General features: G+C 60.3%; 32 protein-coding genes. 17 read left to right on the forward strand and 15 right to left on the reverse strand.

Annotated features, from left to right (window positions below; translation table 11 throughout):
- Positions 1 to 334: 334 nt before the first annotated feature.
- Positions 335 to 2,953, forward strand: a complete 2,619-nt coding sequence (acnB, locus tag CMG77_RS14460) for a bifunctional aconitate hydratase 2/2-methylisocitrate dehydratase (RefSeq protein WP_286804323.1) — start codon at positions 335 to 337, stop codon at positions 2,951 to 2,953.
- A gap of 125 nt (positions 2,954 to 3,078) precedes the next feature.
- Here acnB and CMG77_RS14465 read toward each other — a convergent pair whose 3' ends face one another.
- Positions 3,079 to 5,538, reverse strand: a complete 2,460-nt coding sequence (locus CMG77_RS14465) for a pectinesterase family protein (protein ID WP_286804322.1) — start codon at positions 5,536 to 5,538, stop codon at positions 3,079 to 3,081.
- A 150-nt stretch (positions 5,539 to 5,688) separates the two neighbouring features.
- On the opposite strand from CMG77_RS14465, the gene CMG77_RS14470 reads away from it, so the two are divergent.
- From CMG77_RS14470 to CMG77_RS14480, 3 genes are all read left to right on the forward strand, one after another.
- Positions 5,689 to 6,426, forward strand: a complete 738-nt coding sequence (locus tag CMG77_RS14470) for a dienelactone hydrolase family protein (RefSeq protein ID WP_286804321.1) — start codon at positions 5,689 to 5,691, stop codon at positions 6,424 to 6,426.
- A 98-nt stretch (positions 6,427 to 6,524) separates the two neighbouring features.
- Positions 6,525 to 7,547: a DUF3080 family protein gene (locus CMG77_RS14475; protein WP_286804320.1), complete on the forward strand. Its 1,023-nt coding sequence runs from the start codon at positions 6,525 to 6,527 to the stop codon at positions 7,545 to 7,547.
- 69 nt (positions 7,548 to 7,616) lie between these two features.
- A complete protein-coding gene (locus tag CMG77_RS14480) occupies positions 7,617 to 8,453 on the forward strand; it encodes an SDR family oxidoreductase (RefSeq protein ID WP_286804319.1) in 837 nt (278 codons plus the stop codon).
- Between the two features lie 42 nt (positions 8,454 to 8,495).
- Here the strand turns inward: CMG77_RS14480 and CMG77_RS14485 are convergent, their stop codons facing one another.
- The 5 genes from CMG77_RS14485 to CMG77_RS14505 form a co-directional block, all read right to left on the reverse strand.
- Positions 8,496 to 8,954, reverse strand: coding sequence for a methylglyoxal synthase (locus tag CMG77_RS14485; protein WP_024460280.1), 459 nt, complete (start codon positions 8,952 to 8,954; stop codon positions 8,496 to 8,498).
- A 28-nt stretch (positions 8,955 to 8,982) separates the two neighbouring features.
- Positions 8,983 to 10,005, reverse strand: a complete 1,023-nt coding sequence (locus tag CMG77_RS14490; protein WP_286904954.1) for a quinone-dependent dihydroorotate dehydrogenase — start codon at positions 10,003 to 10,005, stop codon at positions 8,983 to 8,985.
- A gap of 57 nt (positions 10,006 to 10,062) precedes the next feature.
- A complete protein-coding gene (locus tag CMG77_RS14495; RefSeq protein ID WP_123637450.1) occupies positions 10,063 to 10,284 on the reverse strand; it encodes a DUF2835 domain-containing protein in 222 nt (73 codons plus the stop codon).
- Entirely contained in the window at positions 10,281 to 11,168 is an 888-nt protein-coding gene (locus CMG77_RS14500) for a substrate-binding periplasmic protein (RefSeq protein ID WP_286804317.1), read from the reverse strand. The genes CMG77_RS14495 and CMG77_RS14500 overlap by 4 nt, the downstream gene beginning before the upstream one ends.
- Before the next feature lie 122 nt (positions 11,169 to 11,290).
- Positions 11,291 to 12,229 (reverse strand): DUF2254 family protein, encoded by a 939-nt coding sequence (locus CMG77_RS14505; RefSeq protein ID WP_286904956.1) that lies wholly within the window; start codon positions 12,227 to 12,229, stop codon positions 11,291 to 11,293.
- A gap of 170 nt (positions 12,230 to 12,399) precedes the next feature.
- Here CMG77_RS14505 and CMG77_RS14510 point away from each other — a divergent pair, with 170 nt between their 5' ends.
- Together CMG77_RS14510 and dbpA are read left to right on the forward strand one after the other, a co-directional pair.
- Entirely contained in the window at positions 12,400 to 13,944 is a 1,545-nt protein-coding gene (locus CMG77_RS14510; protein ID WP_286904958.1) for a glutamate synthase-related protein, read from the forward strand.
- Between the two features lie 1,101 nt (positions 13,945 to 15,045).
- The gene (dbpA, locus tag CMG77_RS14515; RefSeq protein ID WP_286904959.1) at positions 15,046 to 16,416 is read left to right on the forward strand and encodes an ATP-dependent RNA helicase DbpA; all 1,371 of its coding nucleotides are present in this window, start codon (positions 15,046 to 15,048) and stop codon (positions 16,414 to 16,416) included.
- A 12-nt stretch (positions 16,417 to 16,428) separates the two neighbouring features.
- Here the strand turns inward: dbpA and CMG77_RS14520 are convergent, their stop codons facing one another.
- The 7 genes from CMG77_RS14520 to CMG77_RS14550 form a co-directional block, all read right to left on the reverse strand.
- Complete coding sequence (locus CMG77_RS14520) at positions 16,429 to 17,634, reverse strand: pyridoxal phosphate-dependent aminotransferase (RefSeq protein ID WP_286904960.1); 1,206 nt, start codon at positions 17,632 to 17,634, stop codon at positions 16,429 to 16,431.
- A 13-nt stretch (positions 17,635 to 17,647) separates the two neighbouring features.
- A complete protein-coding gene (locus tag CMG77_RS14525; RefSeq protein WP_286904962.1) occupies positions 17,648 to 19,054 on the reverse strand; it encodes an amidase in 1,407 nt (468 codons plus the stop codon).
- Positions 19,055 to 19,070: 16 nt separating this feature from the next.
- Complete coding sequence (locus CMG77_RS14530) at positions 19,071 to 20,015, reverse strand: D-2-hydroxyacid dehydrogenase (RefSeq protein ID WP_286904964.1); 945 nt, start codon at positions 20,013 to 20,015, stop codon at positions 19,071 to 19,073.
- 28 nt (positions 20,016 to 20,043) lie between these two features.
- Positions 20,044 to 21,303, reverse strand: coding sequence for an aspartate aminotransferase family protein (locus CMG77_RS14535; RefSeq protein ID WP_286804312.1), 1,260 nt, complete (start codon positions 21,301 to 21,303; stop codon positions 20,044 to 20,046).
- Positions 21,304 to 21,368: 65 nt separating this feature from the next.
- Complete coding sequence (locus CMG77_RS14540; RefSeq protein WP_123637460.1) at positions 21,369 to 22,529, reverse strand: isocitrate/isopropylmalate dehydrogenase family protein; 1,161 nt, start codon at positions 22,527 to 22,529, stop codon at positions 21,369 to 21,371.
- A gap of 5 nt (positions 22,530 to 22,534) precedes the next feature.
- Entirely contained in the window at positions 22,535 to 24,019 is a 1,485-nt protein-coding gene (locus CMG77_RS14545; protein WP_286875752.1) for an NAD-dependent succinate-semialdehyde dehydrogenase, read from the reverse strand.
- A 174-nt stretch (positions 24,020 to 24,193) separates the two neighbouring features.
- A complete protein-coding gene (locus tag CMG77_RS14550; RefSeq protein WP_286804309.1) occupies positions 24,194 to 29,086 on the reverse strand; it encodes an NAD-glutamate dehydrogenase in 4,893 nt (1,630 codons plus the stop codon).
- A 225-nt stretch (positions 29,087 to 29,311) separates the two neighbouring features.
- Between CMG77_RS14550 and CMG77_RS14555 the strand changes: the two genes are divergently transcribed.
- From CMG77_RS14555 to CMG77_RS14605, 11 genes are all read left to right on the forward strand, one after another.
- Positions 29,312 to 30,271 carry an AAA family ATPase gene (locus CMG77_RS14555; protein ID WP_123637463.1) on the forward strand — a complete coding sequence of 320 codons (960 nt, stop codon included), beginning with the start codon at positions 29,312 to 29,314 and terminating at the stop codon, positions 30,269 to 30,271.
- Between the two features lie 161 nt (positions 30,272 to 30,432).
- On the forward strand, positions 30,433 to 31,239 hold the full coding sequence (locus tag CMG77_RS14560) for a DUF58 domain-containing protein (RefSeq protein WP_502691949.1): 807 nt from the start codon (positions 30,433 to 30,435) through the stop codon (positions 31,237 to 31,239).
- Positions 31,240 to 31,251: 12 nt separating this feature from the next.
- Positions 31,252 to 31,797 carry a DUF4381 domain-containing protein gene (locus tag CMG77_RS14565; protein WP_123637465.1) on the forward strand — a complete coding sequence of 182 codons (546 nt, stop codon included), beginning with the start codon at positions 31,252 to 31,254 and terminating at the stop codon, positions 31,795 to 31,797.
- The gene (locus tag CMG77_RS14570; protein WP_286804308.1) at positions 31,790 to 32,803 is read left to right on the forward strand and encodes a vWA domain-containing protein; all 1,014 of its coding nucleotides are present in this window, start codon (positions 31,790 to 31,792) and stop codon (positions 32,801 to 32,803) included. The genes CMG77_RS14565 and CMG77_RS14570 overlap by 8 nt, the downstream gene beginning before the upstream one ends.
- 269 nt (positions 32,804 to 33,072) lie before the next feature.
- Complete coding sequence (locus CMG77_RS14575) at positions 33,073 to 34,704, forward strand: VWA domain-containing protein (RefSeq protein ID WP_502691950.1); 1,632 nt, start codon at positions 33,073 to 33,075, stop codon at positions 34,702 to 34,704.
- Between the two features lie 107 nt (positions 34,705 to 34,811).
- Entirely contained in the window at positions 34,812 to 36,476 is a 1,665-nt protein-coding gene (locus CMG77_RS14580) for a BatD family protein (protein WP_502691951.1), read from the forward strand.
- Positions 36,476 to 36,766 carry a GIY-YIG nuclease family protein gene (locus CMG77_RS14585; protein WP_211331101.1) on the forward strand — a complete coding sequence of 97 codons (291 nt, stop codon included), beginning with the start codon at positions 36,476 to 36,478 and terminating at the stop codon, positions 36,764 to 36,766. The genes CMG77_RS14580 and CMG77_RS14585 overlap by 1 nt, the downstream gene beginning before the upstream one ends.
- Positions 36,763 to 37,365 carry a tRNA-uridine aminocarboxypropyltransferase gene (locus CMG77_RS14590; RefSeq protein ID WP_286804305.1) on the forward strand — a complete coding sequence of 201 codons (603 nt, stop codon included), beginning with the start codon at positions 36,763 to 36,765 and terminating at the stop codon, positions 37,363 to 37,365. Before CMG77_RS14585 ends, CMG77_RS14590 begins: the two co-directional genes overlap by 4 nt.
- A 26-nt stretch (positions 37,366 to 37,391) precedes the next feature.
- The gene (locus CMG77_RS14595; RefSeq protein ID WP_286804304.1) at positions 37,392 to 40,328 is read left to right on the forward strand and encodes an insulinase family protein; all 2,937 of its coding nucleotides are present in this window, start codon (positions 37,392 to 37,394) and stop codon (positions 40,326 to 40,328) included.
- A gap of 575 nt (positions 40,329 to 40,903) precedes the next feature.
- Positions 40,904 to 41,755: a PP2C family protein-serine/threonine phosphatase gene (locus CMG77_RS14600; RefSeq protein ID WP_286904974.1), complete on the forward strand. Its 852-nt coding sequence runs from the start codon at positions 40,904 to 40,906 to the stop codon at positions 41,753 to 41,755.
- On the forward strand, positions 41,755 to 44,106 hold the full coding sequence (locus CMG77_RS14605) for a bifunctional serine/threonine-protein kinase/formylglycine-generating enzyme family protein (protein ID WP_286904976.1): 2,352 nt from the start codon (positions 41,755 to 41,757) through the stop codon (positions 44,104 to 44,106). Before CMG77_RS14600 ends, CMG77_RS14605 begins: the two co-directional genes overlap by 1 nt.
- Positions 44,107 to 44,145: 39 nt before the next feature.
- On the opposite strand, the gene murB is transcribed toward CMG77_RS14605, so the two are convergent.
- Together murB and CMG77_RS14615 are read right to left on the reverse strand one after the other, a co-directional pair.
- The gene (gene murB / locus CMG77_RS14610; protein ID WP_286804302.1) at positions 44,146 to 45,165 is read right to left on the reverse strand and encodes a UDP-N-acetylmuramate dehydrogenase; all 1,020 of its coding nucleotides are present in this window, start codon (positions 45,163 to 45,165) and stop codon (positions 44,146 to 44,148) included.
- A gap of 17 nt (positions 45,166 to 45,182) precedes the next feature.
- Positions 45,183 to 45,656 (reverse strand): low molecular weight protein-tyrosine-phosphatase, encoded by a 474-nt coding sequence (locus CMG77_RS14615; protein ID WP_286804301.1) that lies wholly within the window; start codon positions 45,654 to 45,656, stop codon positions 45,183 to 45,185.
- Positions 45,657 to 46,008: the final 352 nt, after the last annotated feature.

The following is a 46,008-nucleotide window of genomic DNA, read 5'->3' on the forward strand; positions in this document are numbered from 1 at the left end:
GCCCCCATGGACGGGTTCACGGCGTGTCTCACAAGGGTATGCCCCGGCGGAGCGCTTTATCCAGAGCACCAAGTTCGATCACCAATCGTTCTCGGTTGGATTACTCACGTCAGACCAACCCAGCGGGCAGGAGCGGGCGGGAGCCGATCCGGGCGCCCTACACAGTTAAGGGGGGTTGCTGTATAATCCGCCGCCGTTGAGCCGTGCCATCAACCGCCTCCCGGGGCGCGGCGCCGGACCCTGGGTCCACTCGCATCCATGACGGTCATGGATAGTCTCTCAAGGCAGAGATCCTGTTGAGAGAGTAACCCCACAAAATCAGAGGAACTCAATCGTGCTTGAAGCCTATCGTACTCACGTCGCGGAACGCGCCGCGGAAGGCGTACCCCCCAAACCGCTGAACGCAGAACAAGTTGCCGAACTGGTCGAACTGCTCAAAAACCCACCCGCTGGCGAAGAAGAGACCCTGGTCGAGCTGATCAGCCATCGCGTCCCCGCCGGTGTGGATGAAGCCGCTTACGTCAAAGCCGCTTTCCTGAGCGCCATCGTGAAAGGCGAAGCCGAAACCCCTCTGATCTCCAAAGAACACGCCGTCAAACTGCTGGGCAACATGCACGGCGGTTACAACATCGAAACCCTGGTCGAGCTGCTGGACAACACGGCTCTGGCTCCCCTGGCCGCCGACGAACTCAAGCACACCCTGCTGATGTTCGACGCTTTCCACGACGTGGAAGAAAAAGCCAAAGCCGGCAACGAATTTGCCAAAGGCGTTCTGCAATCCTGGGCCGATGCCGAGTGGTTCACCAAGCGCCAGAAAGTCCCCGAGAGCATCAAGCTGACCGTATTCAAGGTCACCGGTGAAACCAACACTGACGACCTGTCCCCAGCCCAGGACGCCTGGTCCCGCCCGGATATCCCGCTGCACGCCCTGGCGATGTACAAAAACGAGCGCGAAGGCCTGACCCCGGACGAACCCGGCACCATCGGCCCGATCAAGCAGATCGACGAGCTAAAGAAGAAAGGCTACCCGCTGGCCATGGTGGGGGATGTGGTCGGCACCGGCTCCTCGCGTAAATCCGCCACCAACTCCGTGCTCTGGTACATCGGTGAAGACATCCCGGGTGTGCCCAACAAGCGCACCGGTGGCGTCTGTATCGGCAGTAAAGTGGCGCCGATTTTCTACAACACCATGGAAGACGCCGGCGCGCTGGTATTCGAAGCGCCGGTGGACGACCTGAACATGGGCGACGTCATCGAAGTGCGTCCCTATGAAGGCAAGATTCTCAATGGCGAGACCGGCGAGCTGATTTGCGAATTTGGTCTGAAGTCCGAAGTACTGCTGGACGAAGTCCAGGCCGGCGGCCGGATTCCGCTGATCATCGGTCGTGGTCTGACCGGTAAGGCCCGCGAATCCCTGGGCCTGGCCCCTTCCGACCTGTTCCGCAAGCCCGAGCAGCCCAAGGACACCGGCAAGGGTTACACCTTGGCCCAGAAGATGGTCGGCAAGGCCTGTGGCATGGAAGGTGTGCGCCCCGGTACCTACTGCGAGCCCTACATGACCACCGTCGGCTCCCAGGACACCACCGGCCCCATGACCCGCGATGAGCTGAAAGACCTGGCCTGCCTCGGCTTCTCCGCCGACCTGACCATGCAGTCCTTCTGCCACACCGCCGCCTACCCCAAGCCGGTGGACATCGACACCCAGCACACCCTGCCCGACTTCATCATGACCCGTGGCGGTGTGTCCCTGCGCCCGGCGGACGGCATCATTCACAGCTGGCTGAACCGTATGCTGCTGCCCGATACCGTGGGCACCGGCGGTGACTCCCACACCCGTTTCCCCCTGGGCATCTCCTTCCCGGCCGGTTCTGGCCTGGTGGCCTTTGCCGCGGCTACCGGCGTAATGCCGCTGGATATGCCGGAATCGGTTCTGGTGCGCTTCAAGGGCGACATGCAGCCGGGTATCACCCTGCGTGACCTGGTCAATGCCATCCCCTACTACGCCATCCAGAAGGGTCTGCTGACCGTCGAGAAGAAAGGTAAGAAAAACATCTTCTCCGGCCGCATTCTGGAAGTGGAAGGTCTGCCGGACCTGAAAGTCGAACAGGCCTTCGAAATCTCCGATGCCTCGGCCGAGCGTTCCGCCGCCGGCTGTACCATCAAGCTGGGCAAAGAGCCGATCATCGAGTACCTGAAGTCCAACATCACCATGCTGCGCTGGATGATCGAACAGGGCTACGGCGACGTGCGTACCCTGGAGCGTCGTGCGCGCAAGATGGAAGAGTGGCTGGACAACCCGGAGCTGATGGAAGCCGATGCGGACGCAGAATACACCGAAGTGATCGAAATCGATCTGGCGGAAATCACCGAGCCGCTGCTGGCCTGCCCGAACGATCCGGACGATGTGAAGAAACTGTCCGACGTGCAGGAAACCAAGATCGATGAAGTGTTCATCGGTTCGTGCATGACCAACATCGGTCACTTCCGTGCCGCCGGCAAACTGCTGGAAGCCACCAAAGAGGAGCTGGCCACCCGTCTCTGGATTGCACCGCCCACCAAAATGGACGAGCACCAGCTGATGGAAGAAGGCTACTTCAACATCTTTGGCAGCAAAGGCGCCCGCACCGAAATGCCCGGCTGCTCTCTGTGCATGGGTAACCAGGCGCGAGTGGCTCCGAACTCCACGGTGGTATCCACCTCCACCCGTAACTTCCCGAACCGTCTGGGTCAGGGTGCCAACGTCTACCTGGCCTCGGCCGAGTTGGCCGCGGTAGCCGCCATCACCGGCAAGCTGCCCACCCCGTCGGAGTACCTGGAGTACACCAAAGGCCTGAACAGCATGGCCAGCGATATCTACCGCTACCTCAACTTCAACGAAATTGAGGAATACCAGAAGTCGGCGGACGAAGGTAAGCGCATCGCGTCGGTGCAGATTGAGGAAGTGGCGGTGTAAACCGCCCTACCCTCATCGCCCACAAAAAAGCCCGCTGGCGTGAGTCAGCGGGCTTTTTCATTTTTGTGGCGTCGCACAAACTTGCCAATGAGTGGCATAACGCCGTCGTTGTCAGCCGACCCTGTTTACGGCTGAGGGTTCCAGCCTTCGCCACCGTTATAGGTAGAGAAAATTTGCTCCCTTGAAGAGAACTCGGTTTCGTACTCCTGCTGGCTCAGTGAATAGCTCACCCAACCGCTGGTATCCAGCGGGTCGCCATTGATATCCATGCTGTTGTATTCGCGCCAGCCGTTAGTGGCAGTGGCGGTTTCCGGGTTGGGAGTCGGGTCGGTGTGCCAGGCACTTGAACGGATGTGGTCATCCATCCGGGTATTGACGAATACCACATTGTCGAAATAGTCCTGACTGCCGCCGCTGCGCGCGAGGGCAAACGTATTGTCAGCCACATTGGCACCGGTCGGTCCTTCACCGCGGGTCAGCTCGCTGTTCAGGAACACAAAGCCTTTGACGCTGTCCGGTGTGCGGGCCTGAAGGATATAGCCACCGCTACCGCCATCGGAGCGACCCACCGTGCGAATCTCACTGTTTTCAAACAGCGCCGCCTCCACATAACCCCAAATGTAATCCACGTTGCCAGCAACCAGGGACTCATAGAACCAGCTGTAACCTTTAAGCAACAGGGTGTCCTGCTCGCTCAGAAAGGCAGCGTCTTTGGCCACCAGGCGATGGGGGCTATTGAAGTAAATGGTTTCGGCCTGACCACCCTCCCCGACAAGGGTGGTATTCTCGATCGTGAGGTGCTCAAGAACCAACAGGTCCGCAGACTCGACCAGGAACAATGGGCGACCACTGGTGCCACCATTGAGCTGCTCGTTGTTGCGGTACTCGATGCGGGTATTCTCCCGGCTCTCGCCGCGCAGGGTGAGGTTGTTCTTGTTGCGCAGGTACAGCGGTTCACGGTAAGTGCCGTTCATCACATTGATGGTCACCGCATCGTCTTTGCCCAACTCCAACATGGCATAAGACAGTGCGCCCTGCACCGTGCGGAAATCCGCCTCGCCGGTTTCGGCCACCGTCAGCTCATTACCGGAAGGGGCATCCGCCGTGGTGCTAAACGTCCAGGCGGCGTCTTTACCGAGACCTTCAAATTCAGCCCCATTGAGGGTGCCGTTAATCACCCCATCGGCAATGGCGACATAATAGGTTTCGCCGGGCTCCAGAACTCCGTAATGGGGCGCGATCACCACGCTGTTGCCCTCGACCCAGATCTGCTCCGTGTTGAGGGTGCGCGCACGATCGGCCGATGGCAGGCTGTCCTGCTCGCCCAATACACTGATATTGTCGATCACAGCGTCATCACTGGCGCGGTAAATACGGGCCGAGCCCGCCGCACCGAGCGTGGGAACATCGTCAAAGGTCAGTTTGATCCGGGTATCGCGCAGAATATCGGTTGCACCAACGGCGGGAACAACTCGTTCAGCCAGATCGTAAACCGCGGTTGGCTGGACGAACGCCGGAGTGATTGTGGCTTCAATGGTTCGGATCAGAGTCGCATCAGAGCCGCTGGTAAAGGTGATGGTCGCCTCGCCCTCGGCCAAGGGGCTCAAGTGCACCTGATTGCCCTGCACGTCGACACCGACCACCGCCGTATTCGAGGACTCGACGCTGAACGTATCCGGATCCCCATTGCTCTGCACCGCCGTTACGTCGATCACATAATCATCGGTCTGCGCCTCGGCAATCCATTCACTACTGGCCGGATCAATGGTCAACTGCACCGGCTTGTTGGCCGGATCACCGATGACCACATCATCAATCTCAAACGACTTGTTGGCGGTAAACAGCCCTATATCGCCAATACCGGTGTAGTCGGTATCGGTATGGGAGCCGACATTCTCACCATTGAAGTAGACCGTCAGGGTATCGCCGATCAACTCAAAACGGACCGTGTACCACTGCCCGCCCTCCAGCGTATCTCTGGGGCCCTGGACGATTTCCCGGCCCACCTGGACCGGACGATCGATCGTGCCGTCCACCGACTTGGCGATCTCCACCTTGGTACTGTCGGTGTTGTTCTGCACATTCAGACCCGCGGCATACCAGTTACCTTCACTGTGATAGCGTGCCATCAGGTACAGGAACTTGTTTCCGGTGGTGCTGTTTTCGCGGGGGCGTATCCGCGCTTCCACGTAGTAGTCTTCCGACGGGATTTCAAGAGCGCTCACGTCGATAAAGGCCAACTCGCCGCCCTGACTGGCGGCGGTGAAGCGCAACACGTGGTTGTCGCCATCCTCCACCACATCGAAGGTACCGTTGGGTTCACCCTCCGGGTTATCCGGGGACGACTGCAGAACCCACTGATCGGCCGTGCCATCGGAGAAGTCGTCACAGAAGTACAACCCGCTCTCCGGGCAGACAAATACCGTCGACGCCGGCTCTGACGAGGCGCTCGCGCTGCTGGAGGAGGCCGGATTGCTTGAGGATGAACTGCTGGAGGAGGAACCGTTTTCCGGGGATGAAGAGCCGCCACAGGCGGCCAGCGCACTGCTCAACAGCAGCACGTACAGCCATTTTGGTTGATTCATTGTTTTTACTCTCACGTAATTATTTATAATATGTCATATCAAATGACCCCCAAATAATCTCAGTCGCTCGCCGGCCGGTCAAGCCCCCGGCTTAGGCTCTTTGGTTATACTGTGGTATTTCCCGACCACCCGCTATTGACGGACCCGACCATGCTGATACAAAACGACCATGTCGATCTCGACACTCCCACCGGCACCATGCGCACCTACGTGTACCGCCCCGCGGCCGAAGGTCGCTATCCGGCCATCATTTTCTACTCGGAAATTTTTCAGCAGACCGCCCCCATCGCCCGTTCAGCGGCGATCGTGGCCGGGCACGGCTTCGTCGTCCTGGTACCCGAGGTGGCCCACGAGCTGAATCCGATTGGCACCGTGCTGGGCTACGACGACGCCGGCAAGGAAAAAGGCAACAACGACAAGTTCGCCAAGCCGCTGAAGGATCACGATAGCGACACCGGGGCTATGGTCGCGTTTCTGGAGAAGCAGCAATACTACTCAGGCGCAGTGGGCAGCATGGGAGTCTGCCTGGGTGGGCACCTGGCCTTTCGCGCCGCGTTGAATCCGGCGATCAAGGCGGCCTGCTGTCTGTACGCCACCGACCTGCATTCAAATACCCTACCGGCACCCGACGAAGACCAGACCCTCGCCCGGGCCGGCGAGATCCAGGGGGAGCTGCTGATGATCTGGGGCCGTCAGGACCCACACGTTCCGGATCAACCTAGGGCGGAGATCAATCGCGCTCTCAGGGACGCGGGCTGTACCTTCAGCTGGCTGGAAGTCAACGGCCAGCACGCGTTCATGCGCGATGAGGGCGATCGCTACGATCCGGAGTTGGCATTGCAGTGCTACCAGATGGCGGTCAGTCTGTTTCGGAAAGCGCTGCGCTGAGAGCGGTCAGGGACCCTGACGGTATTTCGCCGCCAATGTCCTGAGCCCACCGCACCCGTGGCTCGTCCGTATCGGTTTCGGGAGCGTACAATAGCGGTATGCGTGTTATTACCTGCCTGCTAACGACTGCCCTGCTATCCGCCTGCCAGCCAACGCCGCCGGCCGAGGCGATGCTGGACGACTACCTGACTCGATTATCCAGGGTGTTATCCGTAGATATTCCCGCCATAGCCGCTGAGCCCGCACCCCGTATGCCGCCACCGCGGGAACTGCAGGTCGAGCTGGAGCCCCTGTCCATCAATCTATTGGATTTCTGGGGGTTTCGTCAGTGCGGCCTGGCCGAGGTACTGGGCGAACGCAACAGTATTCTCGGGCGGGTGATGGTCCCCTCCCAGCACCTGCACATGGACGGTCGTATTCTCCAGCGACTGCGCCATTGCATCCGGACACTGGACGACGCAGAACTGGTGGCGCTGGCCGAAGACCTCGAGCGGCGCAAGCAACAGCAGTGGCCGGCTCGCTACTGGAATGCCAGTGCGGCGGCACCGGAGCTGCGGGCTTTCTGGAGCCCATCCACCACGCCACTGGAACCCGGCCGGGAGGCCACTTTCCAGGAAGCGCTGACCGCCCTCGCCTTTCTATCGCGATTGCCAGAGCGCCTGGAACAGCAACAGTGGCCGGAACGTCCGGAGCTCGAATCGCAATACAAGGCGCTGGAGCAATACGCTCTGGGCGGCAAACTGCTGCAGAGCCTGGTGCTTGGCGAGCGCTATACCCAAGCGGCCAACCGGATGCTGGAACGAGCCCATCAGCAGAAAATGCTCTGCCCGGCGGGCCTGCCGAAGCGAGAGCTCGAATACGCCCGCAACGTCATGGTGAAGGTATTTGTGGGTGAGGTTCAGCCCTGGCTGGCGGCAGTCAATCGTCGAGCCAACAACGTCATGACGCACTATGAAGCGCTGCTGGACCAACAGTCCGCCGAACTGAGGCCTGCCATTGAGCCATTTTTTGATCAAGTGACCACGCAACACCTCGCCTTCCAGAACAGCCTGCGTGACCACGTGGCTCACTGGCAAACCCTGTTCGATGGCTGCGACAGCAAGGCGATTCCGTCGAGGTGACCGGGGCCGGAAAAATCCAGTACACTGCATGCCGTTCTAATGGTTCAACAAACGGCGAGATCATTCCGCATGTCCGACACCAAAACCGTTCTGGTAACCGGCGCCTCCACCGGCATTGGTTACCACTGCGCCAAAGCACTGCAACAAGACGGCTACCGCGTCATTGCCAGCTGTCGAAAACTGCCCGATGTCTCCCGCCTGCAGGCCGAGGGCCTGACCTGCATTCAACTGGATGTTGCGGACTCCGGCAGCATCCACCGGGCCGTCGAGGAAACCCTGCAATTGTGTGACGGGAGGCTGTACGCCCTGTTCAACAATGGCGCCTATGGTCAGCCCGGTGCAGTCGAAGATCTCAACCGGGACACCCTGCGCCGGCAGTTTGAAACCAACTTTTTTGGTTGGGCGGAGCTGACCAATGCCCTGCTCCCCGCCATGATTGCCGCCGGTGAAGGGCGCATCATTCAGAACAGTTCCGTGCTGGGCTTCGCCGCCATGCCTTTTCGGGGGGCTTACAATGCCAGCAAGTTTGCCCTGGAGGGATTGACCGACACCTTGCGCCTGGAACTCGAAGGAACCGGTGTCCATGTCAGCCTGATAGAGCCCGGCCCGATATTGAGTGATTTCCGTAAAAACGCACTGGCGGCGCTGAAAAGCAATATCGACATGCAGAACAGCCGGCATCGGGAAAAGTACGAAAATGCCATTGAGCGTCTGAGCAAAAAGGGGCCCACTCAGCGATTCACTCTGGGGCCGGATGCGGTCTACAAACGCCTGAAACACGCACTGGAAAGTAACCGACCCAAGCCGCGCTACTACGTCACCTTTCCGACCTACCTGATGGGCTATCTGAAGCGGGTGCTGAGCACCCGGAGGCTGGATAAAATCCTGGGGAAAGTGGCCACCTGAGCGACTATCTGTCATTCATCAGACGGTAATCCACGGGCACTTTTATTGTGCCCGTTTTGCCATATACGCTTCGTAGTCCGGAATGGAGCGATCCACTTCGTTGTTGAACAGCGGCGAGGCCACCATGAAATCGGCCGATATCTGGTTGCAGGCCACGGGAATGTTCCACACCGCGGCGATACGCAATAGCGCTTTTACATCCGGGTCGTGGGGCATCGGCTCGAACGGATCCCAGAAAAAAATCAGAAAATCCACTTTGCCTTCAGTGATCAACGAACCCACTTGCTGGTCACCGCCCAGTGGACCGCTGATCAGTTTGTTGATCGGCAGTTGTGTCGCATTGGCGATCACCGTTCCGGTGGTTCCCGTGGCGTAGAGCGTATGGCTCTTCAGGGTCTCCCGGTGCTTGCTGCACCAGGCCACCAGATCCTGCTTTTTGTTGTCATGTGCCACCAACGCAATGCTTTTGTTGTTGGGCAGGGTTACGGTTTTAAATTCCATACTCCACTCGCTTTAGAATCGTTATCGGTTAATCGCGTTTCTCGGCCAGGGCCCGAGTGACATCGGCAATGAGTCGAGGCCCCTGATAGATGAATCCGGTGTACACCTGAACCAACCGGGCACCCGCGGCCATTTTTTCGACGGCACTGGCGCCATCGCTGATACCGCCCACGCCAATAATCGGCAACCGGTCCTTCAGGTGACTGTGCAAGGACGCAATGACATGCGTGCTTTTATCGCGAACCGGCAGACCACTGAGGCCACCGGTCTCTTCACTGTGCGCCAACCCCTCGACCCCTTCCCGGCCAATGGTGGTATTGGTGGCGATCACCCCGTCCATACCCTGCTCCAGCAAGACCTTGGCGACCTGCTCGATGGCCACATCATCCATGTCCGGCGCGATTTTCACGACCAGGGGGACATAGCGCCCAATGGCCTGATAGTGTTTCTGTTGCTCCACTTTCAGACGCTCAAGCATACGGGCCAGGCTGTCACCAAACTGAAGATCACGCAGCCCCGGGGTATTCGGAGAGGAAATATTGAACGTGATGTACTCGGCGTGTTCGTACACCCGATTGAGACAGAAGAGATAGTCATCAACGGCATTTTCCAGAGGCGTGGTGGCGTTCTTGCCGATATTGATTCCCAGGATACCGGAATAACGACGACCCTTGACCTGCTCCCCCAGGTGATCCACACCCAAATTGTTGAACCCCATCCGGTTGATGATCGCCTCTTGCTCCGGCAGGCGAAACAGTCGCGGCTTAGGGTTTCCCGGCTGGGGCTTGGGGGTGACCGTGCCGATTTCGACAAAGCCGAAACCGAGCGCGCCCAGCGCATTGAAATAATCACCGTTTTTGTCGAGTCCGGCGGCCAGGCCCAGAGGGTTGGCAAAGCGCAGCCCCATGACTTCGACCGGGTTGTACGCCGCTTTGGGTTTGAACAACGGCAGCAGCTTCAGACGCTCTGCCGCCCCCAGCCAGTCCAGGCTGATGTGGTGAGCGGTTTCAGGGTCCAGTTTGAACAGGGCGTTGCGAATCAGCGAATACATGCAGGGGCTCTTTGCAGCGAGGTGAAACAGCGTCAAAGGATACTGGATTTCGGGTTTCTAGTCGATTTTTTCGATTTTCTTGAAGCGATTGTCGGCATCGAAATGAATCCGGAATCGGCCCCGGATTCCCTCGCGGGTAACAAACTGCCGCAGTATCGGCGCCGGGAAGCGTACACTGCGGCCATCGACGGTCTGGGCAAGCACGCTCTGAGCGCTCCCCTGGTACCAGCGCTGATATTCATCCGGGGAAATATAGAGATTGACGATTACGGCGTTCAAGGGCGATACCACAGCTCCGGGCGGTCCAGTGGGGTGTCGGGCGTCATCAACGGGTTGTCCAGGCGAATGAGGGTACGCTCATTGAGACGGGCCCGCTTCAGACTCTCTCCGAAGTGTGCCATAAGCACCCGATCAAATGAACCATCGTCAATGGCGGCCAACAGACCGCGCTCGATCGCCTCGGCCAGGCGCTCGTTGTTCCGGCGTACAAAAAAGTAATACGCCGATGGATAGACCAGAACCACATGTTCATCCACTGCCAGCTCCAGCTCGGAGAACACCCGCTGCTCTTTCCAGACTTCCACCACCGAGCGGGGAAAGTAGTCGACCCGACCGGCGTACAGCATCTTGAACATCCCCTCCCAGTGGGGCGTGCGGATCACGGGCAGACCGTTATGTTCCAGAATGGCGCTATCTGGCCAGTCATGCCCCTGGACGGTTTTCAGGTCTCGCAGCGGTGCCAGGTCAGTCATGTTGGCAAACTGGTCCTCGTCGCCCGAACGAACCATCAGCAATCGCCAGCCGATCAACCCTTTGAACAGCGGCACCCGAATGGGGCGCAACACAGTCTCTCGGGTCTTGTTGGTATTCATCCAGTGGATGTCGTACATGCCTTTCGCCACAGACATAACACTGCGACTCTCACGAAAGTTTGATAGCGTGACGGGATCCAGAACATACTCCTCCCCCGCCTTATCCAGCGCCAGGGTCAGTAGCTCCAGAAAGTAGTTGGGCCAAGTCTGGCCGTATTCTTCGCCCAGCACCGGGTATCGAATCACCAGTGCCTCACCCTCAGCGGTATTGCTGTCGGCCCAGGAAGCACCGCTCAGTACCACTGCCAGGAGCACCCCTTTCCACACCGTTTTTATAACCTGAAGTCGCATTTTTTCTCGCCCTATCCGCATAATAGTTATTAATCATCAAGAACTGCGGAACCATAGGCACAATAACGAATTCACGCACCAATTCAAAGCACGACGCATCGCCATTTTCAACCGAAGGGTCGTCAGGTATCGACAGTTTTGGACAGCGCGACGGCGCGTACCGACGCCCGGTCCTCGGCCAGGTCCATGGCGCGATCTGAACGCGCCAGTGCCAGTCGGGAGTGCCGGGTTGCGGCGCAGACCATGGTCTGATCCTCCAGAGCCGCAAGAGCACACAGCGCCTTCTGAAGTCGAATCGCCACTTCGGCAATCCCGGCACCATCCCGGGCAATCGCGGTAAAAACATCATCAAACAGATCATCCACTGACAGCTCGGGGACCCATACCCGATCGTACCGTGTCGCGGCTAGCTCGCCCTGCTCCAGGGGCCGGCGCCAGAGGGTGAACAGACGCACCAGGGTGCCAATCACATCGATCGCGGTCCCCGGATCGTTGACGCCGGGAGACAGCGCCTCAGCCGNCGACTCTTCAACCCGNTCAATGGTGTTGACCACCCNCCCNAGCCGGGCAATGCGATCGACCCANCGGACAAAGGTAATGATGACAATGCCAAAGACCCATACGGTCAGGGCAAAGATGGTGAACAGGCCGGCCCCCTGAAAGTAGNCATTTNTGACCGCNATCAGCGCCACCAGACTGAAGATGAAAGCGCCNANAAAGGCCGACAGCGCNNTCTGGNTGACATCNTCGGCAATCACCAGGGGAATGGATCGAGGCGTGGCGGCNGNGCTCGCGGAGGCGTANGCCGCGACCATGGAGCCCACGGCGAAGGTCGCNATCACCAGCATGCTGGATGCCATCACCGAGAGCAGCGNNTCCACCGAGNCGAGNCTGACNNCAGGGAGANTGNCGGCNAANGGNGCGCCNTCTGCGAGCTTGGCCANGAATACACCGCCNACAGAAAGCACGCANAGCGCCAGNGGNTTCACCCAAAGGCGCTCTCGAATTCGCTGGANGAGAAANCGNANCCGGTCTAACNNCAGGAAAGAGGATGGTTTCATAAATNCANATAGGCCTNCCGCCNTTAAGCCATAGNGCCTNAAGCNTAGGCCCGGCACCCTGAAGCGTCAAGCGTTTGGGTTCTGCGGAAAACACATCTATTATTCAANGATAGGCGTACCCAGAGCGCAACCCATCGGTAATACCTGTACCCACATAACAAGGAGCCACCATGAGCCAGCCCGTGATCGCCGACAACAAACCCGCCAAAGTGACACTCAAAAAAGGCGAAGAGTACGCTTTCTGCCGCTGCGGGCGCTCCAAGGATCAACCCTTCTGCGATGGCTCCCACTCCGGAACCGGCTTTACCCCCAAGATGTTCAAGGCCGAAAAAGACGGCGATGCCTTTCTCTGTCANTGCAAGCACACCGACGATGCCCCCTTCTGCGACGGTACTCACAAGCAGTTCAGTGATGATCAGGTGGGGAAAGAGGGGCCTGCCNGGGAAAAGGACGAGCAGAGTGGTGCTCCAACCGCCAAAGCGACNCCGGAGGAGCCCACAGTCGAATTCATTCACCTGCTCGCACGGGAAGGACTGAAAAATCTCGGCAGCCACGGGCCGGTATCGGCCATGGGCGTCCCGCGCAACGAACTGCCCCACTGGGATGACCTCCAGATCATGGTCGCCCAGATGGCGACAAAGCCCCTGATGGAGGATGTCTCCNTTGATACGGAACTGGTGGTCGGGCCCGAGGCGAAAAAACCACTCAGTCTGAAGATTCCCCTATTGGTCTCCGATATGAGCTTTGGCGCCTTATCGGAGGAAGCTAAAGTGGCCTTGGCCAAAGGNGCCGAGCGGGCCGGCACCGGCATCTGCTCCGGCGAAGGCGGCATGCTCCCGGAAGAAAAAGCCGAAAACAGTCGTTATTTTTACGAGCTCGCCAGCGCCAAGTTTGGCTACAAGGAGNAGCTGTTGAGCGATATCCAGGCGTTCCACTTNAAAGGNGGNCAGGGNGCCAAGACCGGCACTGGTGGTCATTTACCGGGTAACAAAAACACCGAAAAGATNGCTCAAGTTCGCCAGATAACCGCTGGCGAACCCGCCACCTCTCCACCCACGTTCAAGGACCTGTCCAGCGTCAAGGATTTCAAGCGCTTCGCTGACCGGGTGCGGGAGATATCNGGTGGCGTCCCGGTCGGTTTCAAATTGAGCGCNAACCATATCGAGCGGGACATTCAATTCGCGCTGGATGCCAGTGCGGANTACATCATTCTGGACGGTCGGGGCGGCGGCACGGGTGCGGCCCCCGAGATGTTCCGCGATCACATCAGCGTGCCCACCATTCCCGCCCTGGCGCGGGCCCGGCGCTATCTGGATGAGCAGAAAGCCAGTGGCCGGGTGACCCTCATCATCACCGGTGGACTCCGNGTTCCCATGGACTTTGTGAAGGCGCTGGCACTGGGCGCCGACGGTATCGCACTGTCCAACAGCGCCATTCAGGCGGTCGGCTGTGTGGGAGCGCGAATCTGCAATACCAACAATTGCCCCGCCGGTATCGCCACACAGCGCGAGGATCTGCGCAAGCGACTCAATGTCGATCAATCCGCCGAGCGTCTGAGNACTTTCTTTGACGCATCGGTGCAGTTGATGAGCGTCATGGCCAGGGCCTGCGGTCACAACGCGCTGCGGGACCTCAACCAGGAAGACCTGGCCACCTGGCATCGGGAGATGGCTCTCCTGTCGGGGGTTCGATACGCGGGCATCGGCACCCCCTGAACCCGCTTGTCTGGAGGCGCCCAGGGTGTGGTTGGCGCCTCCGGAGNAGACGTCACCGCAACATTCGATTATCATGGGTGGACAGACTCAACGACAGGCTCTGATCCGCCCGATGCGACTGACAGCCCTACTGCTTCTATTGGCACTCTGCCAGGCCACCTTCGCCGCCCGGTCAACGGAGGCGGCGGAAGTGGTGGTCGACATCCCCTATATGGAGCGGGCGGGGCTGCACCTGGACTATGCCATTGATTTGCTGACCCTCGCCCTGGCGCTGTCCGANCAGCGCTATGGCCCCTATAAAATCGTGCAGCAGCCGTCCCAAACCGTTATCCGCCGTCAGTTACTTGANCTACAGAAAAATGAGCGTTTGTCGGTCGCCATCTCCATGCCCATGCCGGAATGGCTGAACAATGCCGAACAGATTCCGTTTCCTATCATGAAGGGCTTGGCCAGTTACCGCCTNTTTTTCAGCCACCGTCAGAATCTGGAGCGGGTCAATGCCATTGAAGNTCTGGCAGCGCTCAAAACCCTGAAAATCGGACAGGGCGCGGGCTGGTCTACCGCTAAAATCCTCGAGGATAACGGCTTTGAGGTCGTGTACGGCGGGCCTTACGAGACACTGTTTCCGATGCTGCTGGGAGATCGCTTCCAGTTACTCATGCGCGGGGTGTACGAAATCAAGCCCGAACTGGAGGTCTACCAGCCCGACATGCCCGACCTGGCGATGGTGGATGAGATTGCCATATACACTTACCTGCCGATGTACTTTTTTGTATCCCGAAAGCAACCGGAACTGGCCGAGCGNTTGAACTTCGGTCTGAAAAAAGCGCACGANACCGGTCAGTGGGACGCGCTGTTTTATCACTATTTCAGTGATACGCTCAGCCTGCTGAACCTCGAAACAAGACGGGTGTTTTATCTGAACAATACCAATATTGANCGTTCTTTCTATGCCAACGACAAGCCCTATCTGCTGCCNTCCATTGTGACGNTGGAGTCGCAGCGNCAACAAGCCATCACCGATTGACGCNGNCCCGCTCTGAATGCCGGAACAACACCGGACACTTATCCGATTCAATCCATTTTTTGAGAGAGTGACTTTTGACCCCTACCGACTTTGCNACCCTGCCCCTCGATCCTGCTCTNCTTCGCAACCTGGATTCCCTGGCGTACCACCAGATGACGCCGGTTCAGGCCCAGAGCCTACCCGAGGTGCTNGCCGNCCGGGATGTGATCGTTCAGGCNCGTACCGGTTCNGGNAAAACCGCCGCCTTCGGGCTGGGCCTGTTGCACAAGCTTCAGGCGCAACGCTTTCGCATTCAGTCNCTGGTGCTGTGCCCGACCCGGGAGCTGGCCGACCAGGTGGCCGAGGAAGTNCGCACCCTGGCGCGAACCCTGACCAATATCAAAGTNTTGACGCTTTGCGGCGGTGTGCCGATCGGACCGCAGATCGGCTCTCTGGAGCACGGTGCGCACATCGTNGTNGGCACNCCCGGGCGGATCGAGGACCATCTTCGCAAAGGCACGCTGAATCTGAGCACCGTGGATACCCTGGTGCTTGATGAAGCGGACCGGATGCTGGATATGGGGTTTCAACCCGTGCTGGACCGGATTGTCGAACACATCCCNTCGGACCGACAGACACTGCTGTTCAGCGCCACNTTTCCTCCGGNAATNGANTCNATCGCACAGCGGATCATGAATCAACCGGTTCGCATTACCGTTGAGGAGCNTCACGATGAGCGCAGCATTGAAGAGCTTTTTTCGCCGATTGACGGGCTGTCCCGCCCCGAAGCGGTGCGTCTGCTGCTGTTGGCGGAACGACCGAACGCCGCCCTGGTATTCTGCAATACCAAACAGGGCGTCAAAGCCCTGACCCAACACCTGAACCAGAATGGTCTCAACACCCAGGCGCTGCACGGTGATCTGGATCAGNGAGAGCGGGATCAGACCATGGTGCTGTTTGACAACAACAGCTGTTCGATCCTGGTGGCCACAGACGTCGCCGCCCGAGGGCTGGATATCGACGCCGTGGACCTGGTGATCAACCATGAAATCGCCCGGGACAGCGCGGTGCACACGCATCGGGTGGGGCGCACCGGCCGTGCCGGCCGCCAGGGGAAGGCCATTACCCTGTTTGATGAAAAAGAACGTTTCAAATTGGCCCGCCTGGGGGACTCACTCACCATCGAGCCGCTACCGGACAAGGGCATTCTCACACAGCCGCCCTATCGGGCGCCGATGGCCACCTTGCAGATCGACGGCGGGAAAAAACAGAAAGTACGCCGGGGCGATATTCTCGGTGCGCTCACCGCACCCGGCGGACTGGACGGTCAACAGGTGGGCAAAATACACCTGCAGGACCTGCGAGCCTACGTCGCGGTCAAACGCTCGGAAGCCACGATCGCCCTGGAGATGATCAACAAAGGCAAACTGAAAGGCCGACAGTTCCGCGCCCGCCTGGTGCGATAAGCGGATGCCTCGTCAGTCGAAGTCCTGCTGTTCCATCCAGGGAATGATGCGCTCGAACGCTTTCTCGATATTGTCCATGGAGGTGGAATAGCTCAGCCGCAGGGAATTGCTGCAGCTACTGCCAAAGGTTTCCCCGGGGATGGTGCACACCCCGGTTTCCTTGAGCAGACGCAACGCGATATTGGTACCGTTGGCGCCCTCCGGCAATGACGGAAACAGGTAAAACGCCCCTTCCGGGACATAGCCGGTCATGTGCGGCGTCTGCTCCACCAGCTCCACCAGACGATCCCGGCGCGCGGTGTATTCCTTGAGCATGTGATTGATGAAATCATTGCCGCCGTGCAGTGCCGCCACCCCGGCCCACTGGAACGGGGTATTGGCCACGGTGGTGGTGAACATGTGGTAGCGACGCAGTTTTTTGATCGCCCCCTGACTGCCAATCAGCCAACCGATGCGCATACCCGCCATGCTGTAGGTTTTGGAAAAACTNCTGACCACCATNACATGATCGAGATCGCTGCAGCAGGACAACACCGATGGGTAGGTTTTTCCGTCGTAAATGAGATGGTCGTACACCTCATCACTGATGATCTGGATACCGCGATAAGCGGCTTCTTCAACAATCGCNTCCAGGGTTTCCCGCGGATAGACCGTACCGGTGGGNTTACTCGGTGAATTGAGCACAATACCGTAGGTATGGGGCTCGATCGCGTCGATGACTTCCTGGGGATCCAGTTGGTGATTGTTTTCCGCGCGGGTGGGAATNTCGGTGACCTCCCCCCCGTTCATCCGGATCAATGGGGAGTACAACATGAACGCCGGATCTGGCACGATGAAATGCCGCCCCGGCGCGGACACGGCGGTCAGCGCCAGGTAAAGCGCCTCGGTGGCGCCGGTGGTGATCATGATGTTGTCCGGGCTCANGGTCCGCTGGTACCGCTCNCCGTAGTAGATCGCGAGCGACTCCAGCAACTCGGGCAGGCCGGCATCCATGGTGTAGCCNGTCTGGCCACGCTGCAGCGCTTCCACCCCCGCGTTGATCACATTCTGAGGCGTCGGCAGGTCCGGTTGGCCGATGGACAGATGAATCACATCGTCCATGGTGGACGCCAGGTTGACCATTTTCCGGATGCCCGGAATCGGAATGGTCATCAAGGCCGGNTTCCAGATGGGATCCTCGGATTCGTAGAACTCGAAATCCATATTGCTCAGTGGCATACCGCTTCCCCCTTCAAGACATCAGTGCCGGACGACGATCGGTCAGNTCGTTGGCCTGCTGATACGCATCGGCGGTTTGCAACACCAAAGCGTCATTNTAGCGNGCCCCCACCAGTTGCAGGCCNATGGGCATACCACCCGAATCAAAACCACAGGGCACGGTAATGGCGGGCTGCCCGGTCATGTTGAACGGATAGGTAAANGGCGTCCAGGTGGGCCANCGGGTATTGGGCCAGTCCTCCGGGACTTCCCGTCCGGTCTTGAACGCGGTAATGGGCAAGGTGGGCGTCAACAGCAGATCGTACTTCTGGTGGAAATTCGCCATGCGCTCACGCAGGCGCATGGATTCATCCACCGCGCCCATATAATCAATCATGGTCAGTCTGCCGGCCTTTTCCGCGACCTTGACCAACTGAGGGTCCATCCGCTCGCGTTTTTTGGTGCCCAGCTCGCGCATGGCATTGGCCNCGCCGCCGTAGAACAGATGGCCAAAGGCGGGTAAAGGATCGCTGAAGCCCGGGTCCACCCGGACCACCTCGGCGCCCAGCTCNCGGAACANTTCAACCGANTGCGCCACCGCCCGNTCAACCTCCGGGTCAACGTCNACATAGCCCAGNTTGGGACTGTAGGCGATGCGCAGCCCTTTGATACTGCGCCCCAGGTTCCCCAGATAATCAATATGTCGACGGGGAATGGCCCGGGTGTCGCGATGATCNTGCTCGGNGATCACATTCATCATCAGGGCACAATCCTGCACCGTCCANGTCATGGGGCCCGCCTGGGTCAGCNAGCCGAACGGACTGGCGGGCCAGTGGGGTACTTCGCCCGCGGAGGGTTTGAAACCCACCAGGCCGCAGAAGGACGCGGGAATACGGATGGAACCACCGGAGTCCGTGCCCAGCGCCAGTGGTGCCATCCCCAACGCCACCGCCACGGCGCTGCCGCCACTGGCACCACCGGCGGTTTTCTGTGGGTTCCAGGGNTTATTGGTTACCCCATCGACCGGATTGTCGGTCACCGCTTTCCAGCCGAATTCCGAGGTGGTGGTTTTGCCGATGGGCACATAACCGTGGCGGGCCAGTGCCGCGGTGGAGGGNGTCGTCCTGTCCAGCGTATGTTTGGGGTCCACCGCCAGAGAGCCCTTACGGGTGGGCCACATGGGGGTAAAAAACACATCCTTCACCGCCACCGGCACACCGTCGAGCGTACCCTGNGGCTGATGCTGTTGATAGCGCTGTTCGGACTCGCGCGCCAGCGCCAGGGTGGTGTCGCGATCCACCAGGCAAAACCCGTTGGTTTCGGAATCCACCCGCTCAATCTGATCGAGCATGGCNGTGGCCACCTCGACCGGTGACAGGGACCCGTCCCGATACTGNTCCAGAAGTTCTACCGCGGTCATCCGCAACATCGTTTGGCTCATCAACGGCCCTCCCCGGTCAGCCTTTGGATACCAGATTGTTCAGTGCNTCACCCGCCTGCCAGCGGGTGAAGTTGTCGGTGAATTGTTCGCCCAGCGCCCGGCGCCAGCCGATAAAGTCACCGGCCATGTGGGCGGAAATCATCACATTGGGTTTATCCCACAGGGGATGATTCTCGGGCAGGGGCTCTTCCTCGAAGACATCCAGCGCCGCCCCGGCAATGTCACCCTGTTCCAGCGCCGCAAGCAACGCCTCAGNGGCCACAATGGGCCCNCGCCCGACGTTGATCAGATGCGCCGACGGCTTCATGGCCCGAAAGGTTTCCCGGTCGAACAGGCCTTCGGTATCCGGTGTTAACGGCGCGGTGATCACCACATAATCGACATGGGGCAACACCGCCATCATGTCTTCCTGGGCGTGCACCTTGCGAAACCCTTCAATAGTCCGCTCGGTTCGGGCGGTGCCTTCAACCTCGAGCCCCGCCGCATTGAGCAACTGCCCCACCGTGGTGCCAATCGAACCGGCGCCGACTATCAGTACACGTTGGCGATCAATCAGCCGGGTTTCCCGGTGCTGCCAGCGATGCAGACGCTGGTAGTTGAGGTTCCCCATGGTGTCTTTGGCAAACAACAGAATGGCCCCCAGCACATATTCGGCAATACCTCGATTGAAAATGCCCCGGGCATTGGTCACGGGAATGTCGCTGTCGCGCAGCGCCGGGAACATCAGCGCATCCACCCCCGCGCTGGTGGCATGCACCCAACGCACGCTGGGCTTTTCAGGCCAACAGCGCTCGATCATTCCTGAACGGAAGTCGGTGACCACCAGAATGTCGGCTCGGGTCAGCGCCTCGGTCAGGGCCTGCTCGTCTCTCACGTGGGTCACCCGAACCGAATCGGGCAGCCCATCCAGGCCTGGCAGATCCGGTTCGTCGTCGGCCGTGAGTACCGCTACTTCGGTCATGATGGATCCCTTTGAGTCGATTCAGTCGTTACAGTTCAGAGGCAACGGCTTCGAGCACTTTGCCGAAACGGTCCGCCGCATCGTCCACTTCTTCCGCCGAAACCACCAGCGGCGGCAACCAGCGGATGATCTGCCCGGCGGTGCCGCAGCGCAGCAAAAGCAGTCCACGCTTCTCGGACTCCTTTGCCAGTTTTTCCGCAATGTCCGCTCGGGGTCGATCCGGGCTGTGGGCGATCTCCATGCCCAGCATCAACCCCCGACCACGCAGGTCATCGATCCAGGCGTACTCTTTCTTATACGCCTCCAACCGAGCATACAGCTGTTCGCCTCGCTCGGCGGCATTGGCGACCAGCTTCTCGCCCTCGACCACGTCGAGTGTCGCCAACGCAGCGGCACAGGCCACCGCATTGGCACCGTAGGTCCCACCCTGCGAACCGGGCAAGCCTTGGTTCATCAGCGACTGGGACGCGGCAATCGCCGACAGCGGAAAACCACTGGCCAAGCCTTTGGCGGTAATGACAATGTCTGGGTGGACATCGGCATGTTCATGGCTCCAGAAGCGCCCGGTGCGGCCGTAGCCGGCCTGGATTTCATCGGCAATCAACAGGATGTTGTGGTCTTTACAGCGCTGGGCGATGCCTTCCAGAAAGACCTTCGGAGCCGGGTAATAGCCATATTCACCCTGCACCGGCTCAATGATCATGGCCGCAGTATCTGAGGGCGCACTGTGGGTTTTCAGGATTTCATCCAGCTCGCGCAGGCAGAACTCCACCGCCGCCTGTTCGTCCCAACCATAGCGATAGGCGTGGGGAAAGGGGGCTGTCACCACCCCGGCCATCATGGGGTGAAACCCGGTGCGCACTTTGGTACCGGAGGTGGTCATAGAGGCAGCGGCCATGGTCCGACCATGAAAACCGCCGTGAAAGGTCAGGATGTTCGCCCGGCCGGTGGCGTGTCGAGCCAGCCGCAAGGCCATTTCGACCGCCTCGGAACCGGAGTTGGCAAACGCCACCGAATCGATGCCCTTGGGCATTTTTTCCACCAGGCGATCGGTCAATTTGAGCATGGGTTCATGGGTCACCGTGGTGTACTGGGCATGAATGACTTTACCCACCTGCTCCTGTGCCGCCTTGACCACCGTGGGATGGCAGTGGCCCGTGCCGGTGACTCCAATACCCGAGGTAAAGTCCAGATAAGCCTGACCGTCAGTATCGTAAAGCCAGGCGCCCTCGCCGTGTTCAACGCAGACGTTACTGGACTGTTTCAGGAGTGGCGACAGATGGCTCATGGATAGTGCTCCTGTTTTCTCGATGGTGCTTTCATTTACGATTGGTGATGATATTCAATCCATTCTCATGAAAGATGCCCGAGAATGGATTGGGTGATCTCATCGGTGGTGCGCGCACCGCTGTTCTGCTCTTGTGATTGACGATGTTGTGCCTGCAGATCTTCGGCAACCGCCGAGCGCAAGGATTGCGCCGCATCCGCCAGACCGAGCCAGTCGAGCATCATCGCCGTGGTCAACAGCATGGCGCTCGGGTTCGCGATACCCTGCCCCGCGATATCCGGCGCGCTGCCGTGGGTCGGCTCGAACAGGGCCGGCCGGGACTTGTCATCGGGGTTGATGTTGCACGAGGGCGCCACACCCAGTCCACCGGCCAACACGGCGGCCAGGTCGGTCAGAATGTCGCCGTGCAGGTTGCTGGCCACCACGACATCGAACTGCCAGGGGCACTGGACAAACTTCATGCAGGCGGCGTCCACCAGTTCGTGATGCACGCCAATGTCCGGATACTCCCGCGCGACCTGTTCAAAGACCTCGGTATACATTTCACCCCAATGCGGTTGTGCATTGCGCTTTGTAATCAGGCACACCTGGGCGCCCTTCAGGCCCGAGCGGTCGCACAGGTACTCGCGCAGCTCGCCGTCCTGCTCTCGCAACGTCAGTCGCTCCCTGGCCCGATTGAAGGCATGCCGGATCAGTCGTTCGGTGGCCTTGCGGGTAAACACTTCCAGTTGGGTGGCGGTCTCATCCGGCGTGCCGGCGCGCAGTCGCCCACCCTGATTGACGTATTCGCCCTCACTGTTTTCCCGAATGACCAGCATGTCGATATCTTTGGCCCGCTCATCGGCGAGGTACTGGGGCGCTCCCGGAAGCAGGCGCGCCGGGCGCTCACAGGCCCAGAGATCCAGGCCTTTGCGGAAAGTCAGCAACGGCGCCAGAGACACACCGTCGGATAACCGGTAACGCTTGGGATCGCTGGTCGGCCCCGGATCGCCAAGCGCACCCAACAACAGGGCCTGATAGTCGCCGAGCCGCTCCAGCGCATCCGCCGGCATCATTTCGCCGTGCTCACGATGCCAGGCGGTACTCGGCCAGGGCAGTGTGTCCCAGCTCAGAGGCAGGTCATACCGCTGGCGCAAGGTGTCCAGCACCCGTTCGGCCGCGGCGACCACTTCCACACCGATACCGTCTCCGGGCATCAACGCCAGCTTGATCGGTTGCTGGGCCATGGCCGTTACTCCCCACCCATGCAGAGGTATTTGATTTCCTCGTATTCGGCCATACCGTGACTGGACCCTTCCCGTCCCAGTCCCGATGCTTTCATGCCACCGAAAGGTGCGGCGGCATTGGACACGGCGCCCTCGTTGACGCCGATAATGCCACTCTCCAGCGCATCGGCGACACGCCAGACGCGATGAATGTTCTGGCTGTAAAAGTACGCCGCCAGACCATAGGGCGTATCGTTCGCCAGGCGAATGGCGTCGTCTTCAGAGTCAAACGCCATGACCGCGGCCAGGGGGCCAAAGGTTTCTTCGTGACAGACCTGCATTTCCGGTTTGATACCGGTGAGCAACAGTGGCTCCACATAGTTGCCCCTGTCGCCCTCCGGTGCCGGACCGAAGACCCGCTTGGCCCCTTTGCTCATGGCGTCCTGATAATGCTGCTGGACCTTTTCGACCGCCGCGCGGTTGATCAATGCGGATTGATTGACCCCTTCTTCAAAACCGTCGCCGACCTTGAGTGTCTTCATGGCCTCGGTGAGTTTTTCAACGAAGGCATCGTGCACGCTGCGCTGCACCAGAAACCGGTTCGCGCACACGCAGGTCTGGCCGGTGTTGCGAAACTTGGAGGCCATCGCCCCCTCGACCGCTTTATCCAGATCGGCATCATCAAACACGATAAACGGCGCATTGCCGCCCAGCTCGAGGGACACTTTCTGAATGTGTTCGGCGCACTGGGACATGAGAATACTGCCCACCCGGGTAGAACCGGTAAAACTGAGCTTGCGCACCACCGGGCTACGGGTCAGCGCCTCGCCGATTGGTTGGGGTTTGCCGGTGATGACGTTCAGCACACCGGCGGGCACTCCAGCCTCCTCGGCCAGTTGCGCCAGCGCCAGCGCCGTATAGGGTGTTGCCTCGGCGGGTTTGACGATCATTGAGCAACCCGCTGCCAGCGCTGCGCCCGCTTTGCGGGTGATCATGGCGGCCGGGAAATTCCAGGGGGTGATACAGCAGGTCACGCCCACAGGCTGACGGGTCACCACAATATGCTGACCGGGTTTGGCGCCGGGAATGGTTTCGCCATAAGCGCGGCGCGCCTCCTCGGCAAACCATTTGATAAACGATGCGGCGTAATTCACTTCGCCCTTGGCTTCGGCCAGGGGTTTGCCCTGCTCAAGCGTCATCAGGGCACCGAGGTCATCGGTATGATCCAGCATCAACTGATACCAGCGCATCAATACCTCATTGCGCTCATTGGCCGTCTTGTGACGCCACACCTGAAAACCCTTCTCGGCTTCCGCGATGGCACGTGCCGTGTCCTGCTCATTGCAGTTGGGAACCTGGCCGATGATCTCCCCCGTTGCCGGGTTGTCCACGTCCAGCGTTGCACCGCTTTGCGCCTGCGACCATTGGCCACCGATGTAACAGGCTTGCTGAAACAGTGCCGCGTGGCGGAGTTTGATCGGGGCTGTTTGCTGGGTCTTGGCCATCGTCATCGAGCTCCTGTCCATCTCATCGTGAAATCGTAAAACGATCAATTCGTTACCTGCTCCAACTCTAGCAGACATCGGCTGGCTGAAAGCAAGTGTTTTTCCGACTTTTTGTCAATAAATGTTGACAACTTCGTTGAACCCTAACAGTTCGTGGGCAAAAGTTTTGACGCCTAAAGATTACTCCCAATCTCCGTACTGGGTGATCTGCACCAGATCGAGCAGCTCGCGCAGCGCCACGGAAAAAATCGCGTAATCGGTACCGCTGCTGTTCTGCACCTCATTCATCATGGAGCGCCAGCGATCCAGCTGCGGAGCGAACTGTTCCGCCCAGTGTGCGACCGTGTGCTCCACTGAACACTCGTTGCTTACCCATCCGCACAATGCCAACGTCAGACTGCGCAATTGCGATTCCAGATCATCCAGATAGGTTTCCCGCGCCATCGCCTGCCAGTAGCTTTCTACGGCCGCCTCAGAAATCTGGCGGGCAAACTCATGCAACTGCAATTGCTCGTTGATACTCAAATAGAGACCCAATACAGACAACAGAGGCAACTCGGTGTGACGAGAAGCCTCGGCGACGCTCAAGCCGGAATACAGATGCCCGGGTGTCGCGACGCGAGGCACCAACGCCTCAGGCACGCCAGCCTGGGTCAGATAGCCGACCTGCGCCTGCCAATCCTCCAGGGCGGCACCGCTCAGTTGCCCCGGCAAGGTGCGAATGACCTCTTCCACCAGGGGCATGAACTGTTGGATTTCCGTGCCCGGATCAAGATGACTGCGCCGGTTGCGTAAAAACCAGCGTGACGCCCGCCGAACTCGTCGCATCAAGGTTTTCATCAGCTCCATCTGCACACTGGCATCAACCTGATAATCCAGCGACTCCAGCGTCTGCCAGACATCATCCAACTGATAAATATCCCGGGCAATCACGTACGCCTTTGCCATATCTCCGGCGCCCACACCGGTGGAGTCCAACAGTCGTTGAGCAAAACTGAGCCCCATGGTATTGACCAGATCGTTGGCCACCTGGGTCGCGACCAGCTCCTGACGCAGCCGATGGCGATTGATCCACTCGGGGTAGTCTTTCTGCAGCGGCTCGGGAAAAGCACGAAACGCGAATCGGGCAATATACTCATCACTGGCAAGATCCGCTTCGGCCAGGTCGTTTTTCAAAATCACCTTGGCATAGGAAATCAGCACGGCCAACTCCGGACGTGTCAGACCTTGCCCCTGAGCCTGACGTTCCGCGAGCGTTTCCTCGTCCGGCAAAAACTCCAACTGGCGATTCAGCCGCCCCTCGGATTGCCACACGCTCATGACCCGCCGATACTCAGCATTACGACGCACCGCATCGGAACTCGCAAGGCTGATGGCCTGGGTCTGGCGATAATTGTTATCCAGAACCAGTGCCGCCACCTCCTCGGTCATGGTCTCCAACCGCTGATTGCGTTGTTTTTGCGTCAGGTCACCGTTACTCAGCACCTCGTTCAGCAGTATTTTGATATTGACCTCGTGGTCCGAACAATCCACGCCCGCCGCATTGTCAATGAAATCGGTATTACAAGCACCGCCCTGCAGCGCAAACTCGATCCGGCCGCGCTGGGTCATACCAAGGTTACCGCCCTCGCCCACCACTTTGCAGCGCAGCTCACTGCCGTCAACGCGGACTGAGTCATTGGTCTTATCTCCCACCTCCATATGACTTTCGGTACTGGCTTTGACGTAGGTCCCTATACCACCGTTCCACAAAAGATCCACCGGTGCTTTTAGCAATTGATGAATCAGCTCGTTCGGGGTCAGCTCATCGTCTTCCAGCGCAAAGCGCTGCTTCATTGCGTCGGTAAGCGGAATCGCTTTGGCGTCCCGGGAAAAAACGCCCCCGCCCTCGCTGATCAGGGATGCGTCATAATCGGCCCAGCTTGAGCCGGGCGTACTGAACAACCTCTGACGCTCCTGAAAGCTCTTTGCCACATCGGGATTCGGATCGATAAAAATATGCAGATGGTTGAACGCCGCCACCAACTGAATGTGTTCGGACAGCAGCATACCGTTGCCGAACACATCGCCACCCATATCGCCAATACCGACAACGGTAAAGTCCTCGCGTTGAATGTCCAGGCCCTGTTCCTTGAAATGCCGCTGCACCGCCACCCAGGCTCCACGTGCCGTGATCCCCATCGCCTTGTGGTCATACCCCTGGCTTCCTCCGGACGCAAAAGCATCCCCCAGCCAGTGGCCATACTCCGCAGAAATTTCGTTGGCAATATCGGAAAAGGTCGCGGTCCCTTTATCGGCGGCCACCACCAGATAGGGATCGTCTTCATCCAGTCTGACCACCTCTTTGGGTGGCACCAACTCCCCCGCCACCCGATTGTCCGTCAGATCAAGCAGCCCGCGGATGAACGTCTGATAGCAGGTGATTGCCTCCTTTTGCAGCGCCTGTCGGTCACCCCCAGCGGGCGGACGCTTGCAGACAAAACCGCCTTTTGCGCCATTGGGCACAATGACCGCATTCTTGACCTGCTGGGCTTTGACCAACCCCAGCACTTCGGTTCGATAATCCTGCAGTCGATCCGACCAACGCAGCCCCCCGCGGGCAACCTTACCCGCGCGCAGGTGCACACCCTCCACACGCGGGGAATAGACAAAAATTTCATACAGCGGGCGGGGCTCCGGAATATCGGGAATCCGGCGGGGCATCAATTTGAAGGCCAGATATTCTTTGAAGCGGTCATCCCCATCTCGCTGAAAATAATTGGTTCGCACCGTACCATCGAGAATCGCCAGATAGCGTCGAATGATGCGATCCTCATTAAGGTTGGACACCTGATTCAGGGAATCCAGAATACGCGCGTGAATGGTGCCTCGCCGCTCGGTACGATCACCACTGGCTGATGGGTCAAACTGCGCTTTGAACAGGCTGATCAGATCCCGGGTTATGCGGGCATGGTTGACCAGTGCCGAGGCGATATAACCCTCGGTAAAATTGAACAATGTCTGGTGCATATAGGCCGCCAGAGCCCGCAACACCGTCACTTCCCGCCACGTCAGCCCGGCACTCAGCACCAGGCGATTGAAACCGTCGCTCTCGGCGCGCTGATTCCAGACTGCCGCAAAGGCATCCTGAAATTTGTGGCGCACGGCCGGAATATCCAGAGAGGCCTCGGCATCGTAAGTGAGATGAAAGTTGTGCAGATAAACCTCATCACCCGAACTCGATACGATGTCGTAGGGGTGCTCCGCTACGACCCTAAGCCCCAGATGTTCAAGAACTGGAATCACATCCGACAATTCCATCGGGGCGTGTCGGCGGAACACCTTGAACCTCAACCCCTGCGCCGAACGATCCGCCGGTTGATAAAAGCTCAGGGCGAGATCACCGTCGCCGTCGAGATTCAGGATATGATCGAGGTCCTGAACCGCGATCCGCGCATCAAAGTGCTCGCGATAGGCGGAAGGAAATGCGTCCTGGTACTGTTCCAGAAGCTTGACCGCCAGTTCCTCTCCTTTTGCTTCCGTCAGCGCCTCAAGCAACTGGTCCTCCCAGGACCGGGTGATTTCGATGATCTGCCGCTCGAGCTGATCGACATCGAACGGCACCGTGCTGACGCTGGATGCCGGACCATCGTCTTCCAGGCGGAAGACCAGATGCACCCGGGCCAGAATCGACTCGGAAAAGTAGGTGTTAAACTCCACTTCCTCCGCGCCCAACGCTTTGCCCAGTAGCGTCTGGATCTTGATCCGGATGCGGGTGGTGAAAAGATCCCGTGGCACGTAGACCAGACAATTGACAAAACGACCGAACGCATCGGGACGGACAAACAGGCGAACCCGGTAGCGCTCATTGATTCGGGCCACACCGGTGGCAATTTCATAAAGCTGGCTGGTACTGCTCTGGAACAACTCGTCCCGGGGAAAGGTTTCAAGAATCTGGCGCAGTGCTTTGCCATCGTGACCGCTGCGACTCAGTCCAGAGCGCTCGAATACTTCACTGACTTTTTCCCGAATCAGCGGAATTTCATAGGGGCTCAGGGTGTACACCGCCGAGGTATACAGACCCAGTAATCGGCTTTCACCACACAACTGACCGTCGGCATCAAACCGTTTGATCACGATATAATCAGAGTAGGCCTGCCGGTGCACGCGGGAACGCTGTGGTGCTTTGGAAAAGGCGATCAACTTGGGAGACAGGTGAAACTGCAGCGTGCCCGGGTTTTCGTCACTGACCGGTTTGCGATCCGCAGCGGTATCGGCATCCCGGAACAGGCCGAGACGCTTGTCCGTGCGCTCCACCAACCAGGTGTCACCGTTTTCGGTCACCAGGTCGTATTCGGTGTACGCCATGAAGGTAAAATGATCCCGAAGGAGCCAGTCCAGAAACGCCTGATTCTCCGGCACCTTATGATTCAATGGTGCCTGGGTAACCCGACTGAGCTGCTCTGCAGCGCTTGACGCGGCCTCTTTCAGCGCACTGAAATCATCCACCACCCGCCGCACCTGCTCCATCACCGTCATCAGCGACCGACTGATCTGGCGCAGTTGACGCGTATCGGTGTGCAGCCGGATCTCCATGTACACCAGCGCTTCCACGGCGCCTTTGTCAGAATCATCCGACGTCTCATCGCCCTCAGCCGGCCAGAGTCCAACCGGCCGCTGCTGCTCGTCTCTGATCACACCGAGCACCGTGCTCTTGATGCTGTGAATCGCAATATTGCGCCGATTCAGCTCGATCCGAATGGAATCGACGAGAAAGGGCATATCCCGCTGCTGAACCAACAACACACTGTGCGGACAGAGCCAACCATCCTCTTCCAGAGTTGGATTGAACAGGCGCACGGACGGCTTGCCGGGCCGGAACTGATTCATCAACCGCCAGGCGCTGTGCACCGCGCCGAAGACATCCTTGATCGGTCGACCGACCCATTCCTCCAGAGGTAAACGTGCAAAAAAAGCCCGACTGAAGGTGAGCCAGAGTGCCCATTGGCTTTCCTCAATGGAATCTCCCGCCAGGGCATCCAGGTCCGCAAACAGCTCATCCTTATCTCCGGCGTTCACCAAGCGTATATCCACACTGCCTCCTGTTCATCGTCCCGCAGACGTTATCGGTGTCGCTCAGTTTTCAGTTTGGTCCGAGGGTGTACACTTGTCGAGTGTCACTGCTTGAAAATCAGGGAACTGACGCCATTAACACAAGTCTACGAGCGCATCGCCGCGGAATTGCCGCGATTTGGTCAGCTTTTGATCAGGTCGCCCATTCATCCAGGCTCAACATCCGATCACAATAAGTGGGGACCCATGCAGGCACACGACGCATTACACACCCTCAATCACTGGCTCAATCAGCAGATTGTCGGCCAGGAACATCTGGTTCAACGCATGCTGATCGCCCTGTTGGCGGACGGCCACCTGCTGGTGGAGGGCGCCCCCGGGCTGGCGAAGACCAAGGCAATCAAAACCCTGTCCGATGCCATTGAAGGCAACTTTCAGCGCATACAGTTCACTCCCGACCTGCTGCCATCGGATGTGACCGGTACCGACATCTACCGCCCTGAGCAGGGTCGCTTTGAATTTCAACCCGGGCCCATCTTTCACAATCTGGTCTTGAGTGACGAAATCAACCGGGCGCCGGCCAAAGTACAGTCCGCCCTGCTCGAAGCCATGGCTGAACGACAGGTCAGTGTGGGCAGCACCACCTACCCGCTGCCGGACCTGTTCATGGTGATGGCAACCCAGAACCCCATTGAGCAGGAAGGGACCTACCCGCTACCGGAAGCCCAACTGGATCGTTTTCTGATGCAGGTCCTGGTGGACTACCCGAATATTGAGGCCGAGCGGAAAATCCTGAAGCTCGCCCGGGCCGAGGCCGCTCACCAGGAGACTCCGCCCCCCGCCGAAATCAGCCAGAGCCTGTTGTTTGAAGGTCGCCAAGCGGTTCTGGCGATCCACATGGCCGAGCCGGTGGAGGAGTATATCGTCCAACTGATCAATGCCAGCCGGCGCCCCGGCGACTATGACCCCGATCTGGTCAACTGGCTGGAATACGGCGCCAGCCCCCGGGCCACCATTGCCCTGGACCGGTGCGCCCGGGCCCATGCCTGGCTGGAAGGCCGGGACTATGTCAGCCCCGACGATGTGCGCGCGATTGCCCACGACGTGCTCCGCCACCGCCTGATTCTGAGCTTTGAGGCCGAGGCCACGGGGATTTCCCGTGAGCAGGTGATCGACCGNCTGCTCGACGTGGTGCCGGTGGCCTGATGGCAGGAACNAAGGCCAGACCCACTGCCGCCGCGTTGGCCCCTCAGGGCGCTTACTGCGACCTGGGAGATCTGTTGCGCCTGCGCTTTGCCGCCCGGGACCTGCAACTGTTCGCCCGGCAACCGGCTCGCAGTCTGCTGACCGGCGGGGTACGCACTCGAATGCGTGGACGGGGGATCGACTTTGAGGAAGTGCGGCTCTATCAGCCCGGAGATGATGTCCGCACCATCGACTGGCGGGTCACCGCCCGGACCCAGGTGCCTCACACCAAGATCTTTCGCGAGGAGCGCGAACGCCCGGTATTTGTCGTCGTGGATCAGCGTTCACCGATGTTTTTTGGCAGCCGNACCTGTTTCAAATCGGTGCTGGCCACCCATATTGCCGGCACCCTGGCCTGGGCCGCCCTGAACCAGAGTGACCGGATTGGTGGCCTGATATTTGGCGATCATAACCAGCGGGACGTCCGGGCCCGGCGCAGCAAACACGCCGCGCTGGAACTGCTCCANCAGATGCACGACTACAACCGNGANNTGGCAACTCCGGTGCCAGACGAGGCCATTNCCTCTCTGGANACACTGTTGGCCGATGTCCGTCGCGTCGCCAAGCCCGGCAGTGCCGTGTTCGTGATCAGTGATTTCCACGACTTCGACACCCGCTGCGAGCAGCAACTGTTCGAGCTGGCACGCCATACCGACGTAACCCTGATGCACGTATACGATCCGCTGGAGCGGGAGCTGAGCAGCAACCATTTCCTGACGGTGAGCGACGGGGAGGAGCGCCTCCAACTGCCCGCCCAGGACCNGGCGNNNCGCCNGGCCTACCGTNGGGAATTCGAGACGCAGTTGCAGGCGCTGACCGAAAGCAGCCGGCGTCTGGCGTTACCGTTGCTCTCCTACGCCACCGANGACGACATTCACACATTGCTGCGCGAGCGTTTTGGCGCCCGCCGTCACCGCGCCCGAGGCTGATTGACTGCACCCATGAATCCGCAAGACCCACTGGCACAACTGAACGACATTCATCTGCCGGAGCCCATCGGCTGGTGGCCCCTGGCCTGGGGCTGGTGGCTGTTGATTGCCCTGCTGCTGATCGTGCTCGGAGCACTGCTGTGGCAGGGNTACCGCCGTCAACGCCGGCAGCGCTACCGTCGCCAGGCAATGGCGCTACTCGAACATGCCTACCGGGACTACCAGCGGAGCGATCCGGGCCCGACCACCCGCCGACACTATGTGCAGCAGGTCAGCCAACTGCTTCGCCGAACCGCGCTGAGCGCCCTGCCCGAAGCGCGCGAAGCTGAATTGGCGGCACTGAAGGGGCCCCAGTGGCTGCGCTTTCTGGACGCCGGTGCCGGGCTGGAACCGGCGTTTACCGAAGGGCCCGGTCACATCCTGGCCGACGGCCCCTATCAACCCGATCCGAAAGTGGATGTCGAGGCCCTGCATCAATTGGCCGCACAATGGATTCGCCGCCACCGCCTGTCCGAGCGACGCGTTCAGCAATGGCTCGCGGAGGTGCACCATGCTTGAGCTGCAATGGCCCTGGCTGCTGCTGTTACTGCCGCTGCCACTGCTGATGCGCTGGGTTCCGGAAGAGCCCAGCCGCGAGGCGGCCCTGCGGGTGCCTTTCTTCAGTCGATTGAAGCGACTGCGAGGCGAAGAGTCCCGTGAAGGCGAACGGCGCTGGTTGATGGCCGCCAGCCTCTGGCTGATCTGGAGCGCCAGCCTGCTCGCCGCCAGCCACCCCCAGTGGGTCGGCGAGCCGGTCAGCCTGCCCAGCAGCGGCCGGGATCTGCTGATGGCCGTCGACATTTCCGGCAGTATGGAAATCGAGGACATGCAGTACCAGGGGCAAGCCATCAATCGTCTGCAGGCGGTCAAAGGGGTGGTGGGTGATTTTGTCCAGGAGCGCCAGACCGACCGCCTCGGTCTGATCCTGTTCGGTACCCGAGCCTACCTGCAAGCGCCACTGACCTACGATCGGCAGACCGTCTATACCCTGTTACAGGAAGCCCAGATCGGTTTTGCCGGTGAGAAAACCGCCATCGGCGATGCCATCGGGCTGGCCGTCAAACGCCTGCGGGACCGCCCCGAGGCCAGCCGTGTCCTGATTCTGCTCACCGACGGCGCCAACAACGCCGGGGAACTGACCCCACAGCGGGCCGCCTATCTGGCCGAGCAACACAACGTCAAGATCTACACCATCGGTTTTGGCGCGGAGGAAATGATCACCCAGACCATCTTTGGCCAGCGCCGGGTAAACCCCTCCCGGGACCTGGATGAAGACACCATGAGAGAAATAGCCGCCCAGACTGGCGGGCGCTATTTCCGGGCGCGCAGTCTGGAGGAGCTGTACCAGGTGCACCAGACATTGAATGAACTGGAGCCCATTGAATACGACGAGGAAACCTTCCGTCCCACCCGGAGCCTGTTTCACTGGCCCCTGGCCCTCGCCTTTGTGCTCAGCGCTCTGCTGGCCGCCGGCCGCTGGCTGAGCCCCCGACTGACCGCACGCACCTCGGGAGGATCTCGCTGATGGATACACTTCAGACAGCACTTGAGAACTTCCACTGGCTGCGGCCGCTCTGGCTGCTGGCCCTGATTCCGGCGATCGCTCTGGTTCTGTTGTTGTGGCAACAACGCCAGCAGGCTCGCCAGTGGCGCCAATTGATCGCTCCGGGTCTGCTGGAGCACCTTCTGGACCCGGCGATCCAACAAAAGCGCCGCGGCTACCTGTGGGGACTACTGGCGGCCTGGGTACTGGCCTGCCTGGCCCTGGCCGGGCCCAGTTGGGAAAAACGGCCCATGCCCGTCCACAAGACCGAGAACGCTCTGATCATCGTGCTCGATCTGTCGCCCTCCATGCTGGCCGAGGACCTGGCGCCCTCGCGTCTGGTCCGCGCCCGTCTGAAAATCGCCGATGTCCTGCGCGAACGCAAAGAAGGCTTTACCGGCCTGATCGCCTATGCGGGGGACGCCCATGTGGTCTCGCCCCTGACCGACGACACCGCCACCATCCGCAGCCTGCTCAACGCCCTGCACCCCAACGTCATGCCCCTCCCCGGCAGTCGCCCAGAGGAGGCCATCGAACAGGCCAAAACCCTGTTTGCCGATGCGGGTATCAGCGAGGGCCAGATCCTGCTGCTGACGGACGGCGTTGTCGAAAAGGCGACCGACACCATTCTCGAGCAGCTCGGGGATACCGCATTCCGGCTGTCCATTCTCGGCGTCGGNACCCCGGATGGNGCCCCCATTCCCAACGATCGGGGTGGCTTTGAGCGGGACCGCCAGGGCAACATCGTGGTCGCCANGCTCGANCAGGACCGNCTNGAACGTNTGGCCGGNCGCACNGGNGGGCGCTANGAGCGTATTGATGCNAGCGCCGACGACGTGCAGTGGCTGCTGGAACAACCCGNCTGGATNGAAGGCAAGGANCGTCAGNTGGACCGACAGTTCGACACCTGGTACGACCGGGGCCACTGGCTGGTGCTGCTGTTGTTACCCATCGTGCTGTACAGTTTCCGGCGCGGTCTGCTGGTGCTGGTAGTCGCCCTGCCCCTGTGCGGCCTGCTCCCCCAACCGGCTCAGGCGGCGGACTGGCAGGCCCCATTCCTGACTCCGGATCAACGGGGCGCCCAGGCTCTGGAAGACAGTGATCCGGCCGCGGCCGCCGAGCACTTCCAGAACCCGGAATGGCGCGGCAGCGCGCTGTATCGGGCGGAGGATTACGCGGCGGCGGCGNAAGCCTTCGCCCAGAGCGACAGTGCCCGCGCCCACTACAACCGGGGCAACGCCCTGGCCAAAGCCGGTGATCTGGACGGTGCCATCGACGCTTACGAACAGGCGCTGGAAAAAGATTCGACCCTGGAAGACGCCCGGGCCAACAAGGCGCTGGTTGAACAGCTCAAACAGCAACAGGAACAACAGGAGCAGCAACAGAACGGCGACGACTCACAAGACAGNGACAATGACTCCGGGGAGTCCGGGCAGAACGAACAGGATTCACAAAGCGAACAGGACGGAGAGCAGCAATCACCCTCNGAGANCGAGTCNTCCGGCGACAACGAACAGAACNCCAGCGAAGAGANTCCATCGGATTCCGACACCAGCGNCTCACCAGGCGACGACGAACCACAGAGAACCGATACGGACAGCCCATCGCCGGAGGGACAGGACGACCAGGCCGAGCGGGAACAGCCANAATCCGGAAACCCGNAAGAGGACGGCCANGAGGGTGACGAAGAGACCCCAGCCGCNACCCTTCAAGAGGGCGATGTCAGCGATGAAGAGCGCCAGTCCATGGAGCAGTGGCTCCGTCAGGTACCCGATGACCCCGGCGGTCTGCTGCGCCGCAAGTTCGAGTACCAGAGCCAACAGCGNCGCTTACAGCAGATGCGCGGCGAAACCGAGGGACAGGGAACCGAAGAGCGCTGGTAGCCCNAGTATACTCAACCCACATGACCATGAGACAGACACCGGACACGATGACATTCATGAAGCCATTCGCGACCCACTTGAGGGCGACATTACAGACCACGTTACTGATGATCCTGCTACTGGCCAGCCACACCCAGGCCCAGGAGCTGATCGCCAANGTCGACCGCGAGACCATCGGGTTGAACGACACCCTGACACTGACCGTGCGCCAGACCGGGCGAACCCTNACCGGGGGNCCCNATTTCGACGGGCTGCGCCGGGACTTCGACATCCTCAGCAATCAGCGCAGTCACCAGATGCGCATCGTCAACGGCGACATGGAAGGCTGGACCGAGTGGCGCCTGATGCTGGCCCCCAANCGGGCCGGCACCCTCAANATCCCCGCNTTCGAATTCGGNGGCAGCCAGAGCGAACCCATCACCGTGACGGTGCANGAACGGCAACAGCAGCCAGANAGCGNNGGCCGGGACATTTTTGTGGANACGGAGNTGAACAAGGANNGGNTCCACGTTCAGGAACAGGTCCTGTTCACGGTGCGNCTGTACAGNCGGGTCAATCTGGATGGCGCGGAAATTCAGCCGCTGGAACTGAANGATGCGGTGATCAANNCCGTCAATGAAGANAACTACATCANCCAGATCGACGGCCGCCAGCACATTGTTCTGGAAACCACCTTTGCNCTGTTCCCCCAGCGCAGNGGNACCCTGGANATCCCCTCCCTGGTNTATGAACTCGCCGTCAGNCGGGGACAGCGNGACTTCTGGGGCCGCAGCAGCCGACAGCGNGTCCGNACCGACGCCCTGAGTGTGACGGTGGACCCGACGCCCGATCAATACANCGGCNACACCTGGCTGCCGGCCCGCAATCTGCANTTGAGCGAACACTGGGGCACCGATCCGGACTCCCTGCGTCAGGGTGAACCGGTGACCCGCCGGATCACCATTCAGGCGGACGGTCTGACCGCCGCGCAACTCCCCGCNCTGACCCTGGAAGAAACCCCGGGCCTGACACTCTATCCGGACCGACCGCAAACCGAAGAGCAGGTCAATGCGGGTGGCGTTCAGAGCACCAGCACCCTGACCCTGGCGATGGTGCCCAACCAGAGCGGACGCCTCGAGATTCCAGCGGTCACCCTGACCTGGTGGGACACCGAGGCGGATCAGATGCGCACCGCCGAGCTGCCGGCGAGCACCGTCAACGTCACCGCCATACCCGGCGCCGCCCCCGCTTCCGAGGTCACACCGTCCCGGGAGCGCGAAAATGGCGAAGACGCCACCGCTCCCCGCCCGGCTGCAAGCGGGTCAGCGTCGCTGGTTACCGTAATACTGGGCATAGCCACGGCGCTCCTGTCAGCCTTGAGCCTCTGGCTCGCCTTCCTCGTCTGGCGGCTGAAGACCGATCTTGCCGCGCGCGAGGCACAGTCCCGAGGCGAGAGAGATCGGGCCCGGGCCGCCCGCGGCCGAGCCTGGCAAGGCGTCAAACGCGCCGCCAAAGCCGATGATCTGCACGCCCTGCGCCGGGCCCTGCTCGACTGGGGAGCCGCCCTCTGGCCCGACGTGCCCCCCCGGGGCCTGACCGATCTGGCCGAGCGGCTTGACGACGACGTGGCGCGGGCGCGACTACAGGAGCTGGACGCCATACTGTTCAAGGGTGAGTCCGACTCGCCGTTCGACACCGCCGCGCTGCTGCAGGCGCTGAATCAGAGCCGGGCCGGTCAGCGATCCGGGCGCACCGACACCGGGGGACTCAAACCCCTGTACCCGCGCTCGTGATGGCAGAGAGCCGCTGGCAGGTTTACATCATTCTCGGTGACGATGGCCGGTACTACACCGGCATCACCACCGATGTGGTCCGCCGCTGGAAGGAGCACAGCGGCGGACCCCGCGGCGCCCGCTATTTTCGCGGTCGCCAGCCCCACCGATTGTGCTTTCTGGAGCATCACCCCGACCGCTCCAGTGCCAGTCGACGGGAGTACGCCATCAAGCAGCTTTCGCGCGCCGCCAAAGAGCAACTGATCGCCAGCGCACCCGCTCCGGCCGTCGATCCGGAGGCCGCCGAATGAGCCGTGCCCTCTGCCCCCGTTGCGAGCGTCCGGAGCGGGCCTGTATCTGCCACTGGGTTCGACCGATCGACAACGGCGTATCCCTGCTGATTCTGCAACACCCCGACGAAGCCCACCGGGCCAAAAACAGCGCCCGCCTGTTGGACCTCAGCCTGCAGAACAGTCAGCGGGTGGTGGGAGAACAGTGGTCCTATGCCGCCCTGGGGGAACTGCTAAACCGGGCCGACGAATCGATACTGCTCTATCCGGAGACCGACGATCTACCCGCCCCCCGGTATCCGGACCCGAACGACCTTACCGAGCGAAACAATACCGGACCGCGACGCCAGCTTGTGGTACTCGATGCCACCTGGCGCAAGAGCCGCAAGATGCTCTACCTCAACCCGCCATTGCACGCACTGCCCAGGTTGGCCCTGACCGATACGCCACCATCGCGCTATCGAATCCGTCGGGCGCGCAAGCCCGGTCAGCTCTCCACCCTGGAAGCCTGCTGTTACGCACTGGCGCATCTGGAGGGCGAGCGCGTAGACTATGAGCCTTTACTCGACGCTTTTGACGGCTTCAACGACCAGCAACTCGCGTTTCGACCCAAGCCGTAAACCGATACCGGAGATTGTGAGACTTTATGACCCACACCAGCCATGCCGCCTTTGAGCACCTGCGCAGCCAGACCATCGACTCCCTGAACCTGCGGGTGGAGGAGTACCAGCACAAAGTGACCGGTGCTCAGCACATCCATCTCGCCAGCGACAACCCGGAGAACGTCTTTCTGGTCGCCCTGCGCACTGTGCCCCAGGACTCGCGCGGGGTCGCCCACATTCTCGAACACACCGCGCTCTGTGGCAGCGAAAAGTACCCGGTACGCGATCCGTTTTTCATGATGATCCGCCGGTCCCTGAACACCTTCATGAACGCCTTCACCAGTCCGGACTGGACCGCCTACCCCTTCGCCAGCCAGAACCGCAAGGACTTCGACAACCTGCTGGATGTGTACCTGGATGCGGTGTTTTTCTCCCGCCTGGACGAGCTGGACTTTGCCCAGGAAGGTCATCGCCTGGAGTTCAAGGAACCGGATAACCCCGATTCCCCGCTGACGTTCAAAGGTGTGGTGTTCAATGAAATGAAAGGCGCCATGAGCTCGGTGCCCGCACAACTGTGGCAGTCGCTGTGTCGCTACCTGTTTCCGACCACCACCTATCACCACAACAGCGGTGGCGATCCGGAACACATCCCGGACCTGACCTACGAACAACTCCAGCAGTTCTATCGCACCCATTACCATCCGAGCAATGCGATCTTCATGACCTATGGCGATATTCCGGCGGCGGAGCATCAGGCCAAGTTTGAAGCCAAAGCTTTGCACCGTTTCAAGCGCCTGGATGATGTCATTGCCGTAGGCGAAGAGAAGCGCTACCACGCCCCCATCGCGGTGGAAGAGGCCTACCCGCTGGAGGAAGGCGAAGACCCGACCCACAAAACCCATGTCGTCATGGGTTGGCTGCTGGGCAATATCACCGACCTGGATCAAACCCTCGAAAGCCAACTGATGACCGCCGTCCTGCTGGACAATAGCGCTTCTCCCCTGCTGCACGCCCTGGAAACGTCCGACCTAGGACAGGCGCCCTCTCCACTGTGCGGACTGGATGACTCCCAGTACGAGCTGGCTTTCGGCTGTGGCCTGGAAGGCTGCCAGTTGGAGAAGGTCCCGGAGGTGGAGCAGTTGATTCTCGGTACCCTGGAGCGGGTGGCCGAAGAGGGCGTACCCCAGGAGCTGATTGACAGCGCACTGCACCAGTTGGAATTGCAGCAGCGCGAAGTCGGCGGAGACGGTTTCCCTTACGGCCTGCAACTGATCATGAACAGCCTGCCCGCTGCCACCCACCGGGCTGACCCCATTGCCCTGCTCGACCTGGATTCAGCGTTGGTGAAACTGCGGGAAAAAGTCAAAGACCCGGATTTCATTCCCTCGCTGGTGCGTCGTTGGTTGCTCGACAACCCTCACCGCCTGCGCCTGACCCTTCGCCCGGACAGCCAGTTCACCCGCCGGGCCCAGGAGGCCGAGCAAAAACGTCTGGCCGATATCAACGCCAAACTCACTGACGACGATCGCCAGTGGATCGTGCAGCGCGCCAAGGCCCTGCAGGAACGCCAAGTACAGAAAGACGACGACAGCATCCTGCCCAAGGTCGGCCTGGAAGACATTCCCAAGACCATGGCGTATGTGGAAGGCAGCCGGGAAACCCTCGACCCGAAGAACCCCGCCAGCGACCCGCTGCGCCGCTACGGCGCCGGCACCAACGGCCTGGTGTATGAACAGGTCACCTGCAAACTGCCTGACATCAGCGAGGAGGAGCAGCCGCTGCTGCCGCTCTACTGCAACGCCCTGACCGAAGTCGGCCTGGGCAACCTCGATTACCTCGAGGCTCAACGCTGGCAGGCAAGCGCCGTGGGGGGTATCAGCGCCTCGGCGACGGTGCGTGGCACCACCGATGATGTGCAGAACATTGATGCCTATTTTTCGCTTGGCTCCAAGGCACTGAACCGCAATGCCGGGGCCATGAACGAACTGCTGCGCGCGACCCTGACCGAACCCCGTTTTGATGAACACAACCGCTTGAAAGAGCTGGTCTCGCAGATGCGCGCCCGCCGCGAACAGAGCATCACTGGCAATGGCCACAGCCTGGCCATGCTGGCCGCCTGCGCCGGCATGGCCCCGTCGGCTCGCCTGACCCATCGGATTGGCGGCCTGGAAGGCATCGCCCACCTGAAGCGGCTTGATCAGGCCCTGAAGGAAGGCGAATCCCTGAAAGCCTACGCCGCGCAACTGGCGGGCATTCATGCCCGCCTGCGGGTCGCACCACGGGAGTTCCTGCTGATTGGTGAACCCCATCAACTCGACGAACTGCGCGACACCGTGCAGTCGCACTGGCCCAGCGAGCCGCCGGTGGCCGACTTCCGCTCCTTCGGACTGCCCGCCGTTCACGAGCCCGTACGCGAAGGCTGGCTGACCAACACCCAGGTCAACTTCTGTGCCCAAGCCTACCCGACGGTGCCCTCGGAGCACCCGGACGCAGCCGCCCTGACGGTGCTGGCCGGCTTCCTGCGCAACGGTTATCTGCACCGCACCATTCGCGAACAGGGCGGCGCCTACGGCGGCGGTGCCAGCCAGGACAACAATATCGCGGCCTTCCGCTTCTTCTCCTACCGCGACCCCCGCCTGGCGGATACCCTGAAGGATTTCGAGGCGGCGGTGGATTGGCTGTTGTCCAGCGAACACGAATGGCAGCCGTTGGAGGAGGCGATTCTGGGGGTGGTCAGCAGCCTGGACAAGCCGGCTTCTCCGGCAGGCGAGGCCCGTCAGACGTATCAGGCGGAGTTGTTTGGCCGCACCCGGGAGAAACGCGAGACTTTCCGCAACCGGGTCCTGGGCGTCACCCTGGCCGATATCCAACGCGTGGCCAATGAGTACCTGAAACCAGAACGGGCCAGCACGGCGGTGGTCAGTCACAGCGGAGAACGAGCGGTCCTGGAAAGCCTGGGCTTGGAGTTGCGCGAGCTTTAAAGGGGTATGTTTGTCATTAGCTAAGTAACTTCGGAAGGAATGCTCCGCCTGGGTAGCCGTTAGTAAAGAAGGTGCAGAGAATATGTGACGCCCGGGCCATGAGGGGGAAACCCTTTCAAGACACGCCGTGAACCCATCCCTGGGGGCTCGACGCGCGGAGTCCCTCCGCTTACGGTCTTGAAAGGGTTTCCCCCTCACGGCCCTCAGTGCCGGATATTACTTGGGTTGTTACACAAGCCCTCTTTTGAAAGGTCCGAGTTCCCGGAACGTTACGCTGGCACCGCGGAGGCTGGGTAACCCCTTGTGAGACCGTCNCCCGCCTGGACGGCGGGTGATGAGCCCCCATGGATGNGTTCACNGNGTGTCTCACAAGGGGTTACCCAGGCGGAGCACTGCCTACGAAGCAAAAAGAATAGTCCTCTCCAAACATTGGGACGGTTTCTAACGTGTACAGCCGCTTCGGCACATCGACACCTCAAACCGCGACCTGTTATGTAGTTTTCGACGGCAAAGTGCTTTAGGATTCCCGAGGCGATCCCAAGCCGGTAACATACGATGGTGACAACGGACTAACTATGCCCCAGCCACCCCTGGAATACAGCGCCGCCACCCACGCGGGCCACAAGCGCGACAACAACGAAGACACGCTCCTGAGCCTGCCCGAGCGCGGCCTATGGCTCGTGGCCGACGGCATGGGNGGNCACGANGCCGGCGAAGTCGCCAGCGCCATCGTCCGGGACACCCTGCTCGACCAACAACACAAAAGCCTCACCCAGGCCATTCAGGCCTCCCATCGGGCCGTACTCAAAGCCGCCGCCAATGGCGAAGGCGCGCCGGGCATGGGNTCCACCATCGTCGCCCTGCGCAGCCTCGGGGACGACTACGAAGTCGCCTGGGTCGGCGACAGCCGGGCCTACCTCTGGACNCACACCGANGACGGCGGTCGNCTCGAGCGACTGACCACCGATCACTCCTACGTCCAGATGCTGCTCGCCTCCGGTGTGATTGAAGAAGCGGAGGTCGAGGGCCACCCGGATAAGAACATCATCACTCAATGTCTGGGNTCCTACGAACTNCAGGAGGTCAAAGTCGACTCAGTGCGCGGCCAATGGTTGAAGGACCAGTGGATTCTGCTGTGCAGCGATGGGCTCACCGACGAATTGGATGACGNAGCCCTGGCCCGCCTTCTGTTTCGATGCCGCAGCCCNCGTGCNGCCGTCAATCGGCTGATGCGCGCCGCGTTGGACGCGGGAGGTCGCGACAATATAACCCTGCAGTTGATCCAGTCACCGCTGAGCCAGCGCTCGCGCTGGAGTACGCTGTGGCAGTGGGTGCCGCATATTACCGGTCGGCGCGGCCCGGATCTGGCCCTGTATGCCACCGCCCTGCTGTCACTGGCGTTAGTGCTCTACTGGGTGGCCCGGTAATGCATATTCCCGGCTACCGCATCATTCGCAAAATCAACCAGGGCGGAATGTCCACCGTCTATCTCGCCATTCAACTGAGCGTGGGCCGAGAAGTTGCCCTGAAAGTCATGTCTCCGGCGCTCAATGGCGATCCGGTGTTCAGCGAACGTTTTCAACGCGAAGCCAATATCGTCGGGCAACTGTCGCACCCTAACATCGTNTCCATCTACGATATCGGGCGNTACAANAACCTGAACTACATCGCCATGGACTATCTGGCCGGCGGNTCCATTCACGAAAANATGGCCTCCGGGCTGAGCACTCAGGAAGTCCTGCGGATCACNCGGGAAATCGCCGGGGCGCTGGACCACGCCCATGAGAAAGGCTATATCCANCGGGANATCAAACCCGAGAACATTCTGTTCCGCGAAGACAACTCCGCGGTATTGTCCGACTTTGGGGTCGCCAAGACCGTCAGCTCCGCCTCCCGGATGACCAACGCCGGCACGGTGGTCGGCACGCCTCATTACATGAGCCCGGAGCAGACCCGGGGNAAACCNGTGGACGGTCGCGCCGATATTTACAGCCTGGGTGTGGTCTTTTACGAAATGNTGACCGGNCAGGTGCCCTACCAGGCGGACGAGGCGGTGGCCATCGCCATCAAGCACCTGACNGCGCCCATTCCCAAGCTCCCGCCCCAGTATCAGGCGTACCAGAAGATTCTCAATCAGTTGCTCGCCAAAGACCCGGACAATCGCTTTCAGCGGGGCCGGGATGTGATTGCGGCNATCGATGCACTGGAGGGNCCCGCCGGCCTGGGACAGACGTATTTCACNACCGCNGACTCCACCCGGGTTCAACTCCTNTCNCTGTTCCGGGCACTGTTGGCGACNACGCTCGGGGCCTTGCGAGAACAGATACGCTTGGCGTGGCAGAGCCTGTGCTCGCTGCGNTGGACGCCGCGCCGCGGCCTGTACCGCCACCCNCANATCCGGGTAACCGAAATCAAGGGGCCACTGAATCCGCCCCAGGAACACACCACTGTCATTTCCACCCANGTGCAGCAGGCGGCGCACTACCACAGCCTGTGGCGAGGACGCCGGTTAGTCTCCCGCACTCTGACCCTGGTGATACTGCTGACAGTCATCTGGGGTGCCTTCAGTTTGGCNTTGAACGAATGGNCACTGCCCGGTGAGCGCTGGCTGCCGGACCCGGTGCAGTCACTCGCTCGTCGCACCGCGCACTTGATCGCCCCGACACCGACCGAGCCCCGACCCCAGCCGGTCCGCACCACCGAGATTCCCACGACTCCGCTGGTCTTGCGTCCCGAGCCCGAAACCGAGAATCAGAGCAGCACGGAAGCATTGATGGGGATGAGACCCGAGACACCNGTGGAAACCCCGGCGGCCGCCCCACCACGCTACGAACTGCGNGTCACGCCGGAGCCGGAAAACGCCCGGGTCCGCATTCTGAACATACCGGATCGCTATTACCCGGGCATTCCCCTGTTGCCCGGGCGCTACCACATCGAAACCAGCTATGCCGGCTACGATACCGACACCCGATGGATTGAGGTGGAAGACGAGGCGGTGACGCTGCCGGTNTCCCTGCGCAAAACACCGGTGGCGGGTGCAACCTTTTACAACGAGCTCCGCGACGGCGACCGGGGNCCGGANATGGTGATCGTTCCCGCCGGTCGTTTCACCATGGGCAGCAAACTGGACAGCCGCAGCATGCCCGAACGCAATGTCCGGATTCCCCGGGCATTCGCCATCAGCCGATTTGAAATCACCTTCGCCGACTACGACAAGTTTGCCCGGGCCACGGACCGCCCGCTGCCCGACGACGAGCGCTGGGGACGAGACAACCGGCCGGTGATCAATGTGAGCTGGAACGATGCCCTGGCCTACGTAAACTGGCTCAGTGAGAGCACCGGCAAACGCTACCGCTTGCCGAGTGAGGCGGAGTGGGAGTACGCAGCGCGGGCGGGCACCCAAACCACTTTCTGGTGGGGAGAAGCTGGTGCCGACGCTGACGGACTCGCGAACTGCCGAAGGGGCTGCAACAGTGAGTACACCGGTCTCTTTTCCTCAAAAAGCGCCCCCGTGGGTTCCTATCCGGCCAATGCCTTCGGCTTGCACAGTGTCGCGGGTAATGCGGCCGAGTGGACCCAGGACTGTTACCGGAACCACTTGCTGGAAATGCCTCAGAACGGCACGCCCCTGATCACCGAAAATTGCACCGAGCGGACTATACGCGGAGGTTCGTTTGAGGATTCGGTGGGCAATATCGCCACCCATGTTCGGCGGGGTGCGCCCACTGATTATCGGGACAGTAACCTGGGGTTCCGGGTCGTGGTCGAGTTGTACTGACCGTTCGGCATCGGTAGCCCCGGATAAGGGGCCGGTGCGTCAGGGATAGACCCGGGGTTCGGGCTCAAGATCCACACCGTACTCCGCGGCAATGGAGTGACGAATCTCTTCGGCCAGAGCCAGCACTTCCCCACCGGACGCCCGGCCCGGATTGGTCAATACCAACGCCTGATGCGCGTGCACCGCCACCGGCCCACGGGCCACGCCTTTCCACCCCGCCCGCTCGATCAGCCATCCGGCGGCAAGCTTCACATGGCGCGCATCCACCGGGTAGGAGACCAGCCCGGGATGACGGACCTGCAGTTCGAGAAACTGATCCAGCCCCACCAGTGGATTCTTGAAAAAACTTCCCACATTGGGAATCTCCACCGGGTCCGGCAGTTTGCTGCGACGAATCCGGCACACTGCCTCACTCACCGCCACCGGCGTCAGTTCCGCCATGGGTATCGCGCCCACCGCTTCTTTCAACGCCGGATAAGTCACTTTCAGATGCGGTTGCCGAGACAGTTTCAAAGTCACCGATAAAATGATGTACCGGTCCTTACCGGCCCGTTTGAACAGGCTATCGCGATAACCGAATTCGCAGGCGTCTTTATCGAAGCGATGCACCTCACCGGTCGCCACATCCATGGCCTCCAGCTCCGAAAATACATCTTTCAGCTCCACACCGTAGGCACCAATATTCTGAATCGGCGCCGCCCCCACAGAGCCCGGAATCAGCGAAAGATTTTCCAGCCCCCAGTATTCGTTCGCCAGACAATACTCAACCAGTTCATGCCAGTTTTCCCCGGCGGCCACGCGAAGCCAGACGTGATGGCGATCTTCCTGAACCAGGGTTTTTCCGGTCATGCGCATATGCAGAACCAGGCCGGGAAAATCCGCACGCAACACGACATTGCTACCGCCACCGAGAATCAGAAGGGGCAGATTTCGATCCCGCGCGAACTGGCGCAACGCAGGCAGTTGCGCCTCATCCGTGACCTCCGCATAGTGCTGCGCTTTGGCCGGCACTGCCAGGGTGTTGTAGGGTTGAAGGTTGATATTCTCTTGTATATCCACGCGTTCCGAGTCTCTCATTACCGCTGAGTTTTGATGTGTTGAAGCAGACCGTCGCAGGCGCTTTCAACCAGATCGAGCACCAATTCAAAACCGTCGCCTTCACCGTAGTAGGGGTCGGGCACTTCGCGATAGTGGTCGTTGTCACCAAACTCCAGGAATAAACCGAGATGCCCACTGTAATGAGCCGGTCTCATGGCTTGCAGGTCCTGCAGGTTGCTGTGGTCCATGGCGAGGATGTAATGGTATTCGTCAAAGTCGGCCGGGTTCACCTGCCGGGCCCGAAGCTGACTGAGGTCATAGCCGCGTTTGAGCGCCGCACGCTGGGAACGCGCATCGGGCCCTTTGCCAATATGCCAGGCACCCGTGCCTGCGGAATCAATCTGGATACGTTTCTCCAATCCCGCCTGCCGGACTTTCTCTTCAAATATCCCATGGGCGGTCGGCGACCGACAGATGTTCCCCAAACACACAAATAAAACATTAACGCTCATGTTTAAACCTTTCTAATCTCTGTTTAGTACTGGTACTTTCAGCCAAGTCCGCAGCGACACCGAACACCGTTTTGGGGGACGCTACAAGCACATCCATGTGAGCTCATCGGCGCGCCATCCCTGGCGGCCGACGCCCCCAAAACGGTGTTCGGTATCGCTGCTCCGTGCCACTCATATACCGTTGTGGATACCACTGATACGGCATTTTCAGTTGAGGACAATTCGATGGCACGGAGGCGTCAGAGGGGCAGATAGCGTTTGGAGACTCTCGGAGACATGGATGTCGACGAGAAGCCCCCATGGATGGGTTCACGGCGGGTCTCAAAACGCTATCTGCCCCTCTGACGCCGGA

Origin of the sequence: Marinimicrobium sp. (assembly GCF_002695945.1) — a bacterium.
In the GTDB taxonomy this organism is placed as follows: Bacteria; Pseudomonadota; Gammaproteobacteria; order Pseudomonadales; family Cellvibrionaceae; genus Marinimicrobium; species Marinimicrobium koreense.

Excerpts from the sequence above, each read along its gene's own strand:
- CMG77_RS14465 (WP_286804322.1), bottom strand. The coding sequence starts at position 5,538 with ATGAATCAACCAAAATGGCTGTACGTGCTGCTGTTGAGCAGTGCGCTG.
- CMG77_RS14500 (WP_286804317.1), bottom strand. The coding sequence starts at position 11,168 with ATGCGACTTCAGGTTATAAAAACGGTGTGGAAAGGGGTGCTCCTGGCA.
- CMG77_RS14490 (WP_286904954.1), bottom strand. The coding sequence starts at position 10,005 with ATGTATTCGCTGATTCGCAACGCCCTGTTCAAACTGGACCCTGAAACC.
- CMG77_RS14535 (WP_286804312.1), bottom strand. The coding sequence starts at position 21,303 with ATGAGCCATCTGTCGCCACTCCTGAAACAGTCCAGTAACGTCTGCGTT.
- CMG77_RS14540 (WP_123637460.1), bottom strand. The coding sequence starts at position 22,529 with ATGGCCCAGCAACCGATCAAGCTGGCGTTGATGCCCGGAGACGGTATC.
- CMG77_RS14595 (WP_286804304.1), top strand. The coding sequence starts at position 37,392 with ATGACCCACACCAGCCATGCCGCCTTTGAGCACCTGCGCAGCCAGACC.
- CMG77_RS14545 (WP_286875752.1), bottom strand. The coding sequence starts at position 24,019 with ATGACGATGGCCAAGACCCAGCAAACAGCCCCGATCAAACTCCGCCAC.
- CMG77_RS14590 (WP_286804305.1), top strand. The coding sequence starts at position 36,763 with ATGAGCCGTGCCCTCTGCCCCCGTTGCGAGCGTCCGGAGCGGGCCTGT.
- CMG77_RS14475 (WP_286804320.1), top strand. The coding sequence starts at position 6,525 with ATGCGTGTTATTACCTGCCTGCTAACGACTGCCCTGCTATCCGCCTGC.
- CMG77_RS14585 (WP_211331101.1), top strand. The coding sequence starts at position 36,476 with ATGGCAGAGAGCCGCTGGCAGGTTTACATCATTCTCGGTGACGATGGC.
- CMG77_RS14485 (WP_024460280.1), bottom strand. The coding sequence starts at position 8,954 with ATGGAATTTAAAACCGTAACCCTGCCCAACAACAAAAGCATTGCGTTG.
- CMG77_RS14570 (WP_286804308.1), top strand. The coding sequence starts at position 31,790 with ATGCTTGAGCTGCAATGGCCCTGGCTGCTGCTGTTACTGCCGCTGCCA.
- CMG77_RS14470 (WP_286804321.1), top strand. The coding sequence starts at position 5,689 with ATGCTGATACAAAACGACCATGTCGATCTCGACACTCCCACCGGCACC.
- CMG77_RS14615 (WP_286804301.1), bottom strand. The coding sequence starts at position 45,656 with ATGAGCGTTAATGTTTTATTTGTGTGTTTGGGGAACATCTGTCGGTCG.
- CMG77_RS14480 (WP_286804319.1), top strand. The coding sequence starts at position 7,617 with ATGTCCGACACCAAAACCGTTCTGGTAACCGGCGCCTCCACCGGCATT.